Raw genomic sequence first — 57,671 nt, forward strand, 5'->3', positions numbered from 1 at the left:
TCAAAAATTTATGTGGTGATTTTAAGGCAAAGTTTTTGGGGAGAGTTTCACAGAAAACAAATAGGAATGAACCCAAAATAACAGTGTCAACAATTTCAATTAGCTTTTTATCTACATTGAAAACTTGAAAAGTTAAACTTGAAAATACTGAGGACGCTAAAGTGTTTACAAATGTATTTATAGAAACAATAGTGAATATTATTATTCCTGGGAATATTAAAATTTTTTTAATCATCTTTTTTCTTTCTTTTTTGATTGGAAATCTTGATGTTCTCTCTTCCGTAAGAGAGAAAAAAGCGGTCTCTGTTCCAGAGGCTAAAAAAGAAGTTAAGAAAGTGATAATTAGTAAAATAAAGTGAAGAAAAATCATTTTGTAATTTTACTGATTAAACTCTTCTCTTTTTCTTCCATAATTTTTTTTTCTTTTTCACTTTTGTGATCATATCCAAGTATATGACAAAAGCTGTGAATTAAAAGTTTTAGAAAATCTTTCTTATTTTTAACGTAATCCGAACATATGTATATCTCTCCTACATTATCCAAATTAAAGGAGAGACAATCAGTTTTTTTATTTCTGTTTAAAAAATTTTTATTTAATTTTTTTATTCTATTTTTTCCTACCATTATAATGTTTATTTCCTTAATTTTTAAATTATTGTTTTCTATTTCTTTTTTAAAGATTTTTTTTAATCTTTTTAGTTCATCTTCATCAAGGGGAATTTCTTTTTTTACTGTTTTAAAAAAATTAATTTTAAACAATTTTTTCCCTTGCAATCAGTGGTGGATAGTCTACTCTTATGTGGTAGCGGTGAACAAGTTTTGGTAAGATTGCTTCTTTTATTTTTTCAATATCCTTTCTTGTTATTTCACATCTATCGAACTGTCCATCTGAAAATCTATGGTTTATGACAGAGTCTATGGCATCAGAGATGCTTTTAAAATTATATTTCTCAAGATTTCTAACTGCAGCTTCAATTCCATCAAGGAGCATAATTATAGCCTCTTCCTTTTTCTCTGGTTTTGGACCCTTATATCTAAATTCCTCTTCGTCTACATTTTGATTTAATTTTTTTGCTTTTTCATAAAAATAGCTCATAACTAAAGTTCCATGATGTCTTTCGATTATTTTTTCTATACTTTCTGGTAACCTATATTTTTTTGCTAATTCGACTCCCCTTTTAACATGATTAAGTAAAATTGTTGCACTTAGGGATGGGGAAAGCTTTGCATGTGGATTTTCTCTGACATCTTTCTGGTTTTCAATGAAATACTCGGGCATTTCAATTTTTCCTATATCGTGATAAAGAGCTCCTACTTTTGCAATAAGAGGATTTGCGCCGATACTCTCAGCTGCGACTACGGCTAATTCTGAAATTCTCAAAGAGTGTTCATAAGTTCCAGGTGCTCTTTTTTCTAGCTCTTTTAAAAGAAAGTAGTCAGGAGATGAAAGTTCAAGTAATACAAAATCGGTGGTGATTCCAAAAATTTTTTCATATATTAACAAAAAAGCTATACTACCAAGCACAGAGAGTCCCGAAGAAAAAATCGAACTTAAAATAATTTCTTTCTCTGATATTTTATAATCTACATAGGCTCTAAAAAAGAATGTAAGTGCTACTGAGATGACAAATAGTATAAAAGAACCAAAAATTAAGTCAGCTCTCCTTCTTAAAAATTTTGAGATTAGAATACCTGACATACCAATAGACAAGAAATATATCAGCAAAAAAAGACTCATTCCAGAATAGATAGCACAGAAAATAGAAAGGATTATAGTAACAAAAACTGCAAAATTTCTGCCCGTTACAAAATAAAAGAAAAGGGGAATAAAAGCAAAGGGAATATAAAAGGAGTTCTTTGTAGCTTTTATTATAATACTTGATACAAGCATAAAAGTTGCCGCATTTATAAGAGTGATAAGGATTAGTTTTGTATCGTTATATATTTCAGGGAAAATAAATCGAATTGAATAATAGGAAAAAGCTATGATCAGAAAAAATAAAATGTACCTTAGAATTAACGAGGTAAACTTAGTTAATAAACTTTTCTCCCTTAAGGCCTCCATTACTTCAAGTTTTTCAATCTGGGCATCGGAGAGTGGTTCTCCAGCTTTTGCAATTATTTCACCCTTATATACCACTTCTTTAATTTTCTCTATCGATTCAATTAATTTCTCTTCTTTTCTTCGAGTTTCCTCAAAATCAATTCTATAATTTGGATTTATAAACGGTGATATCAATTCTTCAAACAAAAAGGAAAGCTGTAGATTATGTGGAAAAATTTCACGAGCCTTTCTTTTTAATATTTCTTTAACCTCTTGAATTGATAAAATTTTGTCTACGGGATAAAATTTGTCTCCCTCAGGTGTTAATAAAATTACGTATTCTCTCTTTAGTTTTCTTATAGTATCAATTTCTTCAACTATTACTAAGTTTTCAATTTCTTTTAAAAATTTTTTTGTACCATCTAAAATTTTTTTCCTTGTTTTTTTGTCGAAATCTAAAAACTGTTGTACTATTAGTTCGGTATCAATAGAAGGAGTAACAAGGGGCGATAAAACAACTGTTAAGGTTTTTAATATCTCCTCTTTCTCTCTTAAAAGTTCTGCATCTTTTCTCGGTACCTCAAAAGTAAACTCAGCTATTATATCTTTCTGAGGTATTTCCCCTTTTCTCATAGCATATGTTTTTTTCTCAGAAAAAGGTGCAAATATTGGGAGTAAAATTGAAAAAATAAGTAAAGATGAAATCCTAACTATTCTTTCCCTCTCTTTTTTTTCTCTCATACTTTTCGTATGCAATAATAATAGATTTCACAATAGGATGTCTTATTATATCTTCCGGTCCAAGGTATATAAATTTTATTCCATCTAAATCTTTTAGTATTTTTTCAGCAATTAAAAGCCCTGATTCTTCTTTTTCTTTTAAATCAATCTGAGTCACATCTCCTGTGATAGCTATTTTGGTTTTAAGTCCCATTCTTGTTAAAAACATTTTCATTTGTAGGTAGTTTGTATTTTGTGCTTCATCGAGAATTACAAAGGCATTTGATAAGGTTCTTCCCCTCATGTATGCAAGAGGTGCTATCTCGATTACACCTGTACTCATCAATTTCTTTATTCTTTCGTAAGGCATCATGTCAAAAAGTGCATCATAAAGTGGTCTGAGATAAGGATCAACTTTTTCTTGAAAGCTTCCGGGTAAAAAACCAAGTGATTCTCCTGCCTCAACTGCAGGTCTAGTTAAAATTATCCTTTCAACTTTTTCTTCCATGAGACTTTCAAGAGCCACAGCTACAGCAAGATACGTTTTACCAGTTCCTGCAGGACCTATTGAAAAAGTTATTGGATATTTTCTTAAAGCTTCAACATAGAGAATCTGGTTTTCTGTTTTTGGTACGACAATTTTTTTTGGTGTAACAATTACATTTTTTTCTTTATCTTTTTCATCTATGCTGTTTTTATAGTTAAGTATTTCGATAATTTCCTCAGGCTCAAAAAACTTACCTTCCTGTGCCTTTGCTTCAAGTTCTTTTAAAAGATCTCTAAATCTTTCAAATTCTTTCTTTGTTCCCTCGAATTTTATTTCCTCTCCCCTCACTGAAATTTTTCCAGAAAAATTTGTTTGAAGGACCTTTAAATTTTGATTCAATACTCCTAGAATTTCTCTAATTTTTTTAGGTTTTAAAGTAAAAACTTTAATTTCCACCTATTAAAAAAATTATCTTTCTAATCTTTAATCTTAGGAGTTTTAAAAACTTTTGCAGAGCATATAGCGTCTGTAACCTTAATTCTATCCTTATTTGCTCCATATTATCCCTTCCTTCTAAGTATTGAACCTAAATTTTAGGATTTTATATAATAAGACTAAGAAAAAATTTTTTCAATCTTTTTAAATTAAAATGGAACTTGTTCAGAGATTAATACCTAAAGGTAAAGAAATCCCAATAGAAAAAGATCTTAAAAAGATTGAGGTTGACGAAGATACTCTTTTTGATCTTGAAAAGATTGCTATTGGAAGCTTTACACCACTTGAAGGCTTTATGACAAAAGATGAACTTCAAAGTGTTTGTGAAAAAGGAAGATTACTAAATAATCATCCTTTTACTATTCCTGTTTTACTTCAAATAGACAGGGAAACATTTAAACAGATTCCTCATAGTGGTGAACTTTTGATTTCTTTTAAGGGAGAAATATTTGGTATGGTAGAGGTCGAAGAGGTGTATGAGCTTGATTTAAATTACGTCTCTAAGAAAGTTTTTGGAACCGAATCAACTGAACATCCAGGTGTACTTCATCTTAAATCAAAGGGAGATTATGCTATAGGAGGTAAGGTATGGCTTTTTAAAAGACCAAAACATCCTTTTTCTGAATATGAACTTACACCAGAAGAGACAAGAAAAATTTTTAGGGAAAATAATTTTAAAACTGTTTGCGCCTTTCAGACAAGAAATGCTCCTCATATAGCCCATGAGTACCTTCAAAGGATTGCACTGGAAATAACTGATTGTCTTTTTATACATCCCATTTTAGGGAAAAAAAAGGAAGGTGACTACTCAAACGATATTATTTTAAGAAGTTATCGTGTATTGATAGATAATTATTTTCCAAGAGAAAGGGTAGTTCTCTCAGGTCTTACTACACCAATGAGGTATGCAGGTCCAAAAGAGGCAGTTTTTCATGCTGTAGTTAGAAAAAATTACGGTGCAACTCATTTTATAGTTGGGAGGGATCATGCAGGAGTTGGCAATTTTTATGATCCTTATGCTGCTCATAGAATTTTTGATGAGTACCCAGATATAGGTATAGAGATCATTAAGGTAAAATCTGTTTTTCTGTGTAAAAAATGTGATGGGGTAGTTTCAGAAAATACATGTCCTCACAGTGAAAGTTTTAGAGAATATATCAGTATGACAAAAATTAGAGATGCTCTTAGAAGTGGATCACAGGGAGTTAAAAAGATCTTAAGACCAGAAGTTTATGAGATTTTAAGGGAAAGTTTTAAAAATGAGTAAAAAAAAACTTTACGCCTTAGGCCTTGATGGGGTTCCTTTCTCTCTACTGAGTGATTTTTGCGAAAAAAATATAACCTGTTACCTAAGAAAAATTTTTGAGGAAGGTGATATAAAAAAGATGTATTCAGTTTATCCTACTCTTTCATCAGTTGCTTGGGCAACTCTTTTAACTGGCAAATATCCTGGTTCTCATGGAATTTTTGGATTTATCGATGTGAGGGATGATCTCTCTCTTTTTATACCTAATTATAGAGATATTAAAGTAAAGACTCTTATTGAAATTTTATCCGATTATGATAAGAGGGTTTTACATATAAATTTACCGATTACTTATCCACCTCCTGAGGTTAGAAATACAGTTTGTATTTCAGGATTTCTTGCTCCAAGTGTAGATAGAGCAGTTTATCCCAGAAATTTAAGGGATTTTCTTTTAAAAGAAAAGTATGTCATTGATCTTGATCCATGGATGGCACAAGATGATAGAAAGAAGAAAGTTTTTTATAATGAACTTTTTACTGTGACAGAGAAAAGATTTAAAGTTTGTGAGGAAATAATTAAAAAAGAAGATTTCGATGTAATTATGTTAAATATTATGGAGACTGATAGACTTTTACACTTTTTTATTAAAGATTTTGATAAATTAAGAGATTACTTTTCTTTTTTAGACAAAAGAATCGGTCTTTTTTTTGAAAAAAATTTAAAAGATGAGGATGAGCTTATTATTTTTTCAGATCATGGTTCTAAAGAGTTGAAGAAAAGTTTAAATATTTTTTATCTTTTAAAGTCAAGGGGATTATTAAAATTTAAGGGAAATTTGACTTATGATTTTAGAAATATTATCGAAACATCTAAGGTTTTTACGCTTGCACCAGGTAGAATATATTTATTTAAAAAAGAAAGATTTCCAAAAGCCCTTTACCGGGAAAATGAAATAAGGGAGGAGGTGGAAAATTTTTTGAAAGAATTAGGAAATTACGAAGGAATAGGGGGTTATAAAAATAAGTATGAAATATTTGGTAAAGAGTTTATAAGTAGTGCTCCTGATTTTATTATTATTCCAGAAATAGGTTATGATCTTAAGTCAGAGTTTAATTTAGATGAGCTATATGTTCATTCACCTATAGTGGGGGTTCATAGTTTCGACGACGCCTTTATATATATAAGGGGTAGAAAAATCGTTAAAGATAATGTTAAAATTGTAGACTTTACTCCCACACTTTTGAGTTTATTAAATATAAACTATAAGGACAATTTTGACGGAGAGGTAATAATATGAGGGAGGAAGAAATTTTTAATCTGAAGCTAATATCTATAAAAGATAGAAGAAATAAACTGAATGTTTCCCATTTTATAAAAGATATTATTCCAGATAGATTTTCTTTATTTCTTGATTATCTTCCTAGTGTTTTCAAGGCGAATGATTTGAGGGAATTTGTTTTAAATTTAAAAAAGGCAAGAGAGCAAAAAAAGCCTATTATATGGATGGTTGGTGATGCTGTTATAAAATGTGGACTTGCACCTCTTTTGGCAAAACTGGCTGAAGAAGGATATTTAACTTGGCTTGCTGGTCAAGGTGCTGTTGCTATTCATGATTTTGAAATAGCTATGTTTGGAGAAACTTCTGAATTCGTTGAAGAAACTATAAAGGATGGAAAGTTTGGAATGACAAAAGAAACCATGGAGTTTTTTAATGAGGCCTTAAAGAGAGGATATAAGGAAAAAAAGGGAATGGGAGAGATCTTACCTATAGTTCTTAATAAAAAGAATCCTCCCTATAAGGATAAAAGTCTAATATGTCTTTTAAGTGAAAGAAACATTCCCATGAGTTTTCACGTTGCAATCGGCACAGATATAACTCACATGTACCCTTTTCTTGAAGGAGAGGAGGTTGGTTTTACTACTTTAAAAGACTTTAAGAGATTTATAAGCTACCTTTCTAATCTTGAGGGAGGCGGAGTTGTGATAAACGTTGCTTCAGCCGTTATAATGCCTGAGGTTTTCTTGAAGAGTCTTTCCGTTGTAAGAAACCTTGGTTATAAAGTTTATAATTTCTTTGCATGCAACATTGATCAAATTCAACACTATAGGCCTTTACAAAATGTTGTTGAAAGACCTACGAAAGATGGCGGTAAAGGTGTCTCCTTCACTTTTCACATTGAGATATTTTTACCTCTTCTTGGTGCTATTCTTTTAAATAACTAAAATAGAGAAAAAAGTAATATTATTCGGTCTTTCGGATCTTTTAGGAAGGTCACTTTATAAAAAGTTAAAAGAAAAAGATTTTAAAATTATAGGTTTCTCAAAAAGAAAAAAAGATTGGTTTAGTGATGAATTCTTTTATTTTGATAATTTTTCTGATGTTGAATTAGAGGCTGATTTTTTTATTTATCTAGCTGCTATTTCTGGGGAGTTTCAAGTAGAGAAGAATTACTTAGAAGCCTTGGAGGTTAATTTAATTTTTCCTATTAGGGTTCTTGAAAAGATTAAGAGTGGTCATTTTATTTATATTTCTTCGGCAAGTGTCTATGATAATACTTTATTTCCTGAAGAGGAGGATGCTAAGTTCCGTAGTAGTTTATACGGTTCACAGAAGTTTGCAGGAGAGGGGCTGCTTTTAGTTTTAAGTAAGAAAAAGAATTTAAAATTTACTTCAATTAGATTTCCGAGAATTTTTGGTCCTTTTATGGAAAGAAATCCTATTGCAGATTTTCTAAAAGCTTTAAGAGAAAAAAGAGATACTGTTTATCTTTATGATGATTATTCTGCAAGGTATGAGTATATATTTTCATATGATGCAGCTTGTTACATTATCTCTGTAATGGAGCTTTCTTTAGAGGGTATTTATAACTGCGGTAGTGGTGTTGTAAAATCCGTAGAGGAAATAAAGGATATTTTTGAAAAGTTAACAAGGAAAAAATTTAAAGTTGAGTTTTTAAAGAGGAGAAAAGGAGTAGATGTTTTAAATTCTGAAAAAATTAAAAAAATTTTAAAAAAAACTATGACGGATTTTGAAGAGGCATTGAAAAGGACTATTGAAGAAGAAAAATTATTATAGTTTTAGAGGTTTATTTCGTCTCTTGATATTTTAAAGTCATCAATTACTATTTTGGGAGTTTCCTTAGATTTTAACTCTCTTATTCTTTCTATAGCTTTATCATATTGGCCGAGTTTTATGAGATTTAAAATATCTTCTATTTCTTCTCTTTCGGTTTCAAAACTAAAGGAGGATTTTCCTTCTTCAAAAATAACAAATACTTCTTTTTCCTTTTCTTCGCTCTCTTCTTGTGGAAGAGTTATGTAATCCTTTAGGAGTGATTTGTAAGACTCGTGAATTTCTTTTTTAATTTCTTCTAGAATTTTCATAATTTAAATCTTGTATCCTAAAAGATAAGTATTTTCAGTTCCGTATATGTACGTTTTTACTATTTCTCCCTTTTTTATGTTATTACCCTTAAATTTAACTGAAAATCCATACTCACAGAGTCCTTTTAAAAAATCATCTTCCTTCTGTTCATAAACTGGTTCCGCTACTTTATGTAGAAGAGAATTTAAAAAATTTAGTCTTTTTTTATGATCTAATTCTTTTATTATTTTCATTCTTTCGCTAATTATTTTGGGGTCAAGGCTTTCTAGTTTTGCGGCCTCTGTACCTATTCTTTTTGAATAGGAAAAAATGTGAATATACGAAAATGGAGCCTTTTCAGCATAATCCAAGGTTTCTCTAAACTCTTTTTCTCCCTCTGTAGGAAAACCTACAATAAGATCCGTTCCTATACTAAATTTTCTATTTATTTTTAAAATTTTTTCTAGAATTCTATCGAAAAACTTCAGTGTGTAGGGTCTTTTCATATCTTTAAGGATTTTTTCTGATGCACTTTGAAGAGGAATATGAAGATGGGGGGGTATCCTTTTTTCGGTTAAAAGTTCAAAAATTTCATTAACATGGGATGGATGTAAAGAAGATAACCTTATTCTGAAATTTTGATCAATCTTAAGAAGTTCTTCAATCAGGAAACCTAAGTTAATTTTTTTATCTAGATCCTTTCCATAGTCTCCAATTTGTGTACCGGTAAGAACTATCTCCCTATAACCTTTTGATATGGCTATTTCAGTTTCTTTTATTAGACTGGTTAAATCCACAGATTTTGCCTTACCTCTTTTAAAAGGAACAATACAGAAGGAGCACTGGTAGTCACATCCTTCCTGTATTTTTAAGAAATATCTTGAGTGTCCTGACTTGTCTGGGGGTAAAATTTTAGGTTCTTCTCCAAGATGATCTAAGTTTGCAAGTAATTCCCCAAATTTGAGAATTTTAACATTTTTTTCTTCTTTAAAAAGGTCTGTAGCACAGCCTGTTATAAAAATCTGTGCCTCTTTGTTTATTCTTCTAACTCTGTTAAAAATTTTTTTTGAGTCTCTATCTGCCTTGTGGGTAACAGTGCATGTGTTTATGAATATATAATTTGCTTCTTTTATATCTTCAGTGTATACAAAATTTTTAGATATAAGAAGAGCTCTTAACTTTTCACTTTCTGCTATGTTTGTTCTACAACCAATTGTAAAAATAGAAAATTTGATCAATTTTACATTTTTTCGAATTTTACATCTTCGCTATCGTAGTCATTTAGTGCAAGATCAAGTATCAGTGGGTTTATCTGTTTTACTACGACTCTTTCGTTGCATTCAGGGCATGAGAATTCATAGCCAATTTTTTTTAATGGAACAGTTATTAAAGCTTCACAAAGCGGACACTTTGCCTTTTCCATAAATATATATTAAAAATTACTTTCGTTAAATTTCAATAAAAGTTTAGCCTTAGTGTTGCGTAGAGTTTCCCCGGCTTACTTGTAATCTCCTTTACTTTAAAATATAAGCCTCTTTCTCTTGCAAAATCTAGAAAATCATAGAAGTTTTCCTCAAAGGAACAGTGATAACATGTAGTTCCTACCATTTCTATAAAAATTTCTCTTTTAATTTTTTCAAAATTTTTTATAAAAACTTCAGGATATCTCCATATGTGATACTCATTCCTAAGAATTTCAAGAATATCAAGCTTTTTACATAGATTAATTTTTAGACTAAAATTACTAGGATCAAGTCCTATAACTACAAGATAAATTTCGACTCCTTCAAGTATAGCTTTGTAAAGGTTTTTTGAGTAGCTTAGGCTGATGGTTGAGTTTGGTGCAAAATCCTTTACATCTTCCCTGGGTGCAACAAATATAATTGCTGATGATTTTCCCTCTCTTTTCTTTTTTGTTAATTCCTTTATATCTTTTATTCTCCCTAAATTTAGCGTATCGGGGAAAGTTGATATTCCATTTATAGCACTTAAACAGTAGTTTATCTTGCAGAGCATTTTTTTATTTTTCTTTTTTAAAATCAGATCTACTTTATAGCTATTAATTTTTTCTTTTTTACTCTCTATTTTCCAATTTTTGAAAACTGGTAAATTTCCTTTTTCAATTTCTTCTTCTAAAAAATTCCCTACTATAAGATTATCTAGAAAGATCCAAAGATTATCTAATTTTGTCGCAATGATCTTATAGGGAAACTTTCCTCTTGTGGTAGCTAAAATTACTTCATCGTTCCTTTCTATTATCCTACTTAACCTTTTTGAGTCAGGGAGAAAAGCCTCTTGCTCTTTTCCATCTGTGTCCACTTTGCATGCGAATCTATTTATCCTTTCCAAAAAAATACCTTTTATTTTTTCCATATCTTAACCTCGCTTTTTATATCAATTATAAAACTTTTGTGAGATAAAACTCTATCTTTTATTTTTCAATTTGAAAAGTCTGAAAAAAGGGGCTTATAATAAATAGGACTAAAAAAGTCCTTTTTGATATGATGATAAAAAGAGAAACCGATTACGCCCTAAGAAGTTTAATTTACTTATCTCAGAATAAAGGCCGAATTGTTGATGTTTTCGAGATTGCCAAAGAGAGGTCTATACCTCCTACGTTCTTAGCAAAAATTCTTCAAAAATTAAAAAAAAGAGGAATTGTTAATTCTGTGAAAGGAAAAGGAGGTGGATTTTATTTATTAAAGAATCCCAAGGATATAAGCGTTTTAGATATAATTGAGATAATGCAAGGTCCAATTTACTTAAATTTTTGTTCTGTTAATAGAAAGAAATGTAAGTTTTCTAATATATGTAACATGTACCCATTATGGGTTAATATGAAAAAAAAGATAGAAGAAGAGCTTAAAAAAATAAATTTTAAAAACTTAAAAAAGGAGGTGAAATTATGTCAGAAGTAGTAAAAATTGGTCAAAAAGTACCAAACTTTGAACTTGAAACCTTTGACCCAGCAACGGGTAAGTTTGGGAAGTTCAGCCTTGCAGAGGCAATAAATAACAAAAAGTGGGTGATCCTGGTATTTTATCCTGCAGATTTTACGTTCGTCTGTCCAACAGAACTTTCTGACGTAGCAGAAAAGTATGACGAACTTAAAAAGTTAGGAGCTGAAGTAGTTTCTATAAGTACTGATACTAAGTATGTCCACTATGCCTGGTTTAAACACGAAAAATCTATTCAGAACATCAGGTATCCTATGGGTGCAGATCCGAAAGGTGCCGTTTCAAGACTTTTTGGAGTCTACGATGAAAATACAGGACTTGCGCTAAGGGGTACCTTTATTATTAATCCTGAGGGGGTTCTTGTATCCTCTGAAATTACATATTACAATGTTGGCAGAAATGCTGAAGAGCTTTTAAGGAAGTTACAGGCCTATGCATACTGTTGGGATAAACCAGAAGAGACATGTCCAGCAAAGTGGAAACCTGGAATGAAGACACTTAAACCCTCTGAGGAATTGATAGGGAAGGTATATGAAGCATTGAAGTAAAAAGAGGTAAGCTATGGGAGAGATAAAAAGAATGCCTCTTTTAGGGGACAGTTTTCCAAAAATTAAGGTTGCTACAACCGTAGGATTTATTGAACTTCCAAATTACTTTAAGGGCAAAAAGTGTTATAACTGGTAGTTTTGCTATAAAGAGCTAAAATGAAAAATATAAAGGTAGTTGTAGTTGGTGGAGGCTTTGGGGGTCTTGAGGTTATATCTTACCTCCTATATAGACTTACAAAGAAGGTTGACATCACTCTTGTATCTGATCAAGACTACTTCCTTTTTAAGCCTAACACTATATACATACCCTTTGGAAAGGATCCTAAGGAACTTACGTTTAGTTATCTTGATGCTGCCAAAAAGTTCGGAATAAATTTTTTAAAGGCTAGTCTTTTAGATATAGATCCTTCAAAGCAGAGGGTTTATGTAGATGGTAAAACTCTCGATTATGACTATCTTGTCGTAGCAGTTGGAGCGAAAATGGCCCCAGAGGAGGTAAGTGGTCTTTCAGAGTATGCGAATACAATATGGACTCCAGAGGAGATGCTCAAATTGAGAGATTCTGTAAATAAGTTAATTGAGAGTGCTAAGGAAGGTAAAAGACAAGAAGTTTTATTCCTTGTTCCACCAAATAACAAGTGTTCTGGACCACTCTATGAAATTGTTTTTATGCTTGATACTTATTTGAGAATGAAGAAGGTAAGGGATAAAGTTAACATAGTCTATACAACTTATGAAAAAAGCTTCATTCAGGCTTTTGGACCAAGGCTACATAAGGTAGTTTCAGAGGAGTTTGAAAAGAGGAAAATCACTGGTTATACAGAATATGTTGTAGAGAAAGTTGAACAAAAGGAGGTCAAGTATAAAAATGGTAAATCTTTACCTTTTGATCTTCTTATTTCTTTTCCACCTTATCTATCTTCTGTAAAACTATCTAGTTTGAAGACAGATGAGCGAGGTTTTATCAAAACGAAAATGGAAACAAGACAGACTGTAGATTATCCAAACATATATGCGGTTGGTGATATTGGAGATTTTCCTGTAAAGCAGGCTTTTTTAGCTCTCTTGCAGGCAGGTACAGTAGCGGAGCACATATATTCAGAAATAGAGAAAAAAGATTTTAAGTCTCCTTTTGTTCCTACCAGTATGTGTATAATGGAGCAACTTGATAAGGCTACCTTTGCCAGAGTTCCTCTTGAGGTTACTCAAATGCCGGAGCAACCTGTGAAGGTTAAAGAGTCTGAGATAGAAAAGTACAAGGTAGGATCCTCGCCGGTTTGGAGGTTGGGGAAGAAGTTACTTGGTATGTATTTACCGTGGAGATTTAGGAATTTAAGGCCTTTTCATGCAGGACCAGCTTGGAGTGTTATGGAGTTTGGATTAAATATAATGGTAAAACTTTTTACTTCTTAGAGTTTAGAATTAAGCGGAGGGGGCGGGATTTGAACCCGCGTGTCCCCTTTTTAGGGGACTATGCGATTTCGAGTCGCACCCCTTAAACCAGGCTCGGGCACCCCTCCACAAAGTATTAAATAATTATAAGGTGAACCCTTTAGTTTTTTTCATTTCAGCAAGAAATCTAATCCTAAAGAGAATTAGCAAAAAATTTCCTTATACTTCAATAGGAGTGGGAGGTATTTCAATGGGAGGAAGTGGAAAAACTCCCCTTGTGATAGAAATAATTAAGTTTTTGTTAGATAAAAAAATTAAAGTTGCATTACTTACACGAGGCTATAAAAGAAAAGAGAAAAAATTAGTGACTGTTTTTGAGAACTTAGAAGTTAAAGTTTCTGAAATAGGAGACGAAGCTTTTCTAATTTTCCAAAAATTTAATATACCAATAGGCGTTCATAAAGATAGACTGTTAGCTGCAAGAGAACTTCAAAAAAATAGGGACATATCAATTTTTGTACTTGATGATGCCCTTCAGATAAAAAAATTTTATTTTGATCTCAACATTTATGTTACCGATGAAAAAGAAATTTTAAATCATGAGAAATTTCCCCCACTTGGATTAATGAGAGATTTTAGAAATGAGCTTTTTAACGGTGACCTAATCATTATTAATAGGAAAATGAAAGAAATGCGTACCTATAGAATTCCATTTCTTGATAAAAGAAAAAAATTATATTTCTTCGCAAATTATATCTTAAAGTGTTTCAAAAACTATAGGGGAGAAGTAATTATTCCTTCAAAGAGGGACTATGTTTTACTTGTTACGGGAATTGCTGCTCCTTTATCTTTAAAAAGATTTATAGCAAAAAATTTTGTGCTTAGGGAACATCTAAAGTTCTTTGATCATCACTATTTCAGTCAAAAAGATATGGATAAGATCTTAAAGATTAGGGAAAAATTAAAGTGTGATTATATAATAACGACTGAGAAAGATTTTGTTAGAATTCCTCTAAAAGAAGATTTTATTATCTATCCGGAAATTCAAATGAATATAGAGAAAAAATTTTATGATTATTTATCTAGTTTTGTAGAGAAGGTAAATTCCAGTCAAGAGTGTTAATATATTTCCGGTCCACATTGCTAAAAAGGTTGAAATCATACCTCTATCAGCAAGTTCTTCACCTACAACAAGAAGAATGTAGTGGATAGTAAAAACTATTATTGAGATTCCAAAGGCGGATCCCCAGCCTGCTTTTCCAAATATCTTTGCAAGAGGGATACCGATTATAACAAAGACAATACTTGCAAATGGTATAGAGAATTTTTTGTGCACCTCTACCCAGTAACGCTGCGTCTCTAAAAATAAAAATTTATTTTCTTCTTTATTTTTTCTTAATTTTTCTAAGTTCCTTTCTATATTCAATAAAAGCTCCCTTAAGGTTAGCTCTCTATCACTTTTAGATACAATTCCAATCTCTTCTTCCCTTTTGTCTTCAATGTAAATTTTATACTCTTTAAATTCAACTCTTCTTACGCTTATTTCTCCTTCTTTTTTCTCCTTTATCATGCCATCTTTTAAAATTAGAATGTAGCCATTTTTTACCCTTTCTATTAAGCCCTCTTTTGCATTTATAATCTGTGAAATTTCCTCTTCCTTCTGAAAAATTCTAATATTTTTTAATATATCCCCGTTTCCTTCTTTTTTTTCGATATATATACTCATGTTTCCTATTTCGTTAAAAACTCCCTCCTTTATTGCAATAGATGGTCTATATCTATACATATAGTAAATTTTTTGTTTAAGTAGGTGATTAACATTAGGAACAAAAAAGCCGTTAAAGTATATTAAAAACAAGAAAAGTATAATAGAAAAAAAGAGTGGTACTCTTGTAATTCGAAGAAGTGAGATTCCACTTGTTGAAAGAGCTAAAATTTCCCTATCTTGTCCTAGGTTTCCAAATACATAGAGAGTACTAACTAACATGCTCATAGGGATCACAAGAGCTAACATGTAGGGAATTGAAAGTGAAAGTATCTCAAGAACAACTATAAAAGGTATTTTCTTTTTAAAAACTAGATCGGCTAAGTCAAAAATCTTATCAAGAAGCATTATCATGAGGAGTAAGATAATTGAATAAAGAAAGGGAGGAATTAACGAAAAGAATATATATTTATCTACTTTTGATATTGTTATTTTTAGCTTCAAAAAGTATGTTATATATCAAACCCCATTGATCTTAGTGCTTCTTTTCCCTCTTCAGTTACTCTTTCTGGTGACCATGGTGGGTCAAAGGTAAATTCAACGTTAACCTCTTTTACTCCCTCGAGGGTTTTTAATTCTCTTTTTACCTGTTCGGCTATGTAGCTATATATGGGGCATCCTGGGGCTGTGAGGGTCATTAATATGTTTACTTTTCCTCCCTCTTCAATTTTTACGTCGTACACAAGTCCAAGGTCTACAACGTTAACTGGTATTTCTGGATCATAAACATTTTTCATCTTTTCAAGGATTTTTTCTTTAGATAGCATTTAGCCTCCGAAGGTTTAAAAAAACGGAGGGGGCGGGATTCGAACCCGCGTCCCCGATTTTAGTCGGGGAAACGGCTTAGCAAGCCGCCGCCTTAGACCGCTCGGCCACCCCTCCCTACTTAATTATCAATTATATAGAAATTTTTACCAAGAATCAAAAGATTATACGGGATTGAAGGCAATAACCGGTACCTCAGATAATCTCAAAACCTTTTCAGCTACTGATCCAAGGAAAAAGTGAGACAATCCCCTTTTACCCCTTGTTGCTATGCATATAATATCGATGTCATTCTCGATCGCAAACTCAATAATTCCTATTTCAGCTGAATCCCTCTTTAACGCATTTACAAAAATCTTGGAAGACTCTTCTTTATACTTCTCTCTTTCCATTTTTAAAAGTCTTGTTGTTTCTTCAATTAATTTTTCCTCAGTTTCTCTTAATCCCATTGATCCTAAAATTTCAACAACGTGTAAAACATGGATCTCTGCGTCTAATCTCTTGGAAAGGAGTATAGCGTACTCAAGCGCTTTAAAAGATAGTTTTGTAAAATCAATTGGTACAAGTATTTTTTTAACATCTCTCTTTTTTTCTTCTTTAACCACCAAAACTGGAATTCTTATTTCAGTTAAAATTCTATAACTTGTTGTTCCGATCTTCTGTTTTTCCTCCTTGCTAGAGGCTCCCAAGACCAAAAGATCTATATTTTTCTCATTTACGAACTCTACAATTTTGTTTTTTACCTCACCTTTAAAAACATAGGTTTCAAATTCTATTTGTTCATACAGTTCTTTTCTTTTTGCTTCAAAACTTTGTTTTGCCAATTCAATTCTTTCTTTTTCCATGAGGTTGAACATATTTTCGATTTCTTCTTTTCTTTCAAATATAGGTGTTTCTGATTCTGGAATCACATGGATTGCATGGAGTTTTGCGTTAAATTTTAGGGCAAAGTACTTTGCCCACTCGAAAGCATAATTTGATAATGGATTAAAATCAGATGCCCAAAGTATATTTCTTATTTCCATTGTATATTATGCAAGACCAAATCTGATAGAATCAATAAGATAGATAAGAAGATAGGTAGGAATGTTTCTTTTTAATCCCTCAAGAATTTTATAGTATTTTTCATGCAAAAGATCTAAAGTATATAAGTCTATCCTTTTATTCAAGTAATCTATCTCTGAAGAATAAGGATGCTCTTTAAATACATCCTTATTTCCAAGCTTTAATTCTGTTATTTCTCTAATAAAAAAGCCAAAAAGAAAAATTTTATCCCTTAAATAATCTCTACTTTCTTCTCTATAGTAAAAATAAGATTCTTCTTGAGTTCTCATCAACTCCTTTAGAAATTTTCCATACTCATCTATAAGATTTTCCCTAAGAATTTTTCTTGCTTTCCCTATTGATCCTGATGACATTCTATAAAGAAAATAGATATCCCTACCTCCTTCAAAGTATTTTTTAAATTCTTTAAAACTTAGACTAAAAAAGGGAATTTGAATACATCTTGATCTTATGGTAAGTTGAAGAGAATCAGGAAAGGGTGTAATTAAAAAGTAAGTCACAAATTCAGGTGGTTCTTCTAAGATTTTTAAAAAGGCATTTTGGGCCTCTCTTCTCATTAGGTCAGCATCAAGAAAAATATAAAACTTCCTCTTTAGCTCTATCGGTCTTACTAAAAGTTCACTTTCTATCATTCTTATTGTATCTATTCCTATCGTTAGCTCCCTGGAAAAGTAATCTGTTCTTAAGTTATCAAAAGTCCACTCTTTTTTTTCATAGAGTTCATTTAAATTTTCCCTTATTTTATCGGGTAAGATGTAATTTATATCTGGGATTGAGAGGCTTTTCATTCTCCTACACATCAAACATTCAAAACAAGGAATATTATCTTTGCACACATATTTCATCAAGATAAACTTAAGTGTCTCTAACTTTCCAACTCCCTCTGGTCCTGAAAGTATATAACTTCCCCTTAAGTCGTTTTCCCTTATAATTTTTTCAAAAAAACTAATCTGTTTTTCGTGACCTAACACTTTCATCCTATTATTTTATATGAGAGATTTAAAAGAGTTCATAATAGAAAAGCTAAAAGAGGAGAAAATTTATATTTACGGTTTTGCAGATCCTAGTATAGATGAGAATGACGTATTGTCATTAAAAAGCTGGATTAAAAATAAATATCACGCTGATATGTATTGGGTGGAAAAAACACTTGATAAAAGAATAGATGTCAAAAAGGTGTATAGCGAGGTGGAAAGTGTTTTAGTAGTTGCCATCCCTTACAAAAAGATATATTTTGAAAAATTCAAAATTGCAGGATATGCCCTACATGTAGATTACCATAAATTTTTATTTAAAAAATTAAAAAAAGTGATGGAAGAGACAAAAAAGATATTTAATGATATTGATTATAAAATTTATGTAGACACAGGTCCAATTCTTGAAAGAATGTTCGCAAGGAAAGCAGGTCTGGGTTTTATTGGTAAAAACACTATGCTCATTTCCTTCAAAAAGGGCTCCTATTTATTACTAGGTGTTGTTCTTTTAAACTATCCTATTGAACCTGATATAAAATTAGAAAAAAATTATTGCGGAACCTGTCAAAGATGTATTGAAGCTTGTCCAACAGGGGCAATAGTCAAGCCCTTTGTTTTAGATTCAAATAAATGTATTTCCTATCATACCATAGAGAATAGGGGGGAAATTCCAGAAGAAATTTCAAAAAAATTAAACGGATGGATTTTTGGATGTGATATATGTCAGGAAGTTTGTCCCTGGAATAAAAACCCTATAGAGCCAACAGATTTTCCCCTCCATCCCTACGTTTCAAAATTTGATTTACATCATTTTATTAATAATCCCGAAAAATATTTGAGAGACAGTCCCCTTAAAAGAGTAAAGCTTCGGGGCCTTCTGAGAAATATTAATTTAGTTCTCTAAAACAATCTTTTTTATTTCCTCAGCGTCAAGAATTTCTTTTTCAAGTAAAGCTTTAGCTAGTCTATGGAGAGCATCAATTTTTCCTGAAAGTAAATTTTCTGCTCTTTTTTCGGCCTCCTCTATAATTCTTTTAACTTCTTCATCAATTAACTCACTTATCTTTTCGCTTATATTTCTCTTTAATCCAAGTTCCCTTCCGAGAAAAACTTCTTCCTCTTGTTTTCCAAAGGAAACAGGACCTATTCTTTCACTCATTCCCCACTCTCCTACCATTTTTCTTGCAATTTGGGTAGCTGTTTCTATATCATTTGCTGCCGCTCCTGTTGAAATACTCTTAAATATCAACTTCTCGGCTACTCTCCCCCCCATCAAAACAGTTAGCTGATCCATAAGATATTCCTTAGAGTAAATATGTCTATCATCTTTTGGTAATTGTTGGGTTACTCCAAGAGCTTGACCCCTCGGAATAATAGTAACTTTGTGGATCGGGTCGGCGTGTGGAAGCAAAAGAGAAAGTATCGCGTGACCTGATTCGTGGTAAGCAACCTGTTCCCTTTCCTTAGGTGTTAAAACCATACTTTTCCTTGCAACTCCCATGAGTATCTTATCCTTTGCCTCCTCAAAATCTTCCATAGTAATTTTTTCTTTACCTTTCCTTGCGGCAAGTAAGGCAGCCTCATTTACTAAGTTTGCAAGATCTGCACCGGAAAAACCAGGAGTTCCCTTAGCTATAACTGAAAAGTCTACATCCTCACCGATTGGTTTATTTCTCGCGTGTATCTTTATTATTTCCTCCCTCCCCTTTACATCAGGAATTGGTAAAACTATTCTTCTATCAAACCTTCCAGGTCTTAAAAGGGCAGGATCAAGTATATCTGGTCTATTTGTTGCCGCCATTACTATAATTCCCTCTCTTGTGTCAAATCCATCCATTTCAACTAGGATCTGGTTAAGTGTTTGCTCTCTCTCATCGTGTCCACCACCGAGACCTGCTCCTCTTAATCTTCCGACAGCATCTATTTCATCTATGAAAATAATACAAGGTGCATTTTTTCTTGCCTGTTCAAAAAGATCTCTCACTCTTGCTGCTCCAACACCAACAAAAAGTTCAACAAAGTCAGATCCTGATATTGACAAAAAGGGTACACCTGCCTCACCTGCTACAGCCTTAGCCAAAAGGGTTTTTCCTGTTCCTGGTGCCCCCACAATTAAAATCCCCTTAGGAATCTTTGCCCCAAGTTTTTGAAATTTTTGAGGATTTTTCAAAAATTCTACAATTTCTTTTAACTCTTCTTTAGCTTCTTCGCAACCAGCTACATCGTTAAAAGTTACATTTGGTTTTTTATCTGTTATAAGTTTTGCTCTAACTTTTACAAATGAAAAGGCCCTAGAGTTACCTGCCTGTATTTGCCTAAAAAACAAAAACCAAAGTCCAACAAGAAGTAAAAACCAAGGAAGATAGCCTAAAAGAAAGTCTACTAGGGAACTTCTTACCCTTGTTTCAACGATGACGTTCTTTTTGACTAAAAAATCTAAAATATCGGGTTTCTGCATAGGAAGAGCTATTTTGAATTCACTATATGGAATACCCTTTACTACCCTCGGAGTTTTAAATTCTCCATGAATTTCTCTTTCTGAAACTATAACGCTTTTTATGTTTCCCTTTTCTACTTCCTGTATAAATTCAGAGTAAGTTAGATTTAAGATCTTTAAATTTTTTTCTGCGTAGTAGACTAGGAATAAAATTACAACTAAAAAGATTAGGGTCCAGGTGACCAAAGTTGAGAAGCTTAAAACTTTATTTTCTTTACTATTTCTTTCGTTCATTTTCCGTATTTAATTATTTCTTCTTCATCAAGGCCATATACATTTTTAAAATACCTGAATTTTTCATTGTAGTCAAGCCCATAGCCTACCAAAAACTTATTGGGTACTTTAAAACCTACTATATCGATTTCTATATCTACCTCTCTCCTTTCGTATTTGTCAAGAAACACGACTGTTTTGAGAGATTTAGGTTTTCTCTTTAAAAGAGCTTCTTTTAGAAATTTAAGAGTATAGCCTGTGTCGATAATATCCTCAACCAGTATAACGTCTTTATCTTTAATATCAATTGGTATATCCCACATTATTTTTACGTCCTTTTCAGTTATTTTAGATTTTTTCCCATAGCTTGAAAGTCTTATAAATTCCAAAGTACAGTCAATTCCCATTTCTCTTATTAAGTCAGCTAGGAATACAAATCCCCCCTTTAAGACTCCGATTATTATTGGATTTTTTTCTTTATACTCGTTTCTTAATAATTCTGCAATTTCTTTTACCTTTTTTTTAATTTCTTTTTCTTTCAAAATTAAATCCATTTTAAGACCTCAATTTTTATGTTTCCCCCCTTCATGAAGGGTTCAAATCCCTCTACCCATACGATATTTCCCTTGTATTCAAGTACTACTAAATTATCTCTTAAGTAAAAGGGTACTTTTTTATTCTCAAAAAATTTCTTTAATTTTAATTTCTTGCCTTTTTCGGTCTCAATAAAATCGCCCTTTTTCCTTAATCTTAGTTTAGCCTCACTTAAAAGACTTCTTGGTAACCCTCCTTTTTCTCTATCCTCACTTATTTTTATCTTTATTTTTAATCCCTCTATTTCAAATTCACCCTCTTTTAAAGGGATTTCAAAATATGGAATTTTCCTGAGAAAGAGAACTAGGTTTTTTTTTGATATAAAATAAACATTTTTTCTAACCTCTATTTTGCCGCCATTTTCTAGTATTTTTTCCATTTTAAAGAGTGTTTCTCTAGTTAATTCATTTTCTGGACAAAAATCATAATAAATATTTTTTAAAACTTCTCTTTTTTCGAAAGAATCCAATTTGAGAATTTTTTCTCTGTTAATTTTTAAATAAAGAGGATTTTCCTCTTCTATAACAGATTTTACTTCGCTTTTTACTTTCCTTTCGTAAAACTCACTTTCTTCAAGTGCTCTTAAATAGAACTTCTTAAATTTCTCAAGATTGTAATTAAACTCCCTAAAAAGAATGGGCACTAAAATATGTCTTATTTTATTTCTTGTTCTCCTTAAGTCATAATTTTCAATATCCAAATGGTAAGGTATATCATTTTCTTTTAAGAATCTCAAAATTTTCTCTCTTGGAATTAAAATTAGAGGTCTAATTATTTTTTTAAATTTCGGTTTTATAGGTGGAGAAAGAAGCGAAAGCCCTTCTCTTAGAAATCTAATTATATAGCTTTCAAGCGCATCGTTTAGAGTGTGGGCTGTAGCAATTTTGTTATATCCATCTTTAAGGGAAATTTCCTCTAAAAGTGAGTACCTTTTTATTCTTCCAGCCTCTTCAATATTGAGTTTATTTTCTTTTGAAAATTTAACAATATCTTCTTCGTACACATAAGATTTGAGACCAAAATTTGCGGCAAACTCTTCTACTTTCCTTGAATCTAAGCTTCCCGGGAGTCTATGATTCAGGTAAAAAATTGAAAGAGTAAGATTATATTTTTCTTTAATTTTTAGTAGTGAGAGTGTTAAAAAAGTTGAGTCAGGGCCTCCTGAATAAGAAATAAGTATTTTATCGTTTTTCTCGATTAAATTAAAAGTTTCAATTGTTTCTTCAAATTCAGGTATTAAGTTTAACTTTTCTAAGTTCCTCACTGTTTGTTGCAGAAAAATATGTAATTTTTGTTCCTGTCTCTTTCTCTATGTATTCCAAAAATTTTCTCAAATTTTCATTATTTTCGTCAGGCTCAAACCCTTCGAACTCCTCATAAATTGGTCTTACTTTTTCAAGTTCCTGTGAAAGTGGAGGAGGATAATCAATCACTTTTCCGTTATATTCGTAAGCTTTACAAACTTTTATTTTTTTTAAATCTTTTAAAACATCAATTTTTGTTATTATTAGTTCTGTTGCCCCTGTTATCCTAATAGAGTATTTTAGAAGGGGTAAATCAAGCCATCCACACCTTCGTGGTCTACCTGTAGTTGCACCAAACTCTTGTCCCTTCTCTCTGAGATAAACTCCAATTTCACCTTTTTCCTCGGTTGGAAAAGGTCCTTCTCCTACTCTAGTGCTATAGCATTTAAAAACGCCAATAATTCTATTTAATTTCCATGGAGCAACTCCCGTAGTAAGAGAAATTGAGGCAGTAACAGTATGAGATGATGTTACATACGGATAAGTTCCAAGAGCAACATCAAGGAGTGCTCCCTGTGCCCCCTCAAAAAGTATCGGTTCACCCATCCTTTCCTTTTCCATTATGTATAATATTCCATCAGTCAAAAATTCTCTTACTTTTGAGAATAAATCTAGGGTTTTTTCGAAGATATCATCTTTAGGAATCATTGGTCTTCCGTACCTTGCCCCCCTTATTTCACTAGCGAATTCCCATAGCTCGCTAAATTTCCTATATGCATAGTCTTTATCTCTTAGGTCCCCTATTTTTAAAGCTTTTCTTGAAACTAAGTCTCTATAGGCAGGGCCTATACCTTTACCTGTTGTTCCAATTTTTCCCTCTTTCTTTTTATCTTCTTCTAATATGTCTTCCTCCTTATGAAAATTAAAAACAAGAGGAGTTCTTTCATCTATAAAGAGTCTATTATCTACACTGATATTTTTTTTGCTTAAATCTTCTTTTTCTTTTATTAGTTCTTCAAGGTCAAGAACGCATCCGCAACTTATGAGTGCCTCTTTTTCGGGGTGTAAAATACTCGTAGGTAGTTGATGTAAAACTATTTTTTCATTATCTCTATAGACAGTATGACCAGCGTTTGCCCCTCCTTGGAATCTAATTCCTATTTTATATTCATTTCTTAGCGCATCTATAATTTTCCCCTTCCCCTCATCTCCCCATTGTAAGCCCACCACTGCTATAAATTTTGAACTCATTTATTTTAATTATAAGTTCTTTTAACTTAAAATTAAAAATTAAGGGTTTTGCCAGGGTAGCTCAATTGGTAGAGCATCGCATTCGTAATGCGAAGGTTGCGGGTTCGACTCCCGTCCCTGGCTCTTTAAAACTCTAAAGTTGAGCCTTTTTTTCTCAGTATCCGGCTTAAGAGGAATTGCCTTTTTAACTCTTACACCAGAATACGTTCTAAAGGTTTCTGCTACCTTCTGTGACCTTTTTGATGTCCCAATCTTAGTTGTCGGAAGAGATCCAAGACCGTCTGGTAAATGCTTTCATCACCTTGTTATTGCTTCCTCTTTATCAAGGGAAAAGTTCGTTCTTGATGGAAGAATAGCTCCTACTCCCTCTATTGTTTATGCAGTTAAAAAGAGAGAAAAAAGTTCAATAGGAATTGTAATAAGTGCATCTCATAATCCACCTGAATGGAACGGTTTAAAATTCATTCATCCTGAAGGTAGATTTCTCTTTGAAAACGAAATTGAAAGACTTAAAAAAGAAGTGAGTTTTTTTAGTTGGGAAAAAATCAAAAATGTCTATAGGATTGAAAAATTTAGTCCTGTCAAAGAACACATAGATGGTATAATTGAAAATAAGTTTATTTTAAAGGATCTTATAAGAGAAAAAAGATTTAGGGTGGCAATTGATACAGCAGGTGGGGCTGGATCTAAGTCATTTCCTAAACTTTTGAGTAAATTAGGGTGTGAAGTTTTACCTTTTAACACTCAAATGGGGGTTTTTGAAAGACCTCTTGAGGTAAATACGGAGAACATAAGAGAGTTTGGAAATTTTGTCAAAGAAAAAAAGGCAGATATTGGCTTTGCGATTGATGCTGATGGTGATAGGTTACAAATTGTAACTAAAGACGGAAAAATTCTCTCCGAGGAGGAAACTTTACCAATATGTCTTAACTATCTTCTATCAGTTGAAAAGAAAGATATAGTTACAAATTTCTCAACAACCGAACAGGTTGAGGAAGTGGCAGAAAAGTTTGGAGTTAAAGTTTATAGGACTAAAGTTGGAGAAGCCAATATTGTAAAAAAAATGATTGAAGAAGAGGCAGGGTACGGTGGTGAGGGAAATGGAGGAGTTATTGTACGGGATTTCAACATGACAAGGGATGCCCTTTTTGCCTCTGCAATAGTTCTTTCATTTCTAACTCAGTTTAACGATTCACGAGAGTTTAAGAAACTGTTTAAAAAAAGGTTTATGAAAAAGCTAAAGTTTTTTATCTCAGAAAGAAGGATACCTGAAAAAATTTTAGATTTTACGCAAAAGTTAAATTTTTTAGAGATCAACGGGGAGGATGGTGTAAGATTAAAGTTTGATTCTGGATTTATTCACATAAGGCCTTCTAATACAGAACCTGTACTTAGAGTTATAATAGAATCAGAGGAGAAGGAGGTTGTTGAGGAATGGGAGAGGAAAATAAGGGGGTTAATTTAAATTTTGCAAGAAAGTATAGACCTCAGAAGTTTAGCGAAATTGTTTCTCAGGATATTATAAAGATTACTTTAAAAAATGCGATTAAGATGGATAAACTTGGAAATGAGATTCAAGCGCTTTTATTTGCAGGACCAAGGGGAAGTGGAAAGACTTCAGTAGCTAGGATAGTGGCAAAGGCTCTAAATTGCGAAAATTTGAAAGATGGTGAACCCTGTGATATTTGCACTTCCTGTACAGAGATTAAAGGGGGATCTTCCCTTGATGTTCTTGAAATAGATGGTGCATCCTACAGGGGAATACAAGAGGCAAAAAGTATAGTTGAAATGACAAAGCTTATACCAAGTAAGTTTAAATATAAGGTCTTCATTATCGATGAAGTTCACATGTTTTCGAAAGACGCCTTTAACGCTCTTTTAAAAACTCTTGAAGAACCACCAAGAAGGGTATTTTTCATATTTGCTACTACAGAGCTTCATAAAGTTCCAGAAACAATTCAATCTAGATGCCTTGTTTTTGAATTTACTCCCATACCTGAAGAGAAAATTTTTGAAAGGTTAAAAGAGGTTTGTGAGAAAGAAAAGATAAGGTACGATGATGAGGCCCTAAGGCTAATAACAAAGAGTGCTGGTGGAAGTTTAAGGGATTCACTTTTACTTCTCGAAAAGGCGCTTTACTTCACTGGGGGAGAGGTTTTTGAAAACAAGGTAAAAGAGGTTATAGGCTTTTTACCTGAAGAGTTAATGCAAATTTTACTTGAACTAATTTCAGAGAGAAAAGGGCTAGAGCTTTTAAAATTCCTAGACGAAATTCTAACCAAATATACTGAGAGAGATGTTCTAAGATCCTTTTTGTTTTTTCTTGAGGATGTGCTAAAAGGTATGGAGAGAAATATCTATAAAAAATACTATAAAAATTTAACAAAGGTTGATATAATAAGATTTATGAATCATATTTTTGATGTTCAGAAAACGATTTACTTTATTCCTGATCCAAGGATTTTAGTGAGTCATGCTTTCTATAAGATGATCTATTTACCGAGAAGTTATGAAATAGAGGATATTATAGAAAAGGGTGGAGTAGTTATGGAAATAGAAAGAGAATTTATAAAAGAAAGGGAAGAGGAGAAGTTAAAGTTCAAAACTCAAGATGATTTATCTCTCTATGAGATTTTTTTAATTGAGCTTAAAAATCTTGGAATGCTTATTTACTCTATTTTTAAAGAAAAGGCGAGTCTAAAAGATAAAAGTATTTATATAAAAGTAAAGGACGGGGTGGAAAGGGAAATAGTTGAGAAGGAAATTGATAAATTGAAAGATATAATTAGAAGAACCTTTGGATCTGATTTTGAATTAAAAGTTGAAATTGAACAAAAAGAAAAGGAGGAAAATTTTGATATAATTACAAAGTTTGAAAGAGAATTTTCACTCTCACTTATAAGGGAGGAAGAAAATGAAGGTAACCTTGGAAAATATTAAAGGTTTAAAATTTAAGGGGAAAAATGAAAGAGGACACGAGATTTATCTTGATACAAAAATTGATTTAGGAGGCTTTGATTCAGCACCTACTCCTATGGAAACTCTTTTAATTGCCCTTGGAGGCTGTACCGGCATGGATGTAGTTTCAATACTCTCTAAAATGAGAGTGAATTTTAGTTATTTTGGAATTGAAATTGAAGGAAAAAGAAAAGATGAACATCCCAAAGTTTTTGAAAAAATACACATAAAGTATCTTTTTGGTGGGGAAAATTTACCTATGGAAAAACTAGAAAAAGCGATAGAACTTTCATTATCAAAGTACTGCTCTGTGTCTAACATGTTAAAGGGTACTGCTGAGATTACATACAGCATCGAAATAGTTCCAACTCAGAAATAGAGAGAATTTAATTGAAAACCTATATTTTTAAAGCATAAAATTAATAAATTAGATGGAGTCTAATTTAACAGAAATTGCCTTTCACATTGTAACTCAGATTAGTATTATAATTCTTTTGGCAAAAGTGGGAGGAGAAATTTTTGAGAGGTTTTTTAGACAACCTTCTGTTCTGGGAGAGCTTTTAGTTGGTATATTAATTAGTCCCTTTTTTCTTGGGAAAAGTTTAAGGCTACCGGGGGTTTCACCTCTTTTCCCTATTGAACATTCTAACATTCTCGGAATTTCATCAGAACTTTACGTAATTGCTCAAATTGCTGTTGTAATTCTTCTTTTTATCGCTGGTGTTGAAACAGATATTTCTCTTTTTTTTAGATACTTTGGAATCTCATTTCTAATCGGTTTAGGTGGCGTTATCTTACCCTTTATTTTGGGTGATATTTTTACTATTCTGTTTGGATACGCTGATTCTTTTATTAGTCCTAAGGCACTTTTTATGGGAGCAATACTTACCGCCACCTCGGTTGGTATAACTGCAAGGATTCTCTCTGATATGGAAAAAATTAACACTCCAGAGGGAGTTTCAATTTTAGCAGCTGCCGTAATAGATGATGTTTTGGGAATACTTGTGCTTACTATAGTCGTAGGTATAGTTGAAAGTGGAGAAGTATCTGTAAAGGCTGCATCCATTACAGCATTAAAAGCTTTTTCAATATGGCTTATAATACTTGCTATTGGTTTAATTATAGTAAAACCACTTACTAAATTGTTAAAGAAACTCAAATCAGAGGGAGCCTGGCTCTCAATAGTTTTATCTTTTGCCTTTTTTTCATCTTATCTTGCTGAATATTTTGGTCTTGCCATGATTATCGGCTCTTATGCTATGGGTCTTGCCTTTTCTACCACAGAATTAAAGGAAGAAATTATTAAAGATCTAAAAGGGGTATATCACTTTTTAGTACCTATCTTTTTTGTAGTTATGGGGATGCTTGTAAATTTAAGTTCAATTTTTAAATCTCTACTATTTGGTATTACAATTACGTTTATTGCGATACTTTCAAAAATAATAGGTTGTAGTATTCCTGCGTTCATAGTTAAGTTTAATATACTCGGAGCAACTAGGATAGGAGTTGGTATGATACCAAGAGGAGAGGTTGCACTTATTGTGGCTGGGGTTGCTCTTGCAAGAGGTGTTATATCTCATGATCTATATGGAGTAGCTATAATGGTAACCTTTATAACAACTTTACTTGCACCAGTTTTACTTGTACCACTTTTAAGAATAAAAAGGGAAGGAATAAGGTGAAAAGATTAAGGGATGTGCGAAAATATACAAGAATACTGTTTAAGTATAGACCAAGAACAAAGAGGGAGATCTTTCTAAGACTGAGCAAAAAAGGATTTAAAGCGGAGGAGATAAAAAAAGAAATTGAAAGACTTGAAAGGGAAGGCCTAATTGATGATGAAAAGTTTGCAAAAATATTTGTGATAGAAGAGATACATAAAAGGCCTGTTTCAAAGGATTTACTTATAGAGAAGCTTTTAAGAAAGGGAGTGACTTTAGAAATAGCTAAAAGGATTGTTGAAGAGGAATATAAAGAAGATGTTGTTTTAGAATCAGCCTTAAAAACTGTGAAAAAGCTAAAAAGTAGGGGATTTTCTGAGGAACGCATTTATAAATATTTTTTAAATAGAGGCTTTGAGTATTCTTTTATTGAAAAAGTATTATTTAAAGGGTTTAATTCCCCTTAAAAAAGTATCAAAAAATGAGTTCCATAAAAGAGGCAAAATATATTTGGATGAATGGAGAGCTTGTTCCTTGGAAAGATGCAAAAATACACGTTTTAACACATGCTCTACATTATGCCTCTTCTGTATTCGAGGGAATAAGATGTTATGATACTAAAAAGGGCCCCCGTATTTTTAGATTGAAAGAACATATAAAAAGATTATTTGATTCTGCAAAAATTTATAGGATGGAGATACCTTACTCCTTTGATGAAATGATTGAAGCTTGTAAAAAAACAGTTATCGAGAATGGTCTTTTAGAGTGCTATATAAGGCCAATAGTTTTTAGAGGTTATCACTCCTTAGGTGTAAATCCCCTTGAATGTCCTGTTGAGGTAGTAATTGCGGTTTGGGAGTGGGGTAAATACCTTGGACCTGAAGCTCTTGAAAAGGGGGTTGATGTCATGGTTTCATCTTGGACAAGGATAGCACCAAACACCGTTCCGCCAATGGCGAAAGCATCAGGAAACTATGCAAACGGTCAACTTATAAAGATGGAGGCAGTTTTATATGGATTTTCTGAGGGAATTGCTCTTGATGCAATGGGTTTTGTTTCAGAAGGTTCTGGTGAAAATATTTTTGTGGTAAAGGATGGAATTATATACACACCTTTCCTTGATGCCTGCATTTTACCTGGAATAACAAGAGACACCGTTATAAGACTTGCAAGAGATGCTGGTTACGAGGTAAAAGAAGTGATGCTGCCAAGAGAGTTTCTTTATATAGCAGATGAAGTTTTCTTTACGGGAACCGCGGCGGAGATAACACCTATAAGAAGTATTGATAAAATAATAATTGGTGATGGTAAGAGGGGGAAGATAACTAAACATCTTCAGGAATTATTCTTTAGCTATATTAACGGGGACATAGAGGATAAATACGGATGGCTCACACCTCTAAAATAAAGGTAGCACTTGGTGCTGATCATAGAGGTTATAGGCTAAAGGAAATTATAAAAAAGTTTTTAATTGAAAGAGATTACGAGGTAATAGACCTAGGGGGGTTTTCGGAGGAATCAACTGACTATCCTGATTTTGCCATAAAAGTAGGAGAGAAAATCAAGGAAAAGGAGGCAGATTTTGGAATTCTTATTTGTATGACAGGTATTGGAATGGTTATAGCTGCAAATAAGGTAAAGGGAGTTAGAGCTGCTCTTTGTAGAGATGAGGAAGATGCCTATCTTGCGAGGGCACATAACAATGCTAATATTTTAACGCTTGGTGCAAAAGATTTAAAGGATGTTAAAGAGATTGAGAGTATTGTTTTTAAGTTTCTCACTACTCCTTTTGAGGGCGGTAGACACGAAGTAAGGATAAAGAAAATAATGAATTATGAGAATTGTTCCGCTGGGAGCGGATAGTCTTGGAACAAGGTCTTTCTCATTATATGTTGAAACAGGTGATGTAAAAATAATAGTTGACCCCTCTTGCGCTCTTGCTCCAAGAAGAAATGGCTATCCCCCTTCTCCACAGGAAGTTCACAATTTAAATGTAATCTATAATAAAATTAGAAGTTATGTAAAACAGAGTGATGTTGTTATAATAAGCCACTTCCATAACGATCACTATCCCTTTTTTGACGTGGACATTTTTCTGGGAAAGATCCTTTTGATAAAAGATTACAAAAAAGATATGAATTACATGCAAGTAATAAGGGCAAAAAAGTTTATAGAGGAGTTGCAGAGAAGAGGAGTTAAATACTTCTTTGCAGATCTAAAGGAGTTTAATTTTAATAAAACAAAAATTTTATTTTCGGATGGATTATGGCACGGAAGATTAAAGAGAGAGGGAAAAGTAGTTGGATTTATCATAGAAGAAAAGGAAAGACTTTTTTATTCTTCAGATACTCAAGGTTTATGGGATAAAAATTTAAAAGAATTTTTAAAGGGAAAAGTGATAGATTACTTTTTTGTTGACGGTCCTTCTCTTTATCAAAGTAAAAAATCAGAGATAGATGAGTTTATTAGAGATGTCTCAGAGCTTCTAAAGGAATTAAATAATTCAATAATGATTATAGATCATCACTTCGTTAGAGATTTAAGTTATATAAATTACATTAGAAATTTTAGAGAAATTTATGGAAATAGAGTTTTTACATGTGCTGAATTTCTGGGGGAAAAAGATACCCCTCTTGAGGCATTAAGGAGGGATTATTATGAAGGAAGAAATTTCGAACTTAATAAAGCAAAATTTAATTGATTTAGAACCCTATCAGCCTGGAAAACCGATTGAAGAAGTGCAAAGAGAGTACGGATTAAAAGAGGTTAGTAAATTAGCTTCAAATGAGAATTTATACGGAGTTTCTCCTAGTGCTATAAAAGCAATGAGAAAATATCTCAAGGAGATGAATTTATATCCTGATGACTCCTGTTATTATTTAAGAAAAAAAATTGCTGAAAAACATATGGTGAAAGAAGATGAAATAATAGTAGGAAATGGCTCTGTTGAGCTTTTATATTACCTTGGAATGGCCTTTTTGGATGAAAATGTTTCTGTGATGTTTAATAGGGGCTCTTTTCCAATGTATAAGATTGTTTCAAAGATATTTAATGCAAAAATTGTTGAAATTCCATTAAATGAAAAAAACCTTTCATGTGATCCAGTTAAAATAGCAGATAATTTAAATAGTGATACAAGAATGATTTTTCTTGCAAACCCAAACAACCCTACTGGAACAAGTTTTTCTCATCAGGACCTTGTGTATCTTTTGAAGAAAGCAAAAAAAGATACTCTTATTGTACTAGATGAAGCTTACACTCATTTTGTAGAAAGTGAAGATTTCCCTGATGCCTTTGAGCTTTATAAGGAATTTGAAAATTTGATAATTATCAGAACTTTCTCCAAGGCATACGGTTTAGCTGGACTAAGGATAGGTTATCTTATAGCAAGACCCAAAATAATTAATGCCTTGTATAAAGTAAAGATTCCCTTTAATGTTAATAGGTTAGCTCAGTATGCTGCACTGTATGCCCTCGATGATGACACCTTCGTAAAGACTATGAGAGAGAGGATTTTGAGAGAGAAGAAATTTCTATATAAGAATTTTGATAAGATGAATATTTTTTACTTAAAATCAGATGCAAATTTTATATTTGTGAGGTTTGAAAAAGATGCAGATATGATTTATAGGGAGCTTTTAAAAAGAGGTGTAATAACAAGACCTTTACCTAAGTCTCTTTTTCCAAATTCACTCAGGATTACAGTTGGAAGAAGAGTCGATAATATAAAGCTTGTTAAATCTCTTAATGAAATTCTTAGAAGTTAAGTTAAGTAAACAAACAAAGGCAAGACTAATTGCAATAAATTTACTTTATAGGAGCGAACTTTTAGGTGATGATCCCTTAGATTTGATTAAAAAAGAAAAGGGAGAAGAGACGGAAATTGCAAAAGATTATCTTGAAAAATTCTATAAAAATTTAGACGTAATCGATGATTTGATAAAAAAAAACTTAAAAAATTGGGATTTTGAAAGAATTTTACCATTTGAAAAATCAGTTCTTAGATTTGGAGTTGGAGAAATCCTTTTTTATCCAGATACTCCACTTAAAGTTATAATTGGAGAACTGTTGAAAATTACAAGTATTTTTGTTGATGAAAAGGCAGTAAAGTTTATAAATGGGATTCTTGATAAAATAGGTAAAACTGTAAGAAAATGAGATACTTAGTTCTTTCTGATATACACTCAAATTATGAGGCGCTTGATAGTGTTATAAAAGTTGCAAATAAAGAAGGATATGATGAAATAATTTGTCTTGGAGATATTGTTGGATACGGTGCTGATCCTAATCTATGTGCGGATTTTATTAGAGAAAATGCAAAAGTCACTGTTTTAGGTAATCATGATTTAGCTCTTATAAATCCAGAGGAAAGAAAGAATCTAAATGAGTTTGCATTTAGAGCTATTGAGTGGACCTTTAAGGTTATAAAACTAGAAAATAAAGAATTTATAAAAAACCTGAATTTTAAAGAAAAAGTGAGTGAAGATTTAGAAATTGTACACACGGCACCGTCAGCTCCTGAGTCTTTTTTTTATATTTTTTCCCTTGAAGAAGCAATTTTTGAATTTCAAAGCATAGAAAAAGGTATTGTTTTTTTTGGCCATACTCATGTTCCCTCAATTTATAAGAGAAAAAAAGAAGGTAAATTTTTCAAATTCGGTTTTAAGGATATAGTTTATGAAAAAAAGAATAATTACTTTATTTTTAAATATAGGCTTGAGGGTGACACTGATTATCTTATCAATCCAGGTAGTGTTGGGCAACCTAGGGATGGAGATCCTCGATCCTCTTTTATGATTTATGATAGTGATAAAAGAGAATTACTATTTTATAGAGTTTTCTACGATATAGATCTTGCAAGGAGAAAAATTATAGAAAATGGCTTACCACAGTTTCTTGGTGATAGACTCCTATATGGGAGATGATACTTCTTTTTTTTATTATTCTTGATAACCCTTTTGATATGGCTATAAGAGATTTCTTTCAGAGAAATAGAACCCCCTTTTTAGATAAAACTTTTACTATTATAACAAAAAGTGCAGACAAAGAAGTTTTCCTTGTAAGTGAGGTAATACTTTCTAATTTCTTTTCAGAGCATGAAAGAGAAGATGCGAAACTTTTACTGTTTGGTGTAGGTCTTTCATCTTTATCAGTTTTAACTTTGAAAGTTCTTTTTAAAAGAAAAAGGCCCTCAGGAGAATTAAAAAGTGCCTTTGACTATGCCTTTCCTTCCGGACATGCAACTGGTTCTTTTTCATTTGCTTATATTCTCTCAAAAAGACATAAAAATTTAAAATTTTTACTATACAGTTGGGCTTTTTTAGTCGGAATTTCAAGAATTTACTTAGATAGGCACTGGACAACAGACGTACTTGCCGGAATAGTTATTGGTACCTTTTGGGGTTATCTTGTAATGAAAAACGAAAGAAAAATTTTAGATTTTAAAATAAAATAATATGGATATTTCGATGCTTTTATCTTTTATAAAAGAAATTTCTGCAGAGGTAGATCTTGAAAGGATAAAAAGGTTTTTAGAAGCTTTTCTAAGAAATTTTTTTAAGGGATATACTTCTTTTGATGTCTTTATTGGTGAAAAAAAAGAAGAGATTAAGCCTCTGTTTAGAGATTATGTGAATGAAAAAGAAATTATAAGTTATTTTATTAACATTAAAGATCCGATTTTTGAAAAAATTGAGAATATTTCTTTTTACAAATTTCCATATTACGAATCTTCTTATATATTTTATTTCCCTTTTTACCATTTTGGTGAGCTTTTTGGATTTATTCTGATTGATTTTAAAGATAAGCTAAATGATGATTCTTTGTTTGATTTAAAAGTTCTTTCATCTTTTATAGGACCTATTTTTTTGACTTCTTATCTTTACAAAAAAAGAAGAGAATCTGAAAAAAGACTTGAGTTAAGTTATGATCTTATCCTTTTTTCTACTAGAGTTTATGATGAAGGAAGAATTTGTGATTATATAATAAAAAATATATACGAAAACCTGAGTGACATAGATTCAGTTTGTTTTTATAAGCTTAAGGGTGACTTTCTTATACCTTATTCTTTTAGAGGCGGAGAAAATTTTGAAATTTTAAATATTGAAGTTTCTTTTCCTGGAGAGGCTGTAAGAAAAATGAAAACCACTTTAAGAGGTTCTGAGCTGTCGGTACTTGTTCCTACTAGAGATTTTATTCATGGAGTTTTATACCTTAAAAAGAAAAGGGGAACTTTTGAATTAGAAGAAGTAAAAACTATAGAAATGATCGCAAATACACTCTCGATTTCTGTTGAGAATGCTAACTTTATAAAAGAATTAAGAGAGAGAAAGGAAGGCTTAGAAGAGGAGCTAAAGTTATTGCTTGAAAATAGAATAAAAGAGGAAAAACTTGCTTTTGTTGGAAAAGTTGCAGCAGGACTTGTTCATGAGCTTAAAAATTTGATTTCTGGTATTTTAGGACTTGCTGAACTTCTTGAGTTAAAAATAAAAGATGAAAGTATAAAAGAAATAATAAAGACTTTAAGGGATGAGGGTAACACAATGAATTATTTACTATCTTCTCTACTTGATATTTCTAAGCCCTTTAGAATTAATTTGAGTTGGGCTTCTCTTAAAAATATTGTGGAAAGATCAATTTATATCTGTAAGTTTTTTGTAAAAGGTAAGAATATTTTCTTTAATATAAATGTTCCAGAGAATGTTAAAATTTTGTGTGATGAGGTAAAATTTGAGCTTACACTTGTTAATTTAATAAAGAATTCGATAGAGGCAATAGAAGAAAGTGGAGAAATTAAAGTTAACTTTAGGAAAAATTTAGATTTTATTCTTGAAATAGAGGATAACGGGAAGGGGATAGAAGATAAATATATAGAGAAGATTTTCGAACCATTTTTTACGACAAAAGAAAAGGGAGCAGGCCTGGGTCTTTCCTTTGTTAAAAAGGTAATTGAAGCCCATGGATTTAGTATAAAGGTCTCAAGTATAATAAATAGGGGAACAAAATTTTCGATTTATATACCTCAAAAATTTATAGAGGGTTCAAATCCATAAAAGATCATAAAAGATGAAACCGGAAAAAAGAATATTGATTGTGGAGGATGAAAAGCTCTTAGGGATGGCCCTTTATGAAGTTTTATTTTCTGCTACAGGTACTTTTGAAATTGTTCTCTGTGAAACCGCTGAAGAGGGACTTAATAAAATAAAAGAAAAAAAATTTGATCTTGTTATTTCAGATTTAAAACTTCCCGGTGAAATGAACGGAATGGATCTTTTAAAAAAAGTAAGGGAGAAGTATCCTGATACTCATTTAATTTTAATGACAGCCTATGGCTCAGAAGCTGTACAAGAAGAGGCAGAAAAAATTGGAGTTGAAGCCTATTTTGAAAAACCATTTAAACTTAAGGAGTTTGTTTCAAGAGTATTAAATATTCTTGGAGTTGAAGAAAAGGAGGGATAAATGGCACTCGTTGGTGATTTAAGGGATATAAGAATTGAGGATATTTTAAAATTTATAAAAAGACTCTCAAAATCCGGAAAACTAATTATAGATGGTAAATATCTAAAAGGAGAGATTTTTTTTGCCAAGGGGATGATTGTTGCTGTAAAAAAAATGGACGGAACGATGTTAAGAGAAAATCTTGAAAACGATGTTCTTGAACTTTTAAGACAGGATGAAGGAACCTTTACACTTGAGCCTACCCAAGAAGAGGTTGAATCTGTTTCGTTTTTAGATCCAGATGAAATAATTTTAAAAATATAATATAAAAGTGGTTTATACAATTGGTCACTCAAACAGAAAATTAACAGATTTTATCAACCTATTAAAGCACTATAAAATTAAAAATCTTATTGATATAAGAAGATTTCCCTATTCTAAGAAATTTGAATGGTTTAGTAAAGAAAATCTTTCAAAGGCACTTAAAGAAGAAAAAATTTCATATTACTGGCTAGGAGAAGAACTCGGCGGATTTAGAAATGAGGGGTATGAGACTTATATGTCTAAGGATAGTTACAAATCTGGTCTTAAAAAAATTATTGATCTTTCAGAAGTGAGAACCTGTATAATGTGTGCTGAAAAGCTTTTTTTTAGATGTCATAGAAAATTTATTTCTAGGTCACTTATGGAGCTTGGTTTTAGAGTTATACATATCATAGATAAAGATAAGATTTATGAAATGAAATGAAAATCTTTGTAAGTGGGGGGGAACTTATTGCAAAGGGAGCCATTGATGCGGGTGTTAGGTTTTTTGCAGGATATCCCATAACACCCGCTTCCGTAATCTATGAACCAATTATGAGAGAACTTCCAAAAGTAGGCGGAGTTTCTGTTGGTGCCTCTGACGAGATTTCTGCAATTTCTTACTGTATCGGCGCCTCTCTTATGGGAATTAAATCAATGACAGCTACTTCTGGACCTGGATTCTCACTAATGATCGAGTCTATTTCTTTTGCTCTAATGTCTGAAATACCTGTAACAATTGTCTTAGCCCAGAGACTGGGACCAGCTACCGGTGGTGCTACAACAAACTCTCAGGGAGATCTCCTTTTTGCCGCCTTTTCTAACTCAGGAGGATATCCAATACCAATTGTCTCTCCATCTACTATTGAGGAAAGTTACGAATTTACAATCCATGCCGTAAACATTTCAGAAGCCTTAAGAACACCCACTATACTTTTAACCGAAAAGGAAGTCACTATGACGAGAAAAAGTGTTGAATTGAGTTCTCTAAGAAGGCCTGAAATTTTGGATAGAAAAGTATATAATGGTGAGGATGAATTTAAAACTTATAACTTTGTAGCCTTAGAAGATGTCCCACTATTTTCACCGGTAGGGGGCAGATACCTTACAAGATACACAGGTAGTGCACACGACAAAAAGGGAGACCTAAAAAAAGACGATCCTGAAGTTATCGAGATGCTTCATCATCTAAAGGAAAAAATAATAAAAAATATTGATAAATTTTACTTTTATGAGTATGTTGAAAGAAACCCCGATATTTTGCTCTTATCTTACGGTATAACTTCAGAAAGTGTAAGAGAAGTTTCAGAGGAAGAAAGTTTAAGCTATTTAATTTTAAAGACACTTTACCCTTTAAAGGAAGAGAATTTAAAACCAATATTTGAAAGGTATAAAAAGATAGTTGTGGTTGAAGAAAACATTATTGGTTCACTTTTTATTTTAATTAGGCACCTTCTTGGCAACAAGGGTTATTCTTTAACAAAAGTGGGGTCATTGATAGCCCCTTGGGAGATAAAAAGGTTTATAAGTACGTTATGAGAGATATATTTGAAATTATAGATAGACCTCAAAATTTTCCCTATTGTCCTGGCTGTGGTCATACCACAATTGATATGGTCTTAGCCAGGGCTATTTTTGAGCTAGGCTTAAAAAATGAAGACTTTGTCATTGTTTCTGATATAGGCTGCGTAGGACTTGTTGATAAGCTTTTTAGGGTGCATACGGTACATACTCTTCACGGAAGATCTACTGCTGTTGCAGCAGGTATAAAAATGGTTGATGAAGTTCTTTTTGACAATAAATTAAAGGTTGTTGTTATGATAGGAGATGGTGGATCAACAATTGGTCTTTTGCATTTAGTTGAGGCTGCAAAAATAAATGTAGATATTACAGTTTTAATTCATAACAATTTCTTATATGGAATGACAGGAGGACAACACTCAGGTCTTACTCCTAAAGACTTTAAAACATCAACGACTTTAAATGGTAACCCCTTTGAGCCTCTTAAAATAATTGATATTTTGAAAAACTCAGGTGCAACTTTTTATGCAAGAACCTACTCTCAAGATCCCGAGTTAAAAGAAATTATTAAAGAAGCACTTTTACATAGAGGCTTTGCAGTTGTTGAGATACTTGAATTATGCACAGGTTACGCTACAAGATACAATGAAATAAAAGGCTCAGGCTTGAAAAATATGCTTGATAATCTTGGAGGTAAAGTAAAAGTAAAAGAAAAAAAAGAAAGTTTTGGTGAAATTTATAAAAACAAATTTTTCGACGGAAAGGGAGAGGTTGAATTTAAGGGAATTGAGATTGATAAAAGGGTTTCTCTAAAGGAACCCTTAAAAATTGTCATAGCGGGGTCGGCAGGTGAGGGTGTCCAACTGGCAGCTTCTTTACTTTGCTATTCTTCAATCCTGGCAGGATTAAACGCAACCCAGAAAAACGATAACCCTGTTACAGTTGGAAGCGGCTTTTCTGTCTCAGAAGTGATAATATCAGAAAGAAACATAAAATACTCTGGTATAGAAAAACCTAACTATTTAATTATAACAAGCATCGATGGTTTTAAGAGAGTTAAAAACCTTTTAAATCTTTCAGAAAATGTAATAATAGATGAGACTTTAACTGAGAATAAAAGCTATTTCAGAATCCCTGCAAGAAGATACTTAAGTGTAAGAGGTGGACCAAACTACTTTTCAATAGGTTTTCTTTTCGGTAAGTTTAGTCCCTTTGAAAGTGAAATTTTTGAGAAAGCTATCTTAAAATATGGTAAATCAAAAGAAGAGGTTTTAAAGGTATTTAAAGAGGGGGTAAGTTTAGGAAAAAGCTATGGGGTTCAAAGCCCAGCCTAAAAAGGGAGTTTTTAATGTTTAACGTTTTACTAGCTTTAATCTCCTTTATAAATCCTTTTAGGCCATCTTTTGAAAAGGTTTCAGAAGATCTTCTTGAAAAGCTTTATGAAACGTCTGATAGAGAGAAGTTAACAGTTATAATTCTTATGAATCCCTCACCAGATTACGAATTTATAAAGAAGATTCCTGATATAAAATCGAGAGCTGATTACCTAAAAACACTTGCCTCTGAATCTCAACGCGATTTATTAGATTTTCTATCGAAGAATTTAAACTCTGAGGTTGAATTTTACGAGCCCTATTGGGTCTATAATGGTATAAGAGCTAAATTAACAAATAGACTAATCAAAGAGCTAATAAAAAGAGAAGATGTTTTGAGAATAGAACTTGAACCAAAAGTTTTTCTTATAAGGCCTGAAAAACCTGATGCAAGTTATACCTTTTTTGATTCAAAGGCTGCTCCTTGGAATATGCAGATGATAAAGGCTGATTCAGCTTGGGCAAATAATTTTAGAGGAGAAGGAGTTATAGTAGGTGCTATGGATTCAGGTATTGATCGCACTCATCCTGCCTTTGCTGGGGTCCAATTTAAGGCAAGAGCTTTTACAACTGATGGTAATCCATTTAATGATGCTTGCCAGCACGGAACTCATGTTTCTGGAACAATAATAGGAGGTACAGGTAACTTTGGGACAAATGATATTGGGGTTGCTCCCAATGTTCCTTATTTTGTGATGGCTAAAATATTTGATAATTCATGTTATGCTGGTAATATTTCAGCTGCCTTTCAATGGATAGCTTCTTTGAAGGCTGATTCAAACATAAATATAAGAGCTGTTAATAATTCTTGGGGTTCCTGTTATACTACTTCGACTGCATACTGGCAAGCCGTTTTGTCCTGGAGAGCTCTTGAAATTTTTCCTGTTTTTTCAATTGGAAACAATGCCAATTGTAATACAAGTTGTGCTAGTACAGGAACAGCAGGAACACCAGGAAACTATCCTACTTTAATTGGTGTTGGAACTGTAGGGACAAATGGCTGTCACGATTGTGTGGGACAGAGAGGACCTGCACCAAATCAAAGCCCTTGGAATGATCCAACTTATTGGTTTTATCCTACATGGAATCTATTGAAACCTGATATTGCTGCCCCAGGATCAGGAGTAAGGTCCTCTGTTCCTGGTGGTGGCTATGCCACATGGGACGGCTCTTCCATGGCTGCTCCTCATGTTACAGGAGCCCTTGCACTTTTATTCCAAGCTAACCCTGCGCTTACAGTTGACAGTGCTTACATGATTCTGATAAATACAACAACAAAGCCTACGACCTGTGGGTATACTTATCCGAATGACAGAGTAGGATGGGGTATAGTAAACGTTTGGAAAGCAATACAAACTCAACTTGGAAGGCCGATTGTTACTATAGCCTCTTGGGACACTTCTAATACTGGACAAGCATGGGATCCTGGAGAGCAGGCAATTTTTGATTTTGTTGCAAAAAACTTTGGTCAAGCTCCTGCTTATTCAATTACAGGAAAATTAAGGACAACAAGCCCTTACGTAACTATAACTGATTCAACAGGAAGCTGGCCTGATTTACAACCTGGACAAAGTGCAAATAACACCGATAACTTTTCTGCTATTTCAGCTCCTGGAACCCCAATCGGAACCCTAGTTAACTTTACTCTTTATATATATGGAACCGATAACAGTGGAAATAATTATACATGGCAATATGATTTTTCCATAAGGGTTGGTGCGCTTGGAGCAACTCTTACTGATATACCAGCTGGAAATGCTATTTTAACGGTTACAAACAGGGGTGGATTTCCCTCTCAAGACGAGTTTGGAAACTTTGGAGGTGGAACAGGATTCAAGTGGCCAAAGACCGGCTCTAATCATTTGTACTATGGCTCTATAGGAATTACAAACAGCTCTACATATGTAGCAGATGCCTTTTACAACGCAAATGATGCCTTTGACGATGATTTTGCGGCAAGAGATGGACTCTGGTGGATAAGGCCAGCTTTTAAGGGCGATACATTAACAAGAGCTGGATACGATGATAGTCCTCATTCATCTTCAAAGAACATATACATTACACAGTACGCCTATGCCTTCTCAAAACCTACTAACCCTGGTCCTGGAAACGGAGTTTTAGTTGAACTGAACATAATAAACAAGGGCTCAACCGCAGTTTCAGGACTTTACGCAGGTCTCTTCATGGACTTTGACATAAATCCTTATAGTAGTAATAGTGGTAGCAAAGATTTAACAAGAAGACTTATTTACATGTACTATGGTTCAATTTATACTGGGGTAGCACTTGTTGAGCCTCAGGTTGGATTTATTGGTAAATTCTTGCATAATCCGACTTATGTCTATCCTAGCGGTAGACCAACAGAAGCAGAGAAATATCAATTCCTTTCAGGACAGATTGGTTTAGATCAGACTGATCAAGCGGGTGATTGGACAATAGTAGCGTCCTATGGTCCCTTTAATCTTTTACCCAATGATACTCAACGGGTTGTTTTTGCAATTGTTGGTGGAAACAGTTTAACTAATTTGAGGCAAAATGTAGATTCAATAATGAACCGCTATACAGATATTAAAGAGGTAATAAGGGATCTTAAGCTGAGTCTTTCAATATTCTCATATAGAGGAAAGGACGGTTTAAAGGTGAAGTTTACTCTGCCATATAATTCTAATGTTACTCTTGATCTTATTGATCTTTCTGGAAGATTGGTGCGAAGCATAGAAAGTGGTAAGAAGGATGCTGGTGTTTATTTTATAAATTTAAGGTCAGAGGAAATTGGTAAGGGTGTCTTTTTCCTGAAGTTAAAGACAGATAAAGAAAGTCGTGTTTTAAAGATTTTTAACTATTAGAGTTTAGCTAGGGTTTAAAGTTTTAAATTTTTTATGAATGAGGAGTTTTCTTTTTATTTCTTATTATTTTCCACCGGAGCCTTACGCTGCATCGGTAAGAGCCTATCATTACGTTAAGAATTTAAAAAATTTTTTTAAACCTTATGTTTTAACAAAAAGAATAAGCGGGGTTTTTATAAAAGATGACTCGCTCTTAAAGGATTTAGATGGAATAAGGATAGAAAGAGTTTTTGATTATATTTCTTTTATAAAAAGTTTTATAAAATTAAAGGGAGGAGCTGGGAGGGAGGTTAAAAGGATTTTAAAGCCATTTTATGATAGAGCAAGGAGTATATTAGAAAAAGAAAGAGTTGATTTTATCATAATAACAGTTCCACCCTTTGAGCTTTTAAAAGTTGGAGTATCTCTAAAAAAAAGATTTAATTTGCCGCTTGTATGCGAAATAAGAGATCCAGCTGATTTTGAAAGTGGCAAAAAGTTTAAGAGATTTATTAAAAAACTTGAAAATTTAGTGGACTTTTTTGTCTGCTCCCATGAGTATGTCTTAAAAACATTTGGAATAAATGGTTACATTTTAGAAGCTGGCTCAATAAAATTTGAGAGAAAAGTACATGATGGTTTTAATATTGTCTACACAGGGACTCTTAAAAACGCAGAGGAAAGTTTCTTTAGATTTTTAGAACATACCAAAAATTTAGATTATAACCTTTATCTTTTAGGCCCTATTATAAAAGTAAAAGATAAAAGAGTAATTGCACCGGGTTATGTCAATTATGATAGTTTGATAAAATATTTTGAGATTTCTGATTTATTTGTTATTTTTAGAGACAAAGATGCGAAAAATTATATTCCCTTAAAGTTTTTTGAATATTTGGGTGGAGATGTTCCGATACTTGCTTATTTTAGGGAAAGTTCTAATCTTTTTAAATATATTAGAAGCCTTGAAAAAGGAGAAGGGTTTGTTTGGGGCGAAGAAAAAGATATGATTAAGTATTTAGAAAATTTGATTAAAAATCCAGCGATCGTAAAAAAAGTTTCAAGATACTGGGAGGATGTTTGTATGGACTTTTTGAATCTGATAAATGAAAAAATTTTTAACAGGTATAACTGTTAGTTTCAATAGTTCTAAAGTTATATTTAATTTAATAAATTCAATAGAGGAATTTTTAGGTGAAAGTATTGAGTGGATATTTGTAGATTCTGGTTCTACAGATAAAACCACCTTAATTTTAAAGAACGTTAGGAATTCCTCAAGATATTTTTTCAAAAAAAATATAGGTTTCGCAAAAGGTAACAACTACGCAATATCCATGGCAAAAGGAGAGTATATTTTTTTCTGTAATCCCGATGTTTCCTTTGATAGATACAATTTTGAGAAAGTGATACTGGAGTTAAAGGAGAAAAGACCCTTAGTTTTAGTTCCCCTTTTAAAAGCAAAGGAGAGAACTTTTTATTTTATAAGACCCCTGCCGTCTATATGGAATGTTTTATTTTTACGTTGGAGTAGTGGTAAAGTAAAAGAGGGGGAGAAGTTTCAGCCGGCTTTTTCAGCTATTTTTTTAAATAAAAAAGTATTAGATAAGCTAAAAGGTTTGGATGAGCGTTTTTTTGTTTATTTTACAGATGTCGAGTTTTTTAAAAGGTTTTACGATAGTGGATTCAGAATAGATGACATTACTTTTTCAAATAGTTGCTTTTATCACATTGGTTCTTCAGTTTTGTTTTTGAGAAAGTTTGAGTTTTTAAAAAAATTTGATTTTGCAAGGGGTTTTTTTCTCTATTTTTTAAGGTACGGTAGCTTAGTTGAAAAAATTTTTTCTTCTATACTTTTTTTACTTTTGATTATGAGGGCCTTTTACTTTTACTTTAAATAATCTTTTTCTCCTTAAGAAAACTAAAAATTTCTTCTTCATTAATTTTGAAAGGAAAAGTATTTATTTCGTATCTCAAATTGTGAAAAAAGTGTTCGAGATTTGAAAATTTTTCTAGTACTTTTTTTATTTCCTTAGCTGCTTTCTCTAAATCTTTCACATAAAAGAGAAATAAGAAATATTGAATATAATAGGAAATCTCTCTAAGAGGATTTTTAAAGGTCCTTTCAAGGACTACTCTAAAATATTTTTCACTTTTTTCTTTCTCACCTAAAACTAAAAAAATTTTTGCAAGTAGTATATTCTTTTCACATTCAAACATCTCACTGTGTGGCTCAATAGATTTTGCTATATCTAGTGCCTTTTGAACGTTTCCCCTTATAAGTTCATACAAAGAGTCAAAAAGCGTTACATCAAAAAAAGTATCAGGATCTTTATATTCTTCATAAATTTCCTTTAACTTAAAATTAAATTCCCTTGCCTTTTCCATATCCCCTCTGTGGATATAGTAATGTTTAAGAATATAATAATAATGATCATAATAATGATAAGCTCTTGACTTTTCTATATATTTTTTCATTTCATCTAAAGTATTGAACAATTTTTCTAAGTCTCCAGTATGAAGATATAAGAAAGACAACATCCCGAGAGTATAAGCAATTAAGTCCTCATCTTGAGTTAGGTTTAGGGCTTCTCTGTATTTTTCCTCTGCAGTTCCAAATTTTAATCTTTTAAAGTTTACATGACCTATGTTAGTTAAAAGTAATGCAACACCTCTTTTTGTTATTCTTATATTTTTTGCTATATTAAGAGCCTCATTATAAAACATTTCGGCCTTTTCAAGTTCCTCATAGGCTGAGTTGATTGCCCCTAAAAGTGTAAAAAGCCTATATAGGACTTTATTTTCTAATTTGTCTTTATACAAAAGTCCTTCATAGGCACTCCTTTCCGCTTCTTCGTATTTACTAAGATAATAAAAAACTGCTCCCCTTAGAAAGAAAAAAAGGCCTTGATATTCAGGTTCAAGTTTATTTACATCAATTTTTTTAAGCTCTCTTAGAGTTTCCTCCAATTTATGTGATAAAAGGTAAATTTCTGCCTTGATTAGAATAATGAGGAAGTTTTGTTGCAGTTCTTGTGGTAACTTCTCAATTATTGGTTCTATTTCATAAAAAAGAGTTGTATCTAGTATATCGTATATTTTTTTATTTAGTATATCAAGTATTTTTGAATAGTATTTAAGTTGAAGGAGATAAGAGAGTGCTTGAAAGAAGTCTTCTTTTTCTAAGTAGTATTCTGCAGCACTATCGAGGATCCATTTTTTTAGTATAAGTCCCTTAGGGCTTTTTTCTAGTTCTCTAAGTAGAAATTCTTTGAAGATTGGGTTTAAAAAGTAGTATTCACCAGATTTTTCCAGAAATATAAACTTTTCACTTATTTCTTGAATGAATCTCTCTGGTTTTTTTATTCCTATGATTCTTTCTAAGTCTTCTTTTTTAAATCTTTCTAAGCATGATATTCCAAGGAGCATACTTCTTTTTTCTGGTTCAAGTTCATAGAGTTTTTCTCTTAGTATTTTTTCTATATCTTCTGATTCTAGTTTTTCTGGTATAGTTTTTTTATTTAAGTATTCAGATAGAAGAATTTTTGTAAAAAGTCCATGTCCCTTTGTTTTTAATATGATTTTATCTATGTCCTTTTTGTTATAATTTATTTTGTGCTTGTCTAAAAATTCTGTTATTTCTTCTGTTGTCAGAGTAAGAAAACTTTTATCTATTTTTTCTGTTTGGTTTTCTAATGGTGTTTTAATTTCTTCGCTTGTTTCAATTACGAAGGTTATGTTTGGGTTAGAGTTAAGGGTTAAACTCCAAAAGGTTTTTTCAGATTCAGAGTTTTTAATTTCTTCGAATCTTTCAAAGACAAATACTTTGATATTTTCTTCCTTTTGGAGGTAGTTATAGAGTAAGTTCCTTAATGTTTCAATGTTTAAAAGTTCACTTTTAATAAGTTTATCTGAGAGTTTTTTGAGGAAGTATCCTTCTTTTGAGTCCTCTTTTGTTAGGAGGAATTTTACATGATTTATCTTTGTTTCAAGTAGAAATCTTTCAATTACTTCACTTTTTAAAAGTCCAGGCTCACCACATACTATTACATACTTTTTATCAAGACTTCCTTTTAACTTATCTAACGCCCTCTTCGGAAATAAGTCCCTTAATATCTCCACTTTTTAGTTTCGCTTATTTAATACTATAACGTTTGTTTAGTTATAAACTCTAATATTTCTTCTTCTTTAATAAATATTGGAAAGGTTTTTAAATTAAATTTTAAGTTTACAATAAATTGCTCAAAACTAGTGAATTTACGGATTATTTTTTTTAGCTCTTCTGCAGCTTTTTTCAATTCTCCTTGGTTATAGAGGAATAGAAAATATGGTATCAGGTATGTAACTTTTCTAAAAGATTCTTCTGGACATTTATCAATTGCTTTTTTTAGATGCTCTTCCGTTTTTTCTTTTTCTCCCAGAACCAAGTATACTTTTGCAAGTAGAATATTTTTCTCACATTCAAGTAAAATTCTATTTGGTTCCAGGGAGTTTGCTATTTCTAATGCTCTTTTGGTATTACCTTTTATTAACTCATAAAAGGCCTCAAAATTTTTTAGATCAAATAACATTTCAGGATCTTTATACTCTTCATAGAAATCTTTTAGTTTATCGTTGTAGTACTTTGCTTTTTCATAATCTCCAAGTGTAATGTGATAATCTCTAAGAACTATATAATAAGTATGAAAGTGATAGTAACTTTTTGATTTTTCAATATAGGTTTTCATCTTTTCTAAAGTGCTTAATGTTTTTTCCAGATTCCCAGAATATAGATAAAGCTGGGAGAGCCATCCCAAAGTATAAGCCTTTAAATCTTCATCAGTAGAAATACTTAATGCTTCGTTATACTTCTCTTCGGCTAAATCATATTTACCTCTTCTTAGGTAAATTGAGCCGAGATTAGTTAAAAGCAAAGTGACTCCTCTTCTTGATACTTTAATATTTTTTGCTAAATTAAGAGCCTCATTGTAGAATTTTTCGGCTTTTTCAAGATTTTCATTCATTGAGTTTATAGCACCTAAAAGGTTATTTAGTCTATATAAGATTCTATTTTCTAATTTATCTTTATAAAGAAGTCCCTCGTAGGCACTATTTTCTGCTTCGGTGTAGTTACTCAAATAATAATAAGCTGCTCCTCTTAAGTAATAAAATAATCCCTTATACTCAGGTTCAATTTTATCTACATCAATTTTGCTAAGCTCTTCTAATACTTGCTCAGACTTATAAGATAAAAGATGGATTTGTGCCTTAATCAGCACTATAAGGAAGTTTTTTTGAAATTCTTCAGGTAGTTTTTCAATTATTGGCTCTATATCGTAGGCAATAGTTGTTTCTACTATATCATATATCTTTTTATTTAATATGTTAAGTATTTTTGAGTAGTATTTAAGTTCAGTGAGGTAAGAGAGTGCTTGGAAGAAGTCTTCTTTTTCGAGGTAGTGTTCTGCGGCGTTATCAAGGATCCATTTTTTTAGAATTAGTCCCTTAGGGCTTTTTTCTAGTTCTTTAAGTAAAAATTCCTTGAAGATTGGGTTTAGAAAATAGTACTCGCCAGATTTTTCTATAAATAGGAATTTTTCAGTTATTTCTTGGATGAATTTTTCTGGATTTTTTATTCCTATGATTTTTTCTAAGTCTTCTTTTTTAAATCTTTCTAGGCACGATATTCCAAGAAGCATACTTCTTTTCTCTGGTTCAAATTCATAGAGCTTTTCTCTCAGTATTTTCTCTATATCCTCTGATTCTAGTTTTTCCGGAATAGTTTTTTTAGTTAAATACTCAGATAGAAGAATTTTTGTAAAAAGACCGTGCCCCTTTGTCTTTGATATGATCTTATCTATGTTCTTTCTGTTATAGTTTATTTTGTGCCTATCTAAAAATTCTGCTATTTCTTCTGCTTTTAGTGTGAGCAAGTCTTTATCTATTTTTTCTGTCTGATCTTCTACTGGTGTTTTGATTTCTTCACTAGTTTCGATTATGAAGGATATGCTTGGGTTAGAGTTAAGGGTTAAACTCCAAAAGATTTTTTCAGATTCGGAGTTTTTAATTTCTTCGAATTTTTCAAAGACAAATACTTTGATGTTTTTTTCGTTCCGAAAGTAATTATAAAGCGAGTTTTTTAGTGCCTCAACACTTATAAGTTCACTTTTAAGGAGTCTGTCTGCGAGTTTTTTTAAGAAGTATCCTTCCTTTGAGTCTTCTTTTGTTAAGAGGAATTTTACATGATTTATTTTTGTTTCAAGTAAAAATCTATTTATTACCTCACTTTTTAAAAGTCCAGGTTCACCACATATTACTAAATACTTTTTATCAAGACTCTCTCTTAACTTATCTAACGCCCTCCTCGGAAACAAATCTCTTAATACCTCCACCTTTTAATTTTATTTTTTTGTATGTAGCACTTTCAAGAGATAAAGAAAAATTGGTAGTAAAATTAATATTGAGAATATGAAATAGTTTACCCTTTCAGTATGGATAAAGGGTGAAATTTTTGAGAGATAATCGAGAACAATAAAGGTTATATGAGTTATAAATTCAGAAAAGCTGGCAAATTTGATAGAAATAAATGGAAGTATGTCAGCTGTTATTATAGTTAAAATCCCTCCCAGAAGGGACAAAAAGGTTAAGGGAGAAAGGATTATATTTGCTAAGGGAGCTATTATTGATAGGTTTTTGAAAACGAAATATATGTAGGGATATACAAATACCTGAGCCGAAATAGAAACACAAAGGGGTAAATACAAAAAATTTCTTATTAAGCTATTTTTTATTTTTAATTTTTCAAAGAAAGGAAACAAAACAGAAATTCCTATAGTTGCAAGGTAAGAAAGATGAAATCCTGGATCAAAGGCACTCTCTGGAAACAGGAAAAGAGATAAAAGTCCTGCATTTCCAATAATAGAAAGAGGGTGAACCCTTTTGTTAAGAAGAAGTGATGAAAGATAAAAAATTATCATAATAAAGGATCTTAAAACAGAGGGTCTTAACGGGACTATTGTAACGTAAAAAGTTACAGCAAAGATTGAGAATAAAATTGCCCTCTTGAAATTTAACCTAAAGAAAAGAAAAATAAAGATAAATATAGACGTTATTATTACCATATGAAGACCTGATATAGCTAAAAAATGAAGTGTTCCTGTTCTTATAAAATCTCTTAGAACTTTTCTATCTATCTTCATCCTTTCACCTAATATCATAGCAAGCATAAAATCTCTAGTTTTATCTTTAAACATTTTCTTTATTTTACTTTTAAAATAAGAGTTTAACTTTTTGGATAAAATTGGATAATCCAATTTTTTGTCCCTTGGCTTATTTAGATTATAGTGGATGTTACCAAGAGGTAAAAAGGATAGATATTTAAAAGGAGTGAAAAGTAATAAGATAAGTAAAATTATATTGACAAAAAAATTTTGAAAAATTTTACCTGTACAAATGCCCGAAAAGAATAAAATAAACAAGATGAAACTCGGATATTTTTTATTAATTTGCATTTTTATAAAACTTATGGTATCTTTTAATATTTTTAATTATAGAGTTCAGTACCAAGTTTTTGTAACTTAGCAAGTAAAAAATGCGTTGTGGGAGTTATGCGAGGTGGTTGATTCAAAAAGGTTACGGATTTATTGTTCCTAATAATAGTTCTTTTAAGGCCTTAAAAAAGACTGGGCTGTTAGCTTTGGGAAAGTTAATTCTTTTAAAGATCCGAAGAAAGTTAAGGTTAAAAGAAATAAGCCTAAAATTTTAAAATCTTAAAAGATGGAAAAGATTGGTTTAGTTGGTTTTCCCAATGCTGGTAAATCCACTTTCTTTTATATAGTTACTGGAAAAGATGTTGAAAGAAACGTATACCCCTTTACAACTATAGGTAAGAATGAAGGAAAAGCTGAGATTGAAGATGATCTCTTGAAAAAACTTGCAGAGAGAAATAAGTCAACAGAGGTAAGAAATTTCAAGATAAACATATACGATATTGCCGGAATAATTGAGGGCTCTCACAAAGGAGAGGGACTCGGTAATGAATTTTTATCCTACATTAGAGAAGCTGATCTTTTAATATTTATTTTAAGAGGCTTTGAAAACGAAAAGGTTTCTTCCTATCTAAAGGAAATAAACCCTGAAAAGGAAAGAGAAGTGCTTTTACTTGAACTTTCCCTTTCAGATCTTGACAGGATAGAAAAAAAACTGCGAGAAAAAAATCTAGATAAAGAACTTAAAGAGAAGTTAATAGAAGCGAAAGAAAAAATTTTAAAAGGCATTGAATCTGAAGACATAAAGAATTTCCCTCTTCTCACTGCTAAAAAGAAAATATATGTGATAAATTCTGACGATAAAAAAAGGGATTTTAAGCTTAACGTGAATGAAAAATATTTTGTCTGTCCCTTTAAAATTTTCGAAGAATTAAAAGAATTGGAAGAAAAAGAGAGGTATGAAATATTAAAAGAGCTAAAAAAAGAGGGCTTTGATACCCCTTTAGAAATATTGGAATACGCTTTTAACTACCTTAATTTTATAAGGTTTTATACTTTAAAGGGGAAAATTGCAAGTTCCTTTCCACTAAAGAAAGGCTCCACTGCTTATGAGGCAGCAGGAAAGATTCACAGCGACATTCAAAAGGGATTTATAAAGGTGGAAGTAGCAAAACCATTCAATTTCTTAGAGATACCCTCTTGGAAAGAACTAAAGGAAAAAGGCCTTATTGAAACACATGGCCCCGATTATATTGTTAAAGATAGAGACATTCTTGAATTTAAATTTTCTTCTAATTTATAATTTAAAATATTCTAAACTCTTAGATTCAGTAGTGGGTTCCATCCCCTCCTTTTAGAGATTTTTAAAGGAGGAAAAATTGCAGGAATACGAGATGATGTTGATTTTAGATCCTGATCTAGATGAGGAAAAAAGAAAGGAAATATATAACAAAATAGAAACTATGATTAGGGAGGAGGGAGGGGAAGTTCTGTATATTAAAGATTGGGGAATTAGGGAGTTTGCTTATCCTATAAGACATAAAAATGTAGGTTTTTATAGTGTTTGGGAATTTAAGTCTAATTCAGAAATTCCTAATTCTTTACGCTCACAGATGCGCCTGATGAAAGATATATTTAGGTTTATGATATTAAAAAAGAAAAACGTAAAATCATTTAAAAAAAGAAAAGGAGGATAAATTTTGGCTGAAATAAGAATCCCTAACATGAATTTAGTAATACTTTCAGGAAGACTTGTTCAAGATCCAGAGCTGAGGTTTAGTTCTCAAGGACGGGCTATTGCAAGATTTAGAATAGCTTCAACTAGATCTTTTAGAGACTCTACAACGGGAGATTGGAAAGAGGACACACTCTTTATAAACGTTGTTACATTTGGCTCCCTTGCAGAAAGATGTAATCAGAGGCTATCAAAAGGTTCTCCTGTTTTTGTTGAGGGTAGGCTTCAATCAAGAACTTATGAAACACAAAATGGTGAAAAAAGAAGTGTCATCGAGGTAGTAGGGTTAAGGGTTCAGTTTCTTGAAAAGGAAAAAGCTGAAGAAATCTCTGTTTCTCCTGAGGAAGAGTTACCTCCCGAAGAGTTACCCCCTGAGGATGAGTTGCCTTTTTAATTTTTTAATTTGAATGTTTGAAAATGAAAGGGTGTAGATTTTGTAAAGAAGGTATCGGTATCATAGATTATAAGGAAGTAGAAGTTTTAAAAAATTACTTAACTCCCCGTGGTAAGATAATGACAAGGAGACAGACAAAGTTATGTGCCTATCATCAAAGAAAGTTAGCGTTAGCTATCAAAAGAGCAAGACAGATGGCTTTACTTCCGTTCGTTAAAGAATATGTGATTTAAATGAAAGTTCTTTTATTAAAAGATGTAGAAGGATTGGGAAAGGAGGGTGAAATAAAGGTTGTTAAGGATGGGTATGCAAGAAATTACCTTATTCCTAAGGGTTTAGCTGTTGAGGCTAAAGAGGGGGTGCTAAGGCACAAAGAAGAAATAGAAAAACAAAGGTTAAATAAAGAAAGACACTTAGCAGCGCAGGCTGAAAAAATTAAAGATGCCTTATCTTCTATTTCTCTTTCCTTTTCTGTAAAAGGAAAAGATAAAACTTATGGAGCTGTTACAAAAATTGATATTATAAAGGCTCTTGAAGAGAAAGGTTTTAAAGGTTTAAAAAAGACAAATATAGTTTTAGAATCCCCATTAAAAGAACCAGGACTATATGAGATTGCAATTAAATTACATAGAAATATAGAAGGAATAGTAAAAGTTTGGGTAATAAGGGAAGAAAGTTGAATTCCTTTTTTTTCTGGCATTTAACACTTGCTCATTTTTTGACTGATTATCTTCTACAAACAGATAAGTTATTTGAGAAAAAAACCAAGTACCTATCCGGAATATTAATTCACGGTTTTTTATTTTTTTTAACGATGTTTTTTCTTTTACTACCCTTTTCTTTCTCTTTCGTTGTAATTTTAGGCATCTTCCTTATTTCTTTACTTCATATTTTTCAGGATAAATTGAAAATTTTTTTATCCTATAAAAATAAAGTAAATATAGGTGAAAATTTTTTTTACTATGTGATCGATCAGATTACACACATCTTTGTCATATTTCTTTTTTCAAAGTATTTTCCGTTTCCTAAAGTGCATAAAAGCGGCTTTTGGTTTGATCCCTTTTTTTTCAAAATTCTCACCTTTCTTATAATCGTAACCTATGCTTACTGGATACTCCTATATTCAATAGAATATACTTTTTTTAAACACAATGAGCTTGTTCAGGGAAAAATGAAATTTTGGGGATTCATTGAAAGAGCTTTCGTTTTTTTATCCTATAAAATAAGCCCTATCCTTTCTATTTTTTCCTTTCTTTCAACTATTTTCCTGTTTTTTCTTTCATCTAAGGGGGAAAATAAGTTCTTCTCTGTGTTTAGATCTCTCGCAGGTATAACTTTAACTTTTATTACATCTTTTATATTTTATAATTTTTTGTTATGAGTGAGCTAAAAGTTGTAGAAGTTGAGGTTTATTCAATTTATCAACAAAACTTAGAAATAGAAGGCCCTACCTATGAGGAGACTTTTGTTGTTATTCTTAAAGAAAAAAATAGAAACAGATTCTTACCAATTTGGATCGGTAAACCTGAAGCTCATGCAATTTACGCTGGTTTGAAAAAACAAGTTTACGAAAGACCTTTAACTCACGATCTTATAAAAAACATTATCGAAGCTTTTGATATTGTACTTGAGAAAATAGTCATAAACGCATTAAAAGACACAACATATTATGCAAGGTTACTTTTTAGAGATAAGGAAGGAAATGTTTATTCAATAGATGCAAGACCATCAGATTCTATAGCTATAGCCTTAAGAACAGGTTCAAAAATTTATGTGGCTGAGGAAATTATGCAAAGGGGAGAAGAAGTTGATCTAAAAGAAGAAATTTAAAAGAATTAAAAAAGGAGGTAATTAATGAAAGAGTACTATAACTATATTAACGGAAAATGGAAACCTTCAAAATCAGGAAAATTTTATGAAAAAAGAAATCCCGCTAATAAGGATGAGGTAATAGGACTTTTTCCAAAATCAGTAGCCTCTGATGTAGATGAAGCTGTTGCTGCTGCAAAAAAAGCATTTGAAATGTGGTCAGCTATACCAGCTCCCAAAAGAGCAGAAATTATGCGAAAAGCTGCTGAGATACTCCTTGAAAGAAAAGAAGAAATAGCAGTGCTTCTTGCGAGAGAAAACGGAAAGATTATGAAAGAGGCAAGAGGGGATGTTCAGGAAGGTATTGATACAGCCTTTTATGCCTTTGGAGAAGGAAGAAGACTATTTTCCTATAATACACCCTCAGAGTTACCAAATAAGTTTGCTTTAACATTTAGAAGACCCGTAGGTGTTTTTGCTGTTATAACTCCATGGAATTTCCCTATAGCTCTTCCATCATGGAAAATCTTTCCAGCTCTTTTGGCAGGAAACACAGTTGTATTTAAACCAGCTTCAGATGCACCTGCCTGTGCGTACGAACTTGTTAAAGTACTGGAAGATGCTGGCGCTCCACCTGGAGTTATTAACCTTGTATTTGGAGGAGGAGGTGAAGTAGGAGAAGCTTTACTTAGTCATCCCGATGTAAGAGGCGTGGCTTTTACAGGATCTTCTGAAGTCGGCGCAAGAATAGCAGAAATAGCAGGAAAACACCTAAAGAAGGTTTCACTAGAGCTTGGAGGGAAAAACGCTCAAATAGTTATGCCTGATGCAAATCTTGAACTTGCTATCGAGGGAGCCCTGTGGGGAGCTTATGCTACAGCTGGACAACGATGCACAGCTACTTCAAGAATAATCTTGCATGAGGATATTTACGATAAATTCGTTGAAATTTTTGTTGAAAGAGCATCTAAATTAAGAGTCGGAAATCCTCTGGATGAAAGAACAGAAATGGGCCCTGTCATAAACGAAGGTCAACTAAACAGAATTCATTATTATGTCGAAATAGGTATAAAAGAGGGAGCAAAACTTGTTTGTGGAGGAGAACCCTTGAAGGGACCAGAATATGAAAAGGGTTACTTTTATAAACCTACAGTTTTTGTTAATGTAGATCCCTCTATGACTATAGCTCAAGAAGAAATATTTGGTCCCGTAGTTGCCATTTTTAAGGCTAAAAATCTTGATCATGCCATTGAAATCCTTAACGGAACTATGTACGGTCTTTCTTCTTCAATTTATACACAAGACATAAATAATGCCATGAAGGCTATTGAAAAAATTGAAGCAGGAATTACATACATCAACGGTCCAACAATAGGTGCTGAATGTCACCTTCCATTTGGCGGTGTAAAGGCTACAGGAAACGGCCATAGAGAGGGAGGTTGGACTGTATATGACATATTCACTGAGATAAAAACAGTATACATTGACTATTCAGGAAAATTACAAAAAGCTCAAATAGACACATGGGAGAGTTGAATAAGTGTAAAGTTTTAATTACTGATAAAATACATAGAGACGGAATAGAGTATCTCAGGTCCAATGGTTTTGAGGTGGTGGAGATCTTAAATCCCTCAGAAGAGGAACTTTCCAGAATCATAAAAGACTTTCAAATATTGATCGTAAGAAGTGCTACTAAAGTTACAAGGAGGGTTATTGAGAGTGCGGATAATCTAAAGATTATTGGTAGGGCAGGAGTTGGACTTGACAATATTGATGTTGAAGCTGCGAAGGAAAAAAATATTAAAGTTTTAAATTCTCCAGAAGCTTCTTCTGTGGCTGTTGCTGAACTTACTCTACTTTTTATTCTATCAGCCTTAAGAAGACTTCCAGATGCTCACAACTCTGTGAAAGAGAGAAAGTGGGAAAAAAGTAAATTTATGGGAAGGGAATTAGCGCACAAGAAAATCGGAATAATAGGCTATGGCAGAATAGGAAAAGAAGTAGCAAAAAGGCTTAAAGCTTTTGAAGCAGAAATTCTGGTTTTTGATCCCTTTGTCGAAAAAGAAGAAAACTTTGTATCATCTCTTGAGGAACTTTTCAGATCATGTGATATTATTACTATCCATACACCACTTACAAAAAGCACAGAGAACATGATTAACAGAAGTTTGCTAGAAAAGGCAAAGAAAGGACTAATACTTGTAAATACCTCAAGAGGTAAAATAATCAACGAAGAGGATCTTCTTTGGGCTCTAAATGAGGGTATAGTTTCTGTAGCTTGTCTTGATGTTTACTCTAAGGAGCCTCCGGAGAATTATGAGCTTATATCTCATTCAAATGTGATCTTAACACCACATATAGGAGCTCAAACTGAAGAGGCACAGAGTAAAGCTAGTCTCATTCTTGCTAAAAAAATCTGTGAAGAAATCGGAAGATAATTTTTTACAAAAATTTAGAGCTCTTTTTTTTACCGAAAAGGAAAAAAACTTTACTCCTATAAGAACAGAGAGGTACTTTTCTTTTCTTTCAGAGGGAAATAAAGATCCTTTTCATCCTTTTTATGATTTTGTTAAAATTACCAAAATAGTGGGTTTTGAGTATATAGAGTATCTGATAGGAAATGGCTTTTTAAAGTTTGATGAAAGGGAAAGTTATTATCTTTATGAGCAAGAATTTAGGTTTTTTGGAAGAACTTATTTAAGACGGGGGCTTTTATGTTCATTTGACATGAAATTTTCTGACAGAGTCTTGCCTCATGAAAATGTCTTTGATTTTGGTGTTGAAATTCATAAAGAATTTTATGAAAAATCAAGGTTAAACTTTGAAGCTATATTACTTTTGTATAAAGGAGAGAAAATAGACAATTTTATTGAAAACGAAGAGCTTGTTAAAGAAATAATTGATGAATTTAAAGAGATACATAGAATTAAAAGATGCGAGGTAAAAAATGAGTTTTTTGAAGTTATCAAAAAAAGTAACTTTGTGATTGCTGATGGACACCATAGGTTTGAGGCCTCAAAAAGATCAAAATCTAAAAAAAGACTAGTCCTTCTACTTTCAGTATTTGACGAAAATCTGAAAATTTTACCAACACATAGAGCCCTAAATTTAGAAGAAGAAGAGATATCTCCGTTTATAAAAAAATCTGAGAAAATAAAGAGTGAAACTCTTGAGAATTTAGTAAAGGAAATTAAAAATCCTTACCTAATCATCACTTATAAAGACGAATTTTATCTACTTAAATGTGAAAAAGAGCTTTCGGTTGAATATCTTCATGAGTTTATCATTAAAGGTAGAGAGAAAGATGCGGGTTTTTATAGAGATCACCTAAACTTATTAGAAGATATAAAAAGAGGAAAATTTAACACCGGATTCATTTTACCACCGGTTTTACCTGAGACAGTCTACGAGTATGCTCAGAGTGGTATTAAATTGCCACAAAAATCAAGTGATTTTTATCCAAAAGCCCTTTGCGGATTTATAGGTCTTTTGCTTGTATAAGCTTAAGAGGTGTATATAAAATTGTATTATGAAAAAATTCACCTTCTTGCTTTTTTTGATGTTTTTAAAGTGTCTTCATATTCATCATTATCAGCACTTCCCTAAACCTGAAGAAAAGCCGGAGAAGAAAAAAGAAACTCCTTTTAAATCCTGGGAGGAAGTTCTTAAAGATACTAAGTTTTTATCTGGATTTTTAAAAATTCATTTAAAAAGAGATAATACTTTATTTTTGGAGCTATCAACATCAGATTTTGAAAAAGATTTTGGTCTTGTTATGCATATTTCATACGGTCTAGGTGATCTCGATGTAATAGAAGGTTTACCCCTTAGTGATACAAGACTATTAAGATTTAGAAGAATTGGTGATAAGGTTTATTTAATTCATAGAAATGCAAGATTTAAAGCTTCAAGAAAGGAATTTTCCCATTTTATCGAAGAAAATATCGGTCATTCAGTTATAGCCTCCTTTAAAATTGAAAGTGAAAATGAAAAGAATAAAAATATTCTCATAAACTTTACTGACTTCCTTGTCTCTGATTATCCAGATCTTGTTAATTACCTTGAGTATTTTTATAAAAGTAAGTCAATAAGGTTTAATAAAGGAAATAGCGTTGTATACAAAGTAAAAAATTTTCCAGAAAATACAGAGATTGATGTTCTGCTCTGTTATGATGCAAGTGAATTCCCAATTGAAAGCGGGGAAGGTATATCAGATTATAGGTTTATTACTGTAGGAGTACGTTTTTCCTTTTATAAACTACCTGATATACCAATGAGGCCAAGGTATGCTGATGAGAGAGTAGGTTATTTCGTAGAGGCAGTCATGGATTTTGACAGAGAAAAAGAAGAAAGTCCCTTTGTCAGGATGATTACAAGATGGAGACTTGAAAAAAAGGATAATTCAAGAAAAATTTCAGAGCCTGTAAAGCCTATCGTATTTTACTTAGATAAGAGTATACCAGAAGAGTATAGAAAATTTGTAAGGGAAGGAGTTTTGGCTTGGAATGAGGCTTTTGAGGAAGCAGGATTTAAAAACGCAATTGTGGTAAAAGATGCACCTGATGATCCTGATT

Annotated in this window: 61 protein-coding genes and 3 tRNA genes (1 of these 64 cut by a window edge); 43 read left to right on the plus strand and 21 right to left on the minus strand. The window is 32.1% G+C overall.

Annotated elements, in window-relative coordinates; translation table 11 throughout:
• The 4 genes from ABDH49_03275 to ABDH49_03290 form a co-directional block, all read right to left on the minus strand.
• The coding region (locus tag ABDH49_03275) for a CNNM domain-containing protein (protein ID MEN3045991.1) at window positions 1–370 on the minus strand (370 nt) is incomplete at its 3' end.
• Window positions 367–759: an rRNA maturation RNase YbeY gene (gene ybeY, locus ABDH49_03280; protein MEN3045992.1), complete on the minus strand. Its 393-nt coding sequence runs from the start codon at window positions 757–759 to the stop codon at window positions 367–369. The genes ABDH49_03275 and ybeY, both read right to left, overlap by 4 nt.
• Window positions 752–2,785: an HDIG domain-containing metalloprotein gene (locus tag ABDH49_03285; protein MEN3045993.1), complete on the minus strand. Its 2,034-nt coding sequence runs from the start codon at window positions 2,783–2,785 to the stop codon at window positions 752–754. Before ABDH49_03285 ends, ybeY begins: the two co-directional genes overlap by 8 nt.
• Window positions 2,751–3,707 carry a PhoH family protein gene (locus ABDH49_03290; GenBank protein ID MEN3045994.1) on the minus strand — a complete coding sequence of 319 codons (957 nt, stop codon included), beginning with the start codon at window positions 3,705–3,707 and terminating at the stop codon, window positions 2,751–2,753. The genes ABDH49_03285 and ABDH49_03290 overlap by 35 nt, the downstream gene beginning before the upstream one ends.
• A gap of 193 nt (window positions 3,708–3,900) precedes the next feature.
• On the opposite strand from ABDH49_03290, the gene sat reads away from it, so the two are divergent.
• Genes sat through ABDH49_03310 form a run of 4 tightly spaced genes read left to right on the plus strand, consistent with a single transcriptional unit; the run spans window position 3,901 to window position 8,068 of the window.
• On the plus strand, window positions 3,901–5,013 hold the full coding sequence (sat, locus tag ABDH49_03295; GenBank protein MEN3045995.1) for a sulfate adenylyltransferase: 1,113 nt from the start codon (window positions 3,901–3,903) through the stop codon (window positions 5,011–5,013).
• Window positions 5,006–6,289: an alkaline phosphatase family protein gene (locus tag ABDH49_03300; GenBank protein ID MEN3045996.1), complete on the plus strand. Its 1,284-nt coding sequence runs from the start codon at window positions 5,006–5,008 to the stop codon at window positions 6,287–6,289. The genes sat and ABDH49_03300 overlap by 8 nt, the downstream gene beginning before the upstream one ends.
• The gene (locus ABDH49_03305) at window positions 6,286–7,215 is read left to right on the plus strand and encodes a hypothetical protein (protein MEN3045997.1); all 930 of its coding nucleotides are present in this window, start codon (window positions 6,286–6,288) and stop codon (window positions 7,213–7,215) included. The genes ABDH49_03300 and ABDH49_03305 overlap by 4 nt, the downstream gene beginning before the upstream one ends.
• Before the next feature lie 16 nt (window positions 7,216–7,231).
• A complete protein-coding gene (locus tag ABDH49_03310; GenBank protein MEN3045998.1) occupies window positions 7,232–8,068 on the plus strand; it encodes an NAD(P)-dependent oxidoreductase in 837 nt (278 codons plus the stop codon).
• A gap of 2 nt (window positions 8,069–8,070) precedes the next feature.
• On the opposite strand, the gene ABDH49_03315 is transcribed toward ABDH49_03310, so the two are convergent.
• The 4 genes from ABDH49_03315 to ABDH49_03330 are packed head-to-tail and all read right to left on the minus strand — an operon-like array spanning window position 8,071 to window position 10,729.
• Window positions 8,071–8,376, minus strand: coding sequence for a hypothetical protein (locus ABDH49_03315; protein MEN3045999.1), 306 nt, complete (start codon window positions 8,374–8,376; stop codon window positions 8,071–8,073).
• A 3-nt stretch (window positions 8,377–8,379) separates the two neighbouring features.
• Window positions 8,380–9,594, minus strand: coding sequence for a MiaB/RimO family radical SAM methylthiotransferase (locus ABDH49_03320; GenBank protein MEN3046000.1), 1,215 nt, complete (start codon window positions 9,592–9,594; stop codon window positions 8,380–8,382).
• Between the two features lie 2 nt (window positions 9,595–9,596).
• Window positions 9,597–9,779, minus strand: a complete 183-nt coding sequence (locus ABDH49_03325) for a hypothetical protein (GenBank protein MEN3046001.1) — start codon at window positions 9,777–9,779, stop codon at window positions 9,597–9,599.
• A gap of 32 nt (window positions 9,780–9,811) precedes the next feature.
• Window positions 9,812–10,729: a DNA/RNA nuclease SfsA gene (locus tag ABDH49_03330; protein MEN3046002.1), complete on the minus strand. Its 918-nt coding sequence runs from the start codon at window positions 10,727–10,729 to the stop codon at window positions 9,812–9,814.
• Window positions 10,730–10,857: 128 nt separating this feature from the next.
• Between ABDH49_03330 and ABDH49_03335 the strand changes: the two genes are divergently transcribed.
• From ABDH49_03335 to ABDH49_03350, 4 genes are read left to right on the plus strand one after another with little or no spacing between them, the layout of a single operon-like run.
• Window positions 10,858–11,274 carry an Rrf2 family transcriptional regulator gene (locus ABDH49_03335; GenBank protein MEN3046003.1) on the plus strand — a complete coding sequence of 139 codons (417 nt, stop codon included), beginning with the start codon at window positions 10,858–10,860 and terminating at the stop codon, window positions 11,272–11,274.
• Window positions 11,262–11,861: a peroxiredoxin gene (locus ABDH49_03340; protein MEN3046004.1), complete on the plus strand. Its 600-nt coding sequence runs from the start codon at window positions 11,262–11,264 to the stop codon at window positions 11,859–11,861. Before ABDH49_03335 ends, ABDH49_03340 begins: the two co-directional genes overlap by 13 nt.
• 13 nt (window positions 11,862–11,874) lie before the next feature.
• A complete protein-coding gene (locus ABDH49_03345) occupies window positions 11,875–11,997 on the plus strand; it encodes a hypothetical protein (protein ID MEN3046005.1) in 123 nt (40 codons plus the stop codon).
• A gap of 20 nt (window positions 11,998–12,017) precedes the next feature.
• Window positions 12,018–13,274 (plus strand): FAD-dependent oxidoreductase, encoded by a 1,257-nt coding sequence (locus ABDH49_03350; protein ID MEN3046006.1) that lies wholly within the window; start codon window positions 12,018–12,020, stop codon window positions 13,272–13,274.
• Between the two features lie 14 nt (window positions 13,275–13,288).
• Here the strand turns inward: ABDH49_03350 and ABDH49_03355 are convergent.
• Window positions 13,289–13,381: transfer RNA gene (locus tag ABDH49_03355), tRNA-Ser, on the minus strand.
• A gap of 23 nt (window positions 13,382–13,404) precedes the next feature.
• On the opposite strand from ABDH49_03355, the gene lpxK reads away from it, so the two are divergent.
• The gene (gene lpxK / locus ABDH49_03360; protein MEN3046007.1) at window positions 13,405–14,376 is read left to right on the plus strand and encodes a tetraacyldisaccharide 4'-kinase; all 972 of its coding nucleotides are present in this window, start codon (window positions 13,405–13,407) and stop codon (window positions 14,374–14,376) included.
• Here the strand turns inward: lpxK and ABDH49_03365 are convergent.
• The 5 genes from ABDH49_03365 to ABDH49_03385 all read right to left on the minus strand — a co-directional run bounded on the left by ABDH49_03365 (window position 14,332) and on the right by ABDH49_03385 (window position 17,825).
• Entirely contained in the window at window positions 14,332–15,462 is a 1,131-nt protein-coding gene (locus ABDH49_03365) for an LptF/LptG family permease (GenBank protein MEN3046008.1), read from the minus strand. The genes lpxK and ABDH49_03365 overlap by 45 nt on opposite strands.
• Before the next feature lie 8 nt (window positions 15,463–15,470).
• On the minus strand, window positions 15,471–15,785 hold the full coding sequence (locus ABDH49_03370) for an iron-sulfur cluster assembly protein (protein MEN3046009.1): 315 nt from the start codon (window positions 15,783–15,785) through the stop codon (window positions 15,471–15,473).
• Window positions 15,786–15,809: 24 nt separating this feature from the next.
• Window positions 15,810–15,900, minus strand: a tRNA-Ser gene (locus ABDH49_03375).
• A gap of 47 nt (window positions 15,901–15,947) precedes the next feature.
• Window positions 15,948–16,808 (minus strand): universal stress protein, encoded by an 861-nt coding sequence (locus ABDH49_03380; GenBank protein ID MEN3046010.1) that lies wholly within the window; start codon window positions 16,806–16,808, stop codon window positions 15,948–15,950.
• Window positions 16,809–16,814: 6 nt separating this feature from the next.
• Window positions 16,815–17,825 carry a hypothetical protein gene (locus tag ABDH49_03385; protein ID MEN3046011.1) on the minus strand — a complete coding sequence of 337 codons (1,011 nt, stop codon included), beginning with the start codon at window positions 17,823–17,825 and terminating at the stop codon, window positions 16,815–16,817.
• Window positions 17,826–17,838: 13 nt separating this feature from the next.
• Here ABDH49_03385 and queG point away from each other — a divergent pair, with 13 nt between their 5' ends.
• A complete protein-coding gene (gene queG / locus ABDH49_03390; protein MEN3046012.1) occupies window positions 17,839–18,726 on the plus strand; it encodes a tRNA epoxyqueuosine(34) reductase QueG in 888 nt (295 codons plus the stop codon).
• On the opposite strand, the gene ftsH is transcribed toward queG, so the two are convergent.
• Genes ftsH through ABDH49_03410 form a run of 4 tightly spaced genes read right to left on the minus strand, consistent with a single transcriptional unit; the run spans window position 18,715 to window position 23,621 of the window.
• Window positions 18,715–20,553: an ATP-dependent zinc metalloprotease FtsH gene (gene ftsH, locus ABDH49_03395; protein MEN3046013.1), complete on the minus strand. Its 1,839-nt coding sequence runs from the start codon at window positions 20,551–20,553 to the stop codon at window positions 18,715–18,717. The two genes, queG and ftsH, sit on opposite strands and share 12 nt — an antisense overlap.
• The gene (gene hpt, locus ABDH49_03400) at window positions 20,550–21,086 is read right to left on the minus strand and encodes a hypoxanthine phosphoribosyltransferase (GenBank protein ID MEN3046014.1); all 537 of its coding nucleotides are present in this window, start codon (window positions 21,084–21,086) and stop codon (window positions 20,550–20,552) included. The genes ftsH and hpt overlap by 4 nt, the downstream gene beginning before the upstream one ends.
• Window positions 21,077–22,390 (minus strand): tRNA lysidine(34) synthetase TilS, encoded by a 1,314-nt coding sequence (tilS, locus tag ABDH49_03405; protein ID MEN3046015.1) that lies wholly within the window; start codon window positions 22,388–22,390, stop codon window positions 21,077–21,079. Before tilS ends, hpt begins: the two co-directional genes overlap by 10 nt.
• Window positions 22,356–23,621 carry an adenylosuccinate synthase gene (locus ABDH49_03410; GenBank protein ID MEN3046016.1) on the minus strand — a complete coding sequence of 422 codons (1,266 nt, stop codon included), beginning with the start codon at window positions 23,619–23,621 and terminating at the stop codon, window positions 22,356–22,358. The genes tilS and ABDH49_03410 overlap by 35 nt, the downstream gene beginning before the upstream one ends.
• A 50-nt stretch (window positions 23,622–23,671) precedes the next feature.
• On the opposite strand from ABDH49_03410, the gene ABDH49_03415 reads away from it, so the two are divergent.
• From ABDH49_03415 to ABDH49_03520, 22 genes are all read left to right on the plus strand, one after another.
• Window positions 23,672–23,744, plus strand: a tRNA-Thr gene (locus ABDH49_03415).
• Window positions 23,745–23,760: 16 nt separating this feature from the next.
• A complete protein-coding gene (locus ABDH49_03420; protein MEN3046017.1) occupies window positions 23,761–25,086 on the plus strand; it encodes a hypothetical protein in 1,326 nt (441 codons plus the stop codon).
• A complete protein-coding gene (gene dnaX / locus ABDH49_03425; protein MEN3046018.1) occupies window positions 25,056–26,561 on the plus strand; it encodes a DNA polymerase III subunit gamma/tau in 1,506 nt (501 codons plus the stop codon). The genes ABDH49_03420 and dnaX overlap by 31 nt, the downstream gene beginning before the upstream one ends.
• Complete coding sequence (locus ABDH49_03430) at window positions 26,536–26,958, plus strand: OsmC family protein (GenBank protein MEN3046019.1); 423 nt, start codon at window positions 26,536–26,538, stop codon at window positions 26,956–26,958. Before dnaX ends, ABDH49_03430 begins: the two co-directional genes overlap by 26 nt.
• A gap of 52 nt (window positions 26,959–27,010) precedes the next feature.
• On the plus strand, window positions 27,011–28,261 hold the full coding sequence (locus ABDH49_03435) for a cation:proton antiporter (protein ID MEN3046020.1): 1,251 nt from the start codon (window positions 27,011–27,013) through the stop codon (window positions 28,259–28,261).
• Window positions 28,258–28,707: a regulatory protein RecX gene (locus ABDH49_03440; GenBank protein MEN3046021.1), complete on the plus strand. Its 450-nt coding sequence runs from the start codon at window positions 28,258–28,260 to the stop codon at window positions 28,705–28,707. Before ABDH49_03435 ends, ABDH49_03440 begins: the two co-directional genes overlap by 4 nt.
• Window positions 28,708–28,721: 14 nt before the next feature.
• Window positions 28,722–29,648, plus strand: coding sequence for a branched-chain amino acid transaminase (locus ABDH49_03445; GenBank protein ID MEN3046022.1), 927 nt, complete (start codon window positions 28,722–28,724; stop codon window positions 29,646–29,648).
• Window positions 29,645–30,103, plus strand: a complete 459-nt coding sequence (gene rpiB / locus ABDH49_03450) for a ribose 5-phosphate isomerase B (GenBank protein MEN3046023.1) — start codon at window positions 29,645–29,647, stop codon at window positions 30,101–30,103. Before ABDH49_03445 ends, rpiB begins: the two co-directional genes overlap by 4 nt.
• Window positions 30,075–30,941, plus strand: a complete 867-nt coding sequence (locus ABDH49_03455; protein MEN3046024.1) for a hypothetical protein — start codon at window positions 30,075–30,077, stop codon at window positions 30,939–30,941. Before rpiB ends, ABDH49_03455 begins: the two co-directional genes overlap by 29 nt.
• A complete protein-coding gene (hisC, locus tag ABDH49_03460) occupies window positions 30,898–32,007 on the plus strand; it encodes a histidinol-phosphate transaminase (protein ID MEN3046025.1) in 1,110 nt (369 codons plus the stop codon). The genes ABDH49_03455 and hisC overlap by 44 nt, the downstream gene beginning before the upstream one ends.
• Window positions 31,988–32,398 (plus strand): transcription antitermination factor NusB, encoded by a 411-nt coding sequence (gene nusB / locus ABDH49_03465; GenBank protein MEN3046026.1) that lies wholly within the window; start codon window positions 31,988–31,990, stop codon window positions 32,396–32,398. The genes hisC and nusB overlap by 20 nt, the downstream gene beginning before the upstream one ends.
• Complete coding sequence (locus ABDH49_03470; GenBank protein MEN3046027.1) at window positions 32,395–33,165, plus strand: metallophosphoesterase family protein; 771 nt, start codon at window positions 32,395–32,397, stop codon at window positions 33,163–33,165. Before nusB ends, ABDH49_03470 begins: the two co-directional genes overlap by 4 nt.
• Window positions 33,162–33,695: a phosphatase PAP2 family protein gene (locus ABDH49_03475; GenBank protein MEN3046028.1), complete on the plus strand. Its 534-nt coding sequence runs from the start codon at window positions 33,162–33,164 to the stop codon at window positions 33,693–33,695. Before ABDH49_03470 ends, ABDH49_03475 begins: the two co-directional genes overlap by 4 nt.
• A 1-nt stretch (window position 33,696) precedes the next feature.
• A complete protein-coding gene (locus ABDH49_03480; GenBank protein ID MEN3046029.1) occupies window positions 33,697–35,292 on the plus strand; it encodes a HAMP domain-containing sensor histidine kinase in 1,596 nt (531 codons plus the stop codon).
• Between the two features lie 13 nt (window positions 35,293–35,305).
• A complete protein-coding gene (locus ABDH49_03485; GenBank protein ID MEN3046030.1) occupies window positions 35,306–35,698 on the plus strand; it encodes a response regulator in 393 nt (130 codons plus the stop codon).
• Window positions 35,699–36,001: a DUF4388 domain-containing protein gene (locus tag ABDH49_03490; protein ID MEN3046031.1), complete on the plus strand. Its 303-nt coding sequence runs from the start codon at window positions 35,699–35,701 to the stop codon at window positions 35,999–36,001.
• A 7-nt stretch (window positions 36,002–36,008) separates the two neighbouring features.
• The gene (locus ABDH49_03495; protein MEN3046032.1) at window positions 36,009–36,425 is read left to right on the plus strand and encodes a DUF488 domain-containing protein; all 417 of its coding nucleotides are present in this window, start codon (window positions 36,009–36,011) and stop codon (window positions 36,423–36,425) included.
• Window positions 36,422–37,519 (plus strand): pyruvate flavodoxin/ferredoxin oxidoreductase, encoded by a 1,098-nt coding sequence (locus ABDH49_03500; GenBank protein MEN3046033.1) that lies wholly within the window; start codon window positions 36,422–36,424, stop codon window positions 37,517–37,519. Before ABDH49_03495 ends, ABDH49_03500 begins: the two co-directional genes overlap by 4 nt.
• The gene (locus tag ABDH49_03505; GenBank protein ID MEN3046034.1) at window positions 37,516–38,835 is read left to right on the plus strand and encodes a thiamine pyrophosphate-dependent enzyme; all 1,320 of its coding nucleotides are present in this window, start codon (window positions 37,516–37,518) and stop codon (window positions 38,833–38,835) included. The genes ABDH49_03500 and ABDH49_03505 overlap by 4 nt, the downstream gene beginning before the upstream one ends.
• A 14-nt stretch (window positions 38,836–38,849) precedes the next feature.
• Window positions 38,850–41,720, plus strand: coding sequence for a S8 family peptidase (locus ABDH49_03510; GenBank protein ID MEN3046035.1), 2,871 nt, complete (start codon window positions 38,850–38,852; stop codon window positions 41,718–41,720).
• Window positions 41,721–41,757: 37 nt separating this feature from the next.
• Complete coding sequence (locus tag ABDH49_03515) at window positions 41,758–42,834, plus strand: hypothetical protein (protein ID MEN3046036.1); 1,077 nt, start codon at window positions 41,758–41,760, stop codon at window positions 42,832–42,834.
• Window positions 42,803–43,594, plus strand: coding sequence for a glycosyltransferase (locus tag ABDH49_03520; GenBank protein MEN3046037.1), 792 nt, complete (start codon window positions 42,803–42,805; stop codon window positions 43,592–43,594). The genes ABDH49_03515 and ABDH49_03520 overlap by 32 nt, the downstream gene beginning before the upstream one ends.
• On the opposite strand, the gene ABDH49_03525 is transcribed toward ABDH49_03520, so the two are convergent.
• From ABDH49_03525 to ABDH49_03535, 3 genes are read right to left on the minus strand one after another with little or no spacing between them, the layout of a single operon-like run.
• The gene (locus ABDH49_03525) at window positions 43,587–45,815 is read right to left on the minus strand and encodes a hypothetical protein (GenBank protein ID MEN3046038.1); all 2,229 of its coding nucleotides are present in this window, start codon (window positions 45,813–45,815) and stop codon (window positions 43,587–43,589) included. The two genes, ABDH49_03520 and ABDH49_03525, sit on opposite strands and share 8 nt — an antisense overlap.
• 23 nt (window positions 45,816–45,838) lie before the next feature.
• Entirely contained in the window at window positions 45,839–48,064 is a 2,226-nt protein-coding gene (locus ABDH49_03530; GenBank protein ID MEN3046039.1) for a tetratricopeptide repeat protein, read from the minus strand.
• A gap of 9 nt (window positions 48,065–48,073) precedes the next feature.
• Window positions 48,074–48,925, minus strand: a complete 852-nt coding sequence (locus ABDH49_03535; GenBank protein ID MEN3046040.1) for a ComEC/Rec2 family competence protein — start codon at window positions 48,923–48,925, stop codon at window positions 48,074–48,076.
• 523 nt (window positions 48,926–49,448) lie between these two features.
• Here ABDH49_03535 and ABDH49_03540 point away from each other — a divergent pair.
• The 11 genes from ABDH49_03540 to ABDH49_03590 form a co-directional block, all read left to right on the plus strand.
• A complete protein-coding gene (locus ABDH49_03540; GenBank protein ID MEN3046041.1) occupies window positions 49,449–50,462 on the plus strand; it encodes a DUF933 domain-containing protein in 1,014 nt (337 codons plus the stop codon).
• Window positions 50,463–50,553: 91 nt separating this feature from the next.
• Entirely contained in the window at window positions 50,554–50,856 is a 303-nt protein-coding gene (gene rpsF / locus ABDH49_03545; protein ID MEN3046042.1) for a 30S ribosomal protein S6, read from the plus strand.
• Window positions 50,857–50,859: 3 nt separating this feature from the next.
• Entirely contained in the window at window positions 50,860–51,288 is a 429-nt protein-coding gene (locus tag ABDH49_03550) for a single-stranded DNA-binding protein (GenBank protein ID MEN3046043.1), read from the plus strand.
• Between the two features lie 23 nt (window positions 51,289–51,311).
• Entirely contained in the window at window positions 51,312–51,521 is a 210-nt protein-coding gene (rpsR, locus tag ABDH49_03555) for a 30S ribosomal protein S18 (GenBank protein ID MEN3046044.1), read from the plus strand.
• Entirely contained in the window at window positions 51,522–51,968 is a 447-nt protein-coding gene (gene rplI, locus ABDH49_03560) for a 50S ribosomal protein L9 (GenBank protein MEN3046045.1), read from the plus strand.
• Entirely contained in the window at window positions 51,965–52,669 is a 705-nt protein-coding gene (locus ABDH49_03565) for a DUF3307 domain-containing protein (protein MEN3046046.1), read from the plus strand. The genes rplI and ABDH49_03565 overlap by 4 nt, the downstream gene beginning before the upstream one ends.
• A complete protein-coding gene (locus tag ABDH49_03570; protein MEN3046047.1) occupies window positions 52,666–53,118 on the plus strand; it encodes a bifunctional nuclease family protein in 453 nt (150 codons plus the stop codon). The genes ABDH49_03565 and ABDH49_03570 overlap by 4 nt, the downstream gene beginning before the upstream one ends.
• Window positions 53,119–53,142: 24 nt before the next feature.
• On the plus strand, window positions 53,143–54,633 hold the full coding sequence (locus tag ABDH49_03575; protein ID MEN3046048.1) for an aldehyde dehydrogenase family protein: 1,491 nt from the start codon (window positions 53,143–53,145) through the stop codon (window positions 54,631–54,633).
• Window positions 54,630–55,535: a hydroxyacid dehydrogenase gene (locus ABDH49_03580; protein ID MEN3046049.1), complete on the plus strand. Its 906-nt coding sequence runs from the start codon at window positions 54,630–54,632 to the stop codon at window positions 55,533–55,535. The genes ABDH49_03575 and ABDH49_03580 overlap by 4 nt, the downstream gene beginning before the upstream one ends.
• The gene (locus tag ABDH49_03585) at window positions 55,516–56,598 is read left to right on the plus strand and encodes a DUF1015 family protein (GenBank protein MEN3046050.1); all 1,083 of its coding nucleotides are present in this window, start codon (window positions 55,516–55,518) and stop codon (window positions 56,596–56,598) included. Before ABDH49_03580 ends, ABDH49_03585 begins: the two co-directional genes overlap by 20 nt.
• 28 nt (window positions 56,599–56,626) lie before the next feature.
• Window positions 56,627–57,671 carry the beginning of a zinc-dependent metalloprotease gene (locus ABDH49_03590; GenBank protein ID MEN3046051.1) on the plus strand. 1,619 nt of this gene lie beyond the right edge of the window, so only the first 1,045 of its 2,664 coding nucleotides appear in the window; its start codon is at window positions 56,627–56,629; the stop codon falls past the right edge of the window.

The organism is Candidatus Hydrothermales bacterium, assembly GCA_039630235.1.
Taxonomy (GTDB): domain Bacteria; phylum Hydrothermota; class Hydrothermia; order Hydrothermales; family JAJRUZ01; genus JBCNVI01.

Coding starts and splice junctions, on each gene's coding strand:
- dnaX (MEN3046018.1), top strand. CDS start 25,056: ATGGGAGAGGAAAATAAGGGGGTTAATTTAAATTTTGCAAGAAAGTAT.
- rpsR (MEN3046044.1), top strand. CDS start 51,312: ATGAAAGGGTGTAGATTTTGTAAAGAAGGTATCGGTATCATAGATTAT.
- ABDH49_03410 (MEN3046016.1), bottom strand. CDS start 23,621: ATGAGTTCAAAATTTATAGCAGTGGTGGGCTTACAATGGGGAGATGAG.
- ABDH49_03540 (MEN3046041.1), top strand. CDS start 49,449: ATGGAAAAGATTGGTTTAGTTGGTTTTCCCAATGCTGGTAAATCCACT.
- ABDH49_03380 (MEN3046010.1), bottom strand. CDS start 16,808: ATGGAAATAAGAAATATACTTTGGGCATCTGATTTTAATCCATTATCA.
- ftsH (MEN3046013.1), bottom strand. CDS start 20,553: ATGAACGAAAGAAATAGTAAAGAAAATAAAGTTTTAAGCTTCTCAACT.
- ABDH49_03345 (MEN3046005.1), top strand. CDS start 11,875: ATGGGAGAGATAAAAAGAATGCCTCTTTTAGGGGACAGTTTTCCAAAA.
- ABDH49_03505 (MEN3046034.1), top strand. CDS start 37,516: ATGAGAGATATATTTGAAATTATAGATAGACCTCAAAATTTTCCCTAT.
- ABDH49_03470 (MEN3046027.1), top strand. CDS start 32,395: ATGAGATACTTAGTTCTTTCTGATATACACTCAAATTATGAGGCGCTT.
- ABDH49_03435 (MEN3046020.1), top strand. CDS start 27,011: ATGGAGTCTAATTTAACAGAAATTGCCTTTCACATTGTAACTCAGATT.
- ABDH49_03430 (MEN3046019.1), top strand. CDS start 26,536: ATGAAGGTAACCTTGGAAAATATTAAAGGTTTAAAATTTAAGGGGAAA.
- ABDH49_03475 (MEN3046028.1), top strand. CDS start 33,162: ATGATACTTCTTTTTTTTATTATTCTTGATAACCCTTTTGATATGGCT.
- ABDH49_03535 (MEN3046040.1), bottom strand. CDS start 48,925: ATGTTTAAAGATAAAACTAGAGATTTTATGCTTGCTATGATATTAGGT.
- queG (MEN3046012.1), top strand. CDS start 17,839: ATGAGAGATTTAAAAGAGTTCATAATAGAAAAGCTAAAAGAGGAGAAA.
- ABDH49_03520 (MEN3046037.1), top strand. CDS start 42,803: ATGAAAAAATTTTTAACAGGTATAACTGTTAGTTTCAATAGTTCTAAA.
- ABDH49_03485 (MEN3046030.1), top strand. CDS start 35,306: ATGAAACCGGAAAAAAGAATATTGATTGTGGAGGATGAAAAGCTCTTA.
- ABDH49_03325 (MEN3046001.1), bottom strand. CDS start 9,779: ATGGAAAAGGCAAAGTGTCCGCTTTGTGAAGCTTTAATAACTGTTCCA.
- nusB (MEN3046026.1), top strand. CDS start 31,988: ATGAAATTCTTAGAAGTTAAGTTAAGTAAACAAACAAAGGCAAGACTA.
- ABDH49_03300 (MEN3045996.1), top strand. CDS start 5,006: ATGAGTAAAAAAAAACTTTACGCCTTAGGCCTTGATGGGGTTCCTTTC.
- ABDH49_03305 (MEN3045997.1), top strand. CDS start 6,286: ATGAGGGAGGAAGAAATTTTTAATCTGAAGCTAATATCTATAAAAGAT.
- ABDH49_03385 (MEN3046011.1), bottom strand. CDS start 17,825: ATGAAAGTGTTAGGTCACGAAAAACAGATTAGTTTTTTTGAAAAAATT.
- ABDH49_03500 (MEN3046033.1), top strand. CDS start 36,422: ATGAAAATCTTTGTAAGTGGGGGGGAACTTATTGCAAAGGGAGCCATT.
- ABDH49_03315 (MEN3045999.1), bottom strand. CDS start 8,376: ATGAAAATTCTAGAAGAAATTAAAAAAGAAATTCACGAGTCTTACAAA.
- ABDH49_03340 (MEN3046004.1), top strand. CDS start 11,262: ATGTCAGAAGTAGTAAAAATTGGTCAAAAAGTACCAAACTTTGAACTT.
- sat (MEN3045995.1), top strand. CDS start 3,901: ATGGAACTTGTTCAGAGATTAATACCTAAAGGTAAAGAAATCCCAATA.
- ABDH49_03350 (MEN3046006.1), top strand. CDS start 12,018: ATGAAAAATATAAAGGTAGTTGTAGTTGGTGGAGGCTTTGGGGGTCTT.
- ABDH49_03335 (MEN3046003.1), top strand. CDS start 10,858: ATGATGATAAAAAGAGAAACCGATTACGCCCTAAGAAGTTTAATTTAC.
- hpt (MEN3046014.1), bottom strand. CDS start 21,086: ATGGATTTAATTTTGAAAGAAAAAGAAATTAAAAAAAAGGTAAAAGAA.
- ABDH49_03510 (MEN3046035.1), top strand. CDS start 38,850: ATGTTTAACGTTTTACTAGCTTTAATCTCCTTTATAAATCCTTTTAGG.
- ABDH49_03575 (MEN3046048.1), top strand. CDS start 53,143: ATGAAAGAGTACTATAACTATATTAACGGAAAATGGAAACCTTCAAAA.
- ABDH49_03330 (MEN3046002.1), bottom strand. CDS start 10,729: ATGGAAAAAATAAAAGGTATTTTTTTGGAAAGGATAAATAGATTCGCA.
- ABDH49_03370 (MEN3046009.1), bottom strand. CDS start 15,785: ATGCTATCTAAAGAAAAAATCCTTGAAAAGATGAAAAATGTTTATGAT.
- ABDH49_03515 (MEN3046036.1), top strand. CDS start 41,758: ATGAGGAGTTTTCTTTTTATTTCTTATTATTTTCCACCGGAGCCTTAC.
- ABDH49_03570 (MEN3046047.1), top strand. CDS start 52,666: ATGAGTGAGCTAAAAGTTGTAGAAGTTGAGGTTTATTCAATTTATCAA.
- rpsF (MEN3046042.1), top strand. CDS start 50,554: ATGATGTTGATTTTAGATCCTGATCTAGATGAGGAAAAAAGAAAGGAA.
- rplI (MEN3046045.1), top strand. CDS start 51,522: ATGAAAGTTCTTTTATTAAAAGATGTAGAAGGATTGGGAAAGGAGGGT.
- ABDH49_03490 (MEN3046031.1), top strand. CDS start 35,699: ATGGCACTCGTTGGTGATTTAAGGGATATAAGAATTGAGGATATTTTA.
- hisC (MEN3046025.1), top strand. CDS start 30,898: ATGAAGGAAGAAATTTCGAACTTAATAAAGCAAAATTTAATTGATTTA.
- ABDH49_03455 (MEN3046024.1), top strand. CDS start 30,075: ATGAGAATTGTTCCGCTGGGAGCGGATAGTCTTGGAACAAGGTCTTTC.
- ABDH49_03445 (MEN3046022.1), top strand. CDS start 28,722: ATGAGTTCCATAAAAGAGGCAAAATATATTTGGATGAATGGAGAGCTT.
- ABDH49_03480 (MEN3046029.1), top strand. CDS start 33,697: ATGGATATTTCGATGCTTTTATCTTTTATAAAAGAAATTTCTGCAGAG.
- ABDH49_03285 (MEN3045993.1), bottom strand. CDS start 2,785: ATGAGAGAAAAAAAAGAGAGGGAAAGAATAGTTAGGATTTCATCTTTA.